General features: G+C 64.2%; 56 protein-coding genes, 1 tRNA gene and 1 other RNA gene (1 of these 58 running past the window's edge). 32 read left to right on the forward strand and 26 right to left on the reverse strand.

The annotated features are described in order from the left end of the window. Positions 1-92, reverse strand: the start of a protein-coding gene (locus CO664_RS00250; protein WP_097537652.1) for an ROK family protein. It extends 820 nt beyond the left edge of the window; only the first 92 of its 912 coding nucleotides appear in the window; its start codon is at positions 90-92; its stop codon lies off the left edge, out of view. Next, the gene (locus CO664_RS00255; RefSeq protein ID WP_097537653.1) at positions 89-1,450 is read right to left on the reverse strand and encodes an amidase; all 1,362 of its coding nucleotides are present in this window, start codon (positions 1,448-1,450) and stop codon (positions 89-91) included. The genes CO664_RS00250 and CO664_RS00255 overlap by 4 nt, the downstream gene beginning before the upstream one ends. Before the next feature lie 196 nt (positions 1,451-1,646). On the opposite strand from CO664_RS00255, the gene CO664_RS00260 reads away from it, so the two are divergent. Further along, entirely contained in the window at positions 1,647-2,390 is a 744-nt protein-coding gene (locus tag CO664_RS00260) for a sulfate transporter family protein (RefSeq protein WP_037422502.1), read from the forward strand. A 68-nt stretch (positions 2,391-2,458) separates the two neighbouring features. After that, positions 2,459-2,668: a SlyX family protein gene (locus CO664_RS00265; protein ID WP_037422499.1), complete on the forward strand. Its 210-nt coding sequence runs from the start codon at positions 2,459-2,461 to the stop codon at positions 2,666-2,668. A gap of 60 nt (positions 2,669-2,728) precedes the next feature. Here the strand turns inward: CO664_RS00265 and CO664_RS00270 are convergent, their stop codons facing one another. From CO664_RS00270 to CO664_RS00280, 3 genes are all read right to left on the reverse strand, one after another. After that, the gene (locus CO664_RS00270) at positions 2,729-3,721 is read right to left on the reverse strand and encodes a BMP family ABC transporter substrate-binding protein (RefSeq protein WP_097537654.1); all 993 of its coding nucleotides are present in this window, start codon (positions 3,719-3,721) and stop codon (positions 2,729-2,731) included. 212 nt (positions 3,722-3,933) lie between these two features. Then, positions 3,934-4,584: a peptide-methionine (S)-S-oxide reductase MsrA gene (gene msrA / locus CO664_RS00275; protein ID WP_037422488.1), complete on the reverse strand. Its 651-nt coding sequence runs from the start codon at positions 4,582-4,584 to the stop codon at positions 3,934-3,936. Positions 4,585-4,627: 43 nt separating this feature from the next. After that, complete coding sequence (locus CO664_RS00280) at positions 4,628-4,945, reverse strand: hypothetical protein (RefSeq protein WP_037422486.1); 318 nt, start codon at positions 4,943-4,945, stop codon at positions 4,628-4,630. Positions 4,946-5,224: 279 nt separating this feature from the next. Here CO664_RS00280 and CO664_RS00285 point away from each other — a divergent pair. Together CO664_RS00285 and abc-f are read left to right on the forward strand one after the other, a co-directional pair. Beyond that, a tRNA-Ser gene (locus CO664_RS00285) sits at positions 5,225-5,314 on the forward strand. Positions 5,315-5,420: 106 nt separating this feature from the next. Next, on the forward strand, positions 5,421-7,043 hold the full coding sequence (abc-f, locus tag CO664_RS00290) for a ribosomal protection-like ABC-F family protein (RefSeq protein WP_097537655.1): 1,623 nt from the start codon (positions 5,421-5,423) through the stop codon (positions 7,041-7,043). Positions 7,044-7,080: 37 nt separating this feature from the next. Here abc-f and CO664_RS00295 read toward each other — a convergent pair whose 3' ends face one another. The 3 genes from CO664_RS00295 to CO664_RS00305 form a co-directional block, all read right to left on the reverse strand. Continuing rightward, positions 7,081-7,797, reverse strand: a complete 717-nt coding sequence (locus CO664_RS00295) for an SOS response-associated peptidase (protein WP_097537656.1) — start codon at positions 7,795-7,797, stop codon at positions 7,081-7,083. Between the two features lie 70 nt (positions 7,798-7,867). Continuing rightward, a complete protein-coding gene (locus tag CO664_RS00300) occupies positions 7,868-8,311 on the reverse strand; it encodes an SRPBCC family protein (RefSeq protein ID WP_037422474.1) in 444 nt (147 codons plus the stop codon). Between the two features lie 28 nt (positions 8,312-8,339). After that, positions 8,340-8,615 (reverse strand): BON domain-containing protein, encoded by a 276-nt coding sequence (locus tag CO664_RS00305; protein ID WP_037422472.1) that lies wholly within the window; start codon positions 8,613-8,615, stop codon positions 8,340-8,342. Between the two features lie 394 nt (positions 8,616-9,009). Between CO664_RS00305 and CO664_RS00315 the strand changes: the two genes are divergently transcribed. Next, positions 9,010-9,954, forward strand: a complete 945-nt coding sequence (locus CO664_RS00315; protein ID WP_097537657.1) for an AEC family transporter — start codon at positions 9,010-9,012, stop codon at positions 9,952-9,954. Positions 9,955-10,157: 203 nt separating this feature from the next. Here CO664_RS00315 and CO664_RS00320 read toward each other — a convergent pair whose 3' ends face one another. Then, a complete protein-coding gene (locus CO664_RS00320; RefSeq protein WP_037422467.1) occupies positions 10,158-11,249 on the reverse strand; it encodes a branched-chain amino acid aminotransferase in 1,092 nt (363 codons plus the stop codon). Between the two features lie 235 nt (positions 11,250-11,484). Further along, positions 11,485-12,165 (reverse strand): cytochrome c family protein, encoded by a 681-nt coding sequence (locus tag CO664_RS00325; RefSeq protein ID WP_097537658.1) that lies wholly within the window; start codon positions 12,163-12,165, stop codon positions 11,485-11,487. 156 nt (positions 12,166-12,321) lie between these two features. Here CO664_RS00325 and CO664_RS00330 point away from each other — a divergent pair, with 156 nt between their 5' ends. The 3 genes from CO664_RS00330 to CO664_RS00340 all read left to right on the forward strand — a co-directional run bounded on the left by CO664_RS00330 (position 12,322) and on the right by CO664_RS00340 (position 14,586). Continuing rightward, positions 12,322-13,068 (forward strand): 3-deoxy-manno-octulosonate cytidylyltransferase, encoded by a 747-nt coding sequence (locus CO664_RS00330; protein ID WP_097538544.1) that lies wholly within the window; start codon positions 12,322-12,324, stop codon positions 13,066-13,068. Positions 13,069-13,081: 13 nt separating this feature from the next. Next, complete coding sequence (locus CO664_RS00335) at positions 13,082-13,936, forward strand: prephenate dehydratase (RefSeq protein ID WP_037422463.1); 855 nt, start codon at positions 13,082-13,084, stop codon at positions 13,934-13,936. 512 nt (positions 13,937-14,448) lie between these two features. Further along, the gene (locus tag CO664_RS00340; protein ID WP_012710021.1) at positions 14,449-14,586 is read left to right on the forward strand and encodes a DUF1127 domain-containing protein; all 138 of its coding nucleotides are present in this window, start codon (positions 14,449-14,451) and stop codon (positions 14,584-14,586) included. Between the two features lie 102 nt (positions 14,587-14,688). Here CO664_RS00340 and CO664_RS00345 read toward each other — a convergent pair whose 3' ends face one another. The 4 genes from CO664_RS00345 to CO664_RS00360 all read right to left on the reverse strand — a co-directional run bounded on the left by CO664_RS00345 (position 14,689) and on the right by CO664_RS00360 (position 17,254). Beyond that, positions 14,689-15,057, reverse strand: coding sequence for a VOC family protein (locus CO664_RS00345; protein WP_097537659.1), 369 nt, complete (start codon positions 15,055-15,057; stop codon positions 14,689-14,691). Positions 15,058-15,154: 97 nt separating this feature from the next. Further along, positions 15,155-15,847: a YafY family protein gene (locus CO664_RS00350; RefSeq protein ID WP_097537660.1), complete on the reverse strand. Its 693-nt coding sequence runs from the start codon at positions 15,845-15,847 to the stop codon at positions 15,155-15,157. Positions 15,848-15,867: 20 nt separating this feature from the next. Next, complete coding sequence (nudC, locus tag CO664_RS00355) at positions 15,868-16,848, reverse strand: NAD(+) diphosphatase (RefSeq protein WP_097537661.1); 981 nt, start codon at positions 16,846-16,848, stop codon at positions 15,868-15,870. Position 16,849: 1 nt separating this feature from the next. Next, positions 16,850-17,254 carry an HIT family protein gene (locus CO664_RS00360; protein WP_037422456.1) on the reverse strand — a complete coding sequence of 135 codons (405 nt, stop codon included), beginning with the start codon at positions 17,252-17,254 and terminating at the stop codon, positions 16,850-16,852. A 107-nt stretch (positions 17,255-17,361) separates the two neighbouring features. On the opposite strand from CO664_RS00360, the gene ffs reads away from it, so the two are divergent. The 6 genes from ffs to CO664_RS00395 all read left to right on the forward strand — a co-directional run bounded on the left by ffs (position 17,362) and on the right by CO664_RS00395 (position 22,743). Next, positions 17,362-17,459: signal recognition particle sRNA small type (gene ffs, locus CO664_RS00365), an RNA gene on the forward strand. Between the two features lie 45 nt (positions 17,460-17,504). Continuing rightward, positions 17,505-19,385, forward strand: a complete 1,881-nt coding sequence (locus CO664_RS00370; protein ID WP_097537662.1) for a DNA polymerase III subunit gamma/tau — start codon at positions 17,505-17,507, stop codon at positions 19,383-19,385. A 60-nt stretch (positions 19,386-19,445) separates the two neighbouring features. Next, complete coding sequence (locus CO664_RS00375; RefSeq protein ID WP_037390630.1) at positions 19,446-19,769, forward strand: YbaB/EbfC family nucleoid-associated protein; 324 nt, start codon at positions 19,446-19,448, stop codon at positions 19,767-19,769. Between the two features lie 60 nt (positions 19,770-19,829). Further along, positions 19,830-20,435, forward strand: a complete 606-nt coding sequence (gene recR / locus CO664_RS00380; protein ID WP_097537663.1) for a recombination mediator RecR — start codon at positions 19,830-19,832, stop codon at positions 20,433-20,435. A gap of 202 nt (positions 20,436-20,637) precedes the next feature. Next, positions 20,638-21,915: a lytic murein transglycosylase gene (locus tag CO664_RS00385; RefSeq protein WP_234819741.1), complete on the forward strand. Its 1,278-nt coding sequence runs from the start codon at positions 20,638-20,640 to the stop codon at positions 21,913-21,915. A gap of 387 nt (positions 21,916-22,302) precedes the next feature. Then, on the forward strand, positions 22,303-22,743 hold the full coding sequence (locus CO664_RS00395) for a nuclear transport factor 2 family protein (RefSeq protein WP_234820071.1): 441 nt from the start codon (positions 22,303-22,305) through the stop codon (positions 22,741-22,743). A gap of 203 nt (positions 22,744-22,946) precedes the next feature. On the opposite strand, the gene CO664_RS00400 is transcribed toward CO664_RS00395, so the two are convergent. Then, positions 22,947-24,575, reverse strand: a complete 1,629-nt coding sequence (locus tag CO664_RS00400) for an MFS transporter (RefSeq protein WP_037422427.1) — start codon at positions 24,573-24,575, stop codon at positions 22,947-22,949. A gap of 248 nt (positions 24,576-24,823) precedes the next feature. Between CO664_RS00400 and rimP the strand changes: the two genes are divergently transcribed. The 10 genes from rimP (at position 24,824) to CO664_RS00450 (ending at position 38,095) form a co-directional block, all read left to right on the forward strand. Further along, on the forward strand, positions 24,824-25,441 hold the full coding sequence (gene rimP / locus CO664_RS00405; protein WP_097537664.1) for a ribosome maturation factor RimP: 618 nt from the start codon (positions 24,824-24,826) through the stop codon (positions 25,439-25,441). A 46-nt stretch (positions 25,442-25,487) separates the two neighbouring features. Continuing rightward, entirely contained in the window at positions 25,488-27,098 is a 1,611-nt protein-coding gene (gene nusA / locus CO664_RS00410; RefSeq protein ID WP_037422421.1) for a transcription termination factor NusA, read from the forward strand. A gap of 6 nt (positions 27,099-27,104) precedes the next feature. After that, positions 27,105-27,806, forward strand: coding sequence for an RNA-binding protein (locus CO664_RS00415; protein ID WP_037422410.1), 702 nt, complete (start codon positions 27,105-27,107; stop codon positions 27,804-27,806). A gap of 105 nt (positions 27,807-27,911) precedes the next feature. Then, the gene (gene infB, locus CO664_RS00420; RefSeq protein ID WP_037422407.1) at positions 27,912-30,575 is read left to right on the forward strand and encodes a translation initiation factor IF-2; all 2,664 of its coding nucleotides are present in this window, start codon (positions 27,912-27,914) and stop codon (positions 30,573-30,575) included. Positions 30,576-30,750: 175 nt separating this feature from the next. Then, the gene (gene rbfA, locus CO664_RS00425) at positions 30,751-31,158 is read left to right on the forward strand and encodes a 30S ribosome-binding factor RbfA (protein ID WP_037422404.1); all 408 of its coding nucleotides are present in this window, start codon (positions 30,751-30,753) and stop codon (positions 31,156-31,158) included. Positions 31,159-31,165: 7 nt separating this feature from the next. Further along, entirely contained in the window at positions 31,166-32,101 is a 936-nt protein-coding gene (gene truB / locus CO664_RS00430) for a tRNA pseudouridine(55) synthase TruB (protein WP_037422401.1), read from the forward strand. Positions 32,102-32,195: 94 nt separating this feature from the next. After that, the gene (locus CO664_RS00435; protein ID WP_097537665.1) at positions 32,196-33,908 is read left to right on the forward strand and encodes a sensor histidine kinase; all 1,713 of its coding nucleotides are present in this window, start codon (positions 32,196-32,198) and stop codon (positions 33,906-33,908) included. Between the two features lie 221 nt (positions 33,909-34,129). Continuing rightward, positions 34,130-34,399 (forward strand): 30S ribosomal protein S15, encoded by a 270-nt coding sequence (rpsO, locus tag CO664_RS00440; RefSeq protein WP_097537666.1) that lies wholly within the window; start codon positions 34,130-34,132, stop codon positions 34,397-34,399. Positions 34,400-34,785: 386 nt separating this feature from the next. Further along, positions 34,786-36,948 (forward strand): polyribonucleotide nucleotidyltransferase, encoded by a 2,163-nt coding sequence (gene pnp, locus CO664_RS00445; protein WP_037422393.1) that lies wholly within the window; start codon positions 34,786-34,788, stop codon positions 36,946-36,948. 130 nt (positions 36,949-37,078) lie between these two features. Then, positions 37,079-38,095 carry a class I SAM-dependent methyltransferase gene (locus CO664_RS00450; protein WP_097537667.1) on the forward strand — a complete coding sequence of 339 codons (1,017 nt, stop codon included), beginning with the start codon at positions 37,079-37,081 and terminating at the stop codon, positions 38,093-38,095. A gap of 39 nt (positions 38,096-38,134) precedes the next feature. Here the strand turns inward: CO664_RS00450 and cfa1 are convergent, their stop codons facing one another. Together cfa1 and efp are read right to left on the reverse strand one after the other, a co-directional pair. Next, entirely contained in the window at positions 38,135-39,376 is a 1,242-nt protein-coding gene (gene cfa1, locus CO664_RS00455) for a cyclopropane-fatty-acyl-phospholipid synthase (RefSeq protein ID WP_097537668.1), read from the reverse strand. Positions 39,377-39,760: 384 nt separating this feature from the next. Beyond that, the gene (efp, locus tag CO664_RS00460) at positions 39,761-40,330 is read right to left on the reverse strand and encodes an elongation factor P (protein WP_037377751.1); all 570 of its coding nucleotides are present in this window, start codon (positions 40,328-40,330) and stop codon (positions 39,761-39,763) included. Positions 40,331-40,488: 158 nt separating this feature from the next. On the opposite strand from efp, the gene epmA reads away from it, so the two are divergent. Next, positions 40,489-41,541 carry an EF-P lysine aminoacylase EpmA gene (epmA, locus tag CO664_RS00465; RefSeq protein WP_097537669.1) on the forward strand — a complete coding sequence of 351 codons (1,053 nt, stop codon included), beginning with the start codon at positions 40,489-40,491 and terminating at the stop codon, positions 41,539-41,541. Then, the gene (locus tag CO664_RS00470; protein ID WP_097537670.1) at positions 41,538-42,590 is read left to right on the forward strand and encodes a lysine-2,3-aminomutase-like protein; all 1,053 of its coding nucleotides are present in this window, start codon (positions 41,538-41,540) and stop codon (positions 42,588-42,590) included. Before epmA ends, CO664_RS00470 begins: the two co-directional genes overlap by 4 nt. A gap of 220 nt (positions 42,591-42,810) precedes the next feature. On the opposite strand, the gene CO664_RS00475 is transcribed toward CO664_RS00470, so the two are convergent. Then, a complete protein-coding gene (locus tag CO664_RS00475; protein WP_037422450.1) occupies positions 42,811-43,476 on the reverse strand; it encodes an OmpA family protein in 666 nt (221 codons plus the stop codon). 221 nt (positions 43,477-43,697) lie between these two features. Between CO664_RS00475 and CO664_RS00480 the strand changes: the two genes are divergently transcribed. Next, a complete protein-coding gene (locus tag CO664_RS00480; RefSeq protein WP_037422385.1) occupies positions 43,698-44,336 on the forward strand; it encodes an exopolysaccharide biosynthesis protein in 639 nt (212 codons plus the stop codon). Positions 44,337-44,350: 14 nt separating this feature from the next. On the opposite strand, the gene CO664_RS00485 is transcribed toward CO664_RS00480, so the two are convergent. The 3 genes from CO664_RS00485 to CO664_RS00500 form a co-directional block, all read right to left on the reverse strand. Beyond that, positions 44,351-45,376 carry a histone deacetylase family protein gene (locus CO664_RS00485; RefSeq protein WP_097537671.1) on the reverse strand — a complete coding sequence of 342 codons (1,026 nt, stop codon included), beginning with the start codon at positions 45,374-45,376 and terminating at the stop codon, positions 44,351-44,353. A 279-nt stretch (positions 45,377-45,655) separates the two neighbouring features. Further along, entirely contained in the window at positions 45,656-46,183 is a 528-nt protein-coding gene (locus tag CO664_RS00495) for a GNAT family N-acetyltransferase (RefSeq protein WP_037422380.1), read from the reverse strand. Between the two features lie 2 nt (positions 46,184-46,185). Continuing rightward, positions 46,186-46,764, reverse strand: coding sequence for an XRE family transcriptional regulator (locus CO664_RS00500; protein ID WP_172900182.1), 579 nt, complete (start codon positions 46,762-46,764; stop codon positions 46,186-46,188). 144 nt (positions 46,765-46,908) lie between these two features. Here CO664_RS00500 and CO664_RS00505 point away from each other — a divergent pair, with 144 nt between their 5' ends. From CO664_RS00505 to CO664_RS00515, 3 genes are all read left to right on the forward strand, one after another. Continuing rightward, positions 46,909-48,150 (forward strand): MFS transporter, encoded by a 1,242-nt coding sequence (locus CO664_RS00505; RefSeq protein WP_097537673.1) that lies wholly within the window; start codon positions 46,909-46,911, stop codon positions 48,148-48,150. A 72-nt stretch (positions 48,151-48,222) separates the two neighbouring features. Further along, positions 48,223-50,058, forward strand: a complete 1,836-nt coding sequence (gene lepA, locus CO664_RS00510) for a translation elongation factor 4 (protein ID WP_097537674.1) — start codon at positions 48,223-48,225, stop codon at positions 50,056-50,058. Positions 50,059-50,414: 356 nt separating this feature from the next. Next, a complete protein-coding gene (locus tag CO664_RS00515) occupies positions 50,415-50,699 on the forward strand; it encodes a GIY-YIG nuclease family protein (protein WP_097537675.1) in 285 nt (94 codons plus the stop codon). Between the two features lie 210 nt (positions 50,700-50,909). On the opposite strand, the gene CO664_RS00525 is transcribed toward CO664_RS00515, so the two are convergent. The 4 genes from CO664_RS00525 to CO664_RS00540 all read right to left on the reverse strand — a co-directional run bounded on the left by CO664_RS00525 (position 50,910) and on the right by CO664_RS00540 (position 53,015). Further along, entirely contained in the window at positions 50,910-51,407 is a 498-nt protein-coding gene (locus tag CO664_RS00525) for a GNAT family protein (RefSeq protein ID WP_037422355.1), read from the reverse strand. A gap of 20 nt (positions 51,408-51,427) precedes the next feature. Next, complete coding sequence (locus tag CO664_RS00530; protein WP_095678034.1) at positions 51,428-51,979, reverse strand: sugar O-acetyltransferase; 552 nt, start codon at positions 51,977-51,979, stop codon at positions 51,428-51,430. Next, on the reverse strand, positions 51,976-52,467 hold the full coding sequence (locus CO664_RS00535; RefSeq protein ID WP_097537676.1) for a GFA family protein: 492 nt from the start codon (positions 52,465-52,467) through the stop codon (positions 51,976-51,978). The genes CO664_RS00530 and CO664_RS00535 overlap by 4 nt, the downstream gene beginning before the upstream one ends. A gap of 98 nt (positions 52,468-52,565) precedes the next feature. Continuing rightward, a complete protein-coding gene (locus tag CO664_RS00540; RefSeq protein WP_097525465.1) occupies positions 52,566-53,015 on the reverse strand; it encodes a DoxX family protein in 450 nt (149 codons plus the stop codon). 178 nt (positions 53,016-53,193) lie between these two features. Here CO664_RS00540 and CO664_RS00545 point away from each other — a divergent pair, with 178 nt between their 5' ends. Next, positions 53,194-53,475: a SelT/SelW/SelH family protein gene (locus CO664_RS00545; RefSeq protein ID WP_026622927.1), complete on the forward strand. Its 282-nt coding sequence runs from the start codon at positions 53,194-53,196 to the stop codon at positions 53,473-53,475. A gap of 85 nt (positions 53,476-53,560) precedes the next feature. After that, the gene (locus CO664_RS00550; protein WP_097538545.1) at positions 53,561-53,905 is read left to right on the forward strand and encodes a VTT domain-containing protein; all 345 of its coding nucleotides are present in this window, start codon (positions 53,561-53,563) and stop codon (positions 53,903-53,905) included. 293 nt (positions 53,906-54,198) lie between these two features. On the opposite strand, the gene CO664_RS00555 is transcribed toward CO664_RS00550, so the two are convergent. Continuing rightward, positions 54,199-54,825, reverse strand: a complete 627-nt coding sequence (locus CO664_RS00555) for a ribonuclease D (protein WP_097538546.1) — start codon at positions 54,823-54,825, stop codon at positions 54,199-54,201. Positions 54,826-54,873 lie beyond the last annotated feature (48 nt).

The raw sequence follows: 54,873 nt of genomic DNA on the forward strand, positions 1-54,873 counted from the left end.
GTCGTTCGGCGGGGCAGCGGGAAGATGCGCTCCGACGAGTGGGTGATCGCACCCTTGATCGCAGACCCGCCGATATCGAAAGAGACGATCATGCCTCGCTCCGGATCAGCGCCTCGAGCGCCAGCGCGGCGGCAAGCAGCCGGTCGTCCTGGTGGTGCGGTGCAGAGATGAGGAAGCCGACCGGCATGCCGGCGGCGCCGGTGCCGCAGGGAATGGAGATGCCACAGAAGTCGAGGAAATTGCCTATCGACGTGTTGCGCAGCGTCTTCGCGTTCACCTTGAAGAACAGATCGTCGTCGGCAAGCAGCGGGTCGATCGGCGGTGCCACATGCGGCAGCGTCGGATGGGCGATCAGTTCGCCGGGCTTAAGGCTCTCGAGGGTCGCGTGGATCAACCGGTCGCGGGCGTTGAGGAGGGCGATATAGTCGCTGACGGCGATTTTTTCGCCGAGGCGCGTACGGACGACGACGCGCGGGTCCATGCGGGCGGCATCCGGCCCGGCAAGCCGCTCGCGGTGCAGCGCATAGGCTTCGGCGTTCACCAGGGCGCCGTGGCGGGCAGTCAGCTCGAAGATCGCGGCAAAGCTCGGGAAGGCCTGGCGCCGCACCCGGACGCCGGCTGCCTCGAGTCTCTTGATCGCCGCCTCGAAGGCAGCGACCACCTCGGCCTCCGCCTCGTCGAAGACGATCGTCTCCGGGATGACGAGCGAAAGATCGGCAAGCTCGGCGCGGCGGATAACCGGCGCCGTCAGGCCGTGCATGGCCGCATCCGCCCAGACGGCGTCCTGCACGCTGTGGCAGAGGGGTCCCAGCGAATCGAGACTCTGGGCGAGCGGAAAGACGCCCTTCATCACATAGCGTCCGCGCGTCGCCTTGTAGCCGACAATGCCGGTCATTGCCGCCGGAATGCGCACCGAACCGCCGGTGTCGGTGCCGATCGCCAGCGGCACGAGCCCGGCGGCGACCGCCGCGGCCGCGCCGGACGACGAGCCCCCGGGAATGCGGTGCACGTCCGTCGAGGCTGGATTGCGGGGCGTGCCGTAATGCGGATTGATGCCGAGCCCTGAAAAGGCGAACTCGCTCATATTGGTGCGGCCGACGCTCACCATGCCGGCGCTGCCGACCGCGGCGACGACCGCCGCGTCTGAAGAAGCCGGCGCATTGTCCTTGAGCACGACCGAGCCTGCGGCCGTGATGCTGCCGGCAACATCGAAGAGATCCTTCCAGGCGACCGGCAAGCCGTCCAAGAGGCCGCGGGAACGGCCGGCCTTGATCCGCTCGGAGGCCGACTTCGCCTCGCGCGCCGCGCGGTCTCGCGTCCGCCCGACGAAGATCGACTGGTCCGCATGTCCTTCGATCCGCGTCAGCGTATCCTCTGTGAGCGCGAGGGAATCCAATTGTCCCGACTGTACGAGAACAGCGAGGCTGGCGAGCGTCTTGTGCTGGGTCATGGCTTCCCCCTGGTCGACTCACAGTCCGCCGCAACGGACCTGACTTGCTTCCGCTTTAGAATATCGCCGTCCATGGTGTTTGCCAGCGCCGGCCTGTTGAATCGTAGTGCACCGCGAAGGAGTGCGGCGCAAGTGCCTTGCCGCGGGCGACGCGGCTGCCTACATCGAACCCACTTGTCCTTTATGGAGATCGATCATGATCGTCGACTCGGCGCGGCTCGCCTCCGCCAATCTCTTTGCCGCCGAGACGCGCGCGGTTTTCTGGAAGGTCATCGCGCTCACGCTGCTGGCGCTCGTCGCCCTCTGGTTTGCTATGCGCGAGCTGTTCGTCTGGCTGGCGCTGCCCTGGATCGACGTGCTGATGCCCGGCACGCCCGAATGGGCGGGCTGGATCACGTTCGTCGTCGGCATTTTCGCCAGCCTCGGCCTCGCTCTCGCCTTGGCGCTGCTGCTTGCTCCGGTGACAGCGCTGATCGCCGGCTTCTTTCTCGACGATGTCGCCGAGGTGGTCGAGAAGCGCGATTATCCGGCCGAGCCGCCGGGCACCCCGCTGCCGCTTGCCGAGGCGATGATAAGCTCGGTGAAGTTCCTCGGAGTCGTCATTCTCGGCAACATCGTCGCGCTCTTCCTGCTGCTGGTGCCGGGCATCAATCTCATCGCCTTCTTCCTGGTTAACGGCTATCTGCTCGGCCGCGAATTCTTCGAATTTGCCGCCATGCGCCACCGCTCGCCGGCCGAGGCGCGGCTCTTCCGCGCCAAGCACAGGGCGACGGTGTTCCTTGCCGGCCTCGTGATCGCGGCCTTCCTGGCCGTGCCGTTCATCAACCTGCTGACGCCGCTGTTTGCCGCGGGCATGATGGTGCACCTGCACAAGAGGCTGTCGGCACGCGATCCCGGCTTTTCCGCGGTGAACGCCGTCGCAGCCGGGGCACGGGGCTGACTGCCATGCTTGACGGCGCAGCCAGGTTGGTCAATTTGCCCGTCGATAATAAAGAGATGGAGAAGCGCATGAGCGACATGGAGAGCCGGATCGTTCATTTGGAAGAAACGGTGGCGCATCAGGCAAAAACCATCGAGGAGCTTTCCGACCAGCTTGCCGAGCAATGGAAGGTGGCCGAGCAGATGCGTGCCAAGCTCGACCGGCTGACTGAGCGTTTCCTGACCCTCGAGGAACAGGCGCGCGAGGCGATCCCGGTGACACGGCCGCCGCACTATTGAGACGGGCAGCAAAAAGCCGCCGGCTCTTGCGAACCGGCGGCCTTGCGAATGTCTTGCCGATCAGTACGGACAGGTCTCGTCCGTCATGTAGTCGTGCACCTGTACCTTGCCGGAGATGATATCGGCCTTCACCTTTTCCACCGCATCGAGCATTTCCGGCGTGATCAGCGGCTTGTTGTGCTCGTCGAGCGCGTAGCCGACGCCGTCCTCCTTGAGGCCGAGATTGGAGATGCCGAACTCGAACTTGTCGTCCTTAGCCGCCGTGAAGGCGTCATAGACGGCGACGTCGACTCGCTTCAGCATCGAGGTCAGCACCTTGCCCGGCTGCAGCATGTTCTGGTTGGAGTCGACGCCGATGCCGAGCTTGCCCGCATCCGCCGCCGCCTGAAGCACGCCGACGCCGGTGCCGCCGGCGGCGTGATAGACGACGTCCGCGCCCTGGTCGATCTGCGACTTGGCGATTTCACCGCCCTTGACCGGATCGTTCCAGGCGTCCGGCGTCGTGCCCGTATAGGCTTCGAGCACCTTGACGTCTCCGCCGACAGACTTGGCGCCGCCGACATAGCCGCAGGCGAATTTGTGGATCAGCGGGATATCCATGCCGCCGACGAATCCGACAGTCTTCGACTTGGAGGCGAGCCCGGCGAGCACGCCGACGAGATAGGAGCCTTCCTGTTCCTTGAAGACGATCGATTTGACGTTCGGCTTCTCGACCACCATGTCGACGATGGCGAACTTCGTATCCGGATATTCCGCAGCGATCTTTTCGAGCGATGCGGCCCAGTTGAAGCCGGCCATGACGATCGGGCTATTGCCGTCGCTGGCGAAGCGGCGCAGCGCCTGTTCGCGCTGGGCATCATTGGCGATCTCGAATTCGCGGTATTCGATGCCCGATTCGGCCTTGAACTTTTCTGCGCCGTTGAAGGCCGCTTCGTTGAAGGATTTGTCGAACTTGCCGCCGAGATCGTAGATGAGCGCCGGCTTGACGTCGGCGGCCAGTGCCGTCGCAGACATCATCGAGAAAGCAAAGAGACCGAGAATGGTTTTTTTCATCTTGCAGCCCTGTTGTCGCAATTGGATCTTTTCGGGTTTCCGCGGGCGGCGTGAGCCTTGCCTGCGGAGCCCGCCCCTCTTCTGTTTAAGGCTTGGGTGGGCGCATCCTTGCACGGCTTCTTCAAAAAAACATCCAAAATTTTTCAGATGGTAAAAAAGCCGCCGGCCCGCTTTGGAGCGCTGGCGGCTGGCGCAAGCGGACGGACTTCGCTTCAGCCGATCGGACAGCTGACGCCGGTGCCGCGCAGGCCGCAATAGCCGTCCGGATTCTTGGCGAGATATTGCTGGTGGTAGCCCTCGGCGAAATAGAACGGGCCGGCAATTGCGATTTCCGTGGTGATCTCGCGGTCGTGATTGAAGGCCCTGAGCGCCCGCTTGAATGTATTGCGCGCTGCATTCGCTTCGGCAAGCTGTTCCTCGTCGAAGACATAGATGGCCGAGCGGTAGGTGGTGCCGATGTCGTTGCCCTGCCGCATCCCCTGTGTCGGGTCGTGCTCCTCGAAAAAGGTCTTGAGCAGGCGGCCGAGCGACAGTTTTTGCGGATCGTAGACGACCAGCACGACTTCGGCATGGCCGGTCAGCCCCGTCGTCGTCTCCTGATAGGTGGGGTTCGGCGTCAGTCCGCCGGAATAGCCGACGGCCGTCACGTGGACTCCGTGGATCTGCCAGAAGAGCCGCTCGGCGCCCCAGAAGCAACCCATGCCGAAAAGCACCTTCTTCATGCCCTCCGGGTAGGGGCCCTTCAGCGACCGGCCGGAGACGAAGTGCGTCGCAGCCGTCGGAATTTCCTCGGCGCGGCCGGCAAGCGCGGTCTCGGCGTCGGGCAGGATGTTCTTCTTGTTGAACATGTCGATCAGAAACATCTGCGGCTCCTTCCGATGACCGAAAGCGTTGAGCGGCGCGGATTCAGGCCGCAAAGCGCCCGGCGGCCGGCTTCTTCTTGTATCCCGCCATCCACAGGACCAGCGCGACGACGAGCATGACGGCGAAGGCCGGCTGCATGAAGATCCAGTGCAGGGCGGTCAGCCAGATGGCCGGCCCCGCATCGGTCCGCTGCAGCGATTGCACCCAGTTGAGCGCATCCGGCCCGAGCAGCCCGATCCCTTCCGCAAGCGGCGTCAGCACTGGCTCGGAGGCGGCCACCGACTGGATCGAATCGATGGTGCCCGCAAGCACCGCGGCCATCAGCGCGACGAAGCTTGCAAAGCGCAGCAAGAGCCGCATTCACCCTCCTTGGCCGGGTTCGCCCCTTAAAGCCTGTCGATCGTTTCCAGCCGCCCCATTCCCGCTCGGCGTGTCTTATGGAAAGAGATAGGCTCGCCGCCGGACGAGCGCAATGGCGGAGCGCGCCACAACATCTCACGCAATGTCAACAATCTGTCAGAAACCAGTTGATCCGCCGCCAATCATCAGTATATATCGCGCCCGTCCGCCGGTTTTGCCGGCAGCACGGTGGAGTTCACTCCCCCATCCAGCCGGAGTGACCAACGGCTGCAGACGGATGGACAGGTGGCCGAGTGGTTGAAGGCGCACGCCTGGAACGCGTGTATACGTGAAAGCGTATCGAGGGTTCGAATCCCTCTCTGTCCGCCATATTTTCCTTTGTGATCCTCAGCGCCCGCCCCGCCGGATGTTCGCGTGACAGCGGCACCGACCCGTGGCATAGGGGTGCCCGCAACCCCACCGAGCCGTCCCCCACATGATCCGCATCGAGAATATCAGCAAGTCCAACAGTCACCGCATTCTTTATATCGAAGCCTCCGCCGCCTTGAACCGCGGCGAAAGGATCGGCCTTGTGGGTCCGAACGGGGCGGGGAAGACGACGCTTTTCCGGATGATTACCGGCGAGGAACAGCCCGACGAGGGGCAGGTCTCGGTCGAGAAGGGTGTAACGATCGGCTATTTCGACCAGGATGTCGGCGAGATGGCCGGGCGGTCCGCGGTTGCCGAGGTGATGGAAGGGGCAGGGCCTATCAGCGCCGTGGCGGCGGAGCTGCGTGAGCTCGAGGCGGCCATGTCGGATCCGGAGCGGATGGACGAAATGGACGCGATCATCGAGCGCTACGGGGAAGTGCAGGCGCGCTACGAGGAGCTCGACGGCTATGCGTTGGAGGGGCGTGCCCGCGAGGTCCTTGCCGGCTTGAGCTTCAGCCAGGAGATGATGGACGGCGACGTTTCCAAGCTGTCGGGCGGCTGGAAGATGCGCGTGGCACTCGCCCGCATCCTCTTGATGCGCCCGGACGTCATGCTGCTCGACGAGCCGAGCAACCACCTCGATCTCGAAAGCCTGATCTGGCTGGAAGATTTTCTGAAAAGCTATGACGGCGCCCTGCTGATGACCTCGCACGACCGCGAGTTCATGAACCGGATCGTCACCAGGATCATCGAGATCGACGGCGGCGCTTTGACGAGCTATTCCGGCGACTATGGCTTCTACGAGGAGCAGCGGGCGCTGAACGAGAAGCAGCAGCAGGCCCAGTTCGAGCGCCAGCAGGCCATGCTCGCAAAGGAAATCAAGTTCATCGAACGCTTCAAGGCCCGCGCCTCGCATGCCGCGCAGGTGCAGAGCCGGGTCAAGAAGCTCGAGAAGATCGATCGCGTCGAGCCGCCGCGGCGTCGCCAGACGGTCGCCTTCGATTTCCTGCCGGCGCCGCGTTCCGGCGAAGACGTCGTCAATCTCAGGAACGTCCACAAGGCCTATGGGAGCCGGACGATCTATGGCGGACTCGACTTCATGGTGCGCCGGCGCGAACGCTGGTGCATCATGGGCATCAACGGCGCCGGAAAATCGACGCTGCTGAAGCTCGTCACCGGCTCCGCCCAGCCGGACCAGGGCAGTGTGTCGCTCGGCGCCAGTGTCAAGCTCGGCTATTTCGCCCAGCATGCGATGGATGTGCTCGACGGCGACAGCACCATCCTCCAATGGCTGGAGGAACGCTTTCCCAAGGCCGGTCAGGCGCCGCTCCGGGCGCTGGCCGGCTGTTTCGGCTTTTCCGGCGACGACGTGGAGAAGCGCTGCCGGGTGCTCTCCGGCGGCGAGAAGGCGCGGCTGGTGATGGCGGCAATGCTGTTCGACCCGCCGAACTTCCTCGTCCTCGACGAGCCGACCAACCACCTCGACCTCGATACCAAGGAGATGCTGATCAAGGCGCTCTCGGCCTATGAGGGCACCATGCTGTTCGTCTCGCACGACCGCCGCTTCCTGTCGGCACTGTCCAACCGCGTCCTGGAACTGACGCCGGGCGGCATTCATCAATATGGCGGCGGCTATCGGGAATATGTCGAGCGCACCGGCCAGGAGGCGCCGGGCCTGCGCGGGTGAGGTTCGGCTGGCGTCGGGGGGATCGCTGCAGGGCAGCTCACTCCTCTTGCGGCGGCTCGACGGGATCCAGAATGTCCGCCGCATCATATTTCGGCGAGCCGACCTTGCGGTCGATCGGCCACATGGTCATCAGCTCCGCCGGAAACGGCCTCATCAGCTCCGCCGGATCCGCTTCCGGCGAAAGCCAGCGTTCATAGTCTTGTCCGTGCAGGATCACCGGCATGCGGTCGTGGATCTTGGCGATCATCTCGTTTGCCGGACAGGTGATGACGCAGAAGGTGCGGATGTCCTCGTCGGTTTCCGGGTCGCGCCAGGTATCCCAGAGGCCGGCAAGCGCGAAGGGCTCGCCGGATTTCATGGCGATCGCGTAGGGCTGCTTGTTCTTGCCGGTGCCGTAAATGTCCTTCCACTCGAAGAAGCCGTCGACCGGGATCAGGCAGCGGCGCCGGCGATAGGCGTCTTTGAACAGGCCGACGGTCGAAATACCTTCCGAGCGCGCATTGATCGGCGGCGGCCGGCCCGGCTGCGTTTTCGCAAAGCGCGGGATCAGCCCCCAGCGGGCGCTCGCGAAGCTCGGGCCGAACACGTCGGGGTCGCGTATCACCTCGGTGACGATGATCGGATAGTAAAGCGACGGCGCACCGTTATAACGCGGGAACTGGTTGGCCATCCCCTCGACCGCTTCCCGCTCGGCAAAGGAGAATTCGCGCAACAGACCGTCGAGATTGCTCTTGATATAGACCCGCCCGCACATCGCCTCGCCCTCTCTCAAAGCAAAGGTATCGCGCCGGTCTGCGAGGTCAATGACGATGGCGGCACGCCGTTCAGGGTTCGACGAAGGCCTTGATGTTCTGGGCCTGGATTTCCCATCCCTTCTCGTTGCTGCAGATCACTTCCTCGCGCCGCTCCTGCGGCAGGGAACCGAAGCCCGATTCGGTGATCGTCAGATGCGTACCCTTTGTCGTCGGTTTGAGGTGGAATTCGACGCGCGTCGAAGGTGCATTCGAAACGTCGGCATTCGGATCCTCTGAATGCGGCCAGCGAAAGGCGAAGAGCTGCGACGGCTCCATTCGCTCTGTCACCGAGGTCCATTTGATGCCCTCGTGGCCGGGATAGGTGATTTCGCCGGTGGTGACCTGACCGACCACGAAGGGCCCGTCGAGCTTGACGCGAAACCATTCGCCGAAGGCCTCGTGATCGGTGAGCGCACGCCACACCCTCTCGACCGGAGCCGCCAGTTCGATGCGCTTTTCGATGCTGTCCTTCATGCTCTGCCCTCCGCGCCCCTTGTGCTGCTCAGCCCGCCGCTTCGCCGGGTCGCGCCGTCAGCCGGTTCTCGACGCTCTGGACGCCGATCACCGAGGCCGCCGCCTCGCCGGCGCAGGCAATGTCCGCTTCGCGCGCCACCGTTCCGGACAGGACAACCATGTTGCCGAGGGCGATCACGTCCATGTCGCTCGTGTCTATGAAAGTCGCGTAGCGGAGGAAGCGCAAGACCTTCTGCGCCAGATCGTCATCGGTCAGATGCGGGTCGTCGTCCTTGTGCGAATAGATCGGATGCTCGCTCGACATTCTTTTGACCCCGTCCTCAAGCGCAACGCTTTGTGACGGCTGAATGTTCCGGGTGTAAATGGTCGCAGCCGGCGGCCTTTTCTTGACGGTGTCGCGCGCCCTAATCCGGTACGGTTGAAGGGAGCATGCACTACAGCGCCGCGCGTCTTATCAGACGCGCAAAGGTCGCTGTAGCACTTTGAATTGCTGCATGTCTTTGTCCTTAAATCGAGGTCGATTTAAGGAGACATGCAGTAGGCCGCTGCCTTGCCTCCACCGTCAAAACGGGTCTATGCGTCGGTCTGTCTGCATGAATCACAAATGCGCGGCTCCGGGCGCGCTCCCCTCCGACCCGCTCTCGGGAACCGATCGCAATCAATCGGTTCAAGCCGAACTGTCGTGATAAGGCTCGCGCATGTCCGAAGTCTTTTTGAATGTGCTCCCGATCTTCGTGCTGATCCTCACCGGCTGGCTGATCGTGAAATTCGGCTATCTGAAGCCGGCCGTTGGCGAGGCGCTGGGCGACTTCGTCTTCCGGGTTGCCGTGCCGGTCCTTCTGTTCCGCACCATCGCCGAGGCGGATTTCAAGGAGGGGTCGCCCTGGCCGCTCTGGGTCGCCTATTTCTCCGGCGTCGCCGTCACCTGGACCATCGGCCATCTGGCCGCGACGCTCGGCTTCGGCCGCGACCAGCGCATGGGCGTGCTGGCCGGCGTCTCCTCGGCGTTTGCCAACACGGTCTTCATCGGCCTGCCCTTGGTGTCCCGGGTGGTGGGGGAGGAGGGGATCGTCGCACTTTCCATCCTGCTTTCGGTGCATCTGCCGGTGATGATGATCGCCGGGACCGTGATGATGGACCGCGCCGACCAGAAGGTGAGCGGCCGGCCGCGGCAGAGCCTATTCAAGCTTTTAGCCGGGGTGGGCCGCAATCTCGCCCGCAATCCTCTGGTGATCGGGCTTGCCTTAGGAGCGCTCTTCCATCTTCTCGGCCAGCCGCTCGGCGGTCCGGCCAAGATCGTGGTCGATCAGCTTGCAGGCGTCGCCGCCCCAGCAGCACTCGTCTCGATCGGCATGGCGCTCGACAAATACGGGCTCGCCGGCAATACCGGCCTCGCCGCCGTCACCAGCACGCTGAAGCTCGTCGTGCTGCCGGGCGCCGTCTTCGCCGCCTGCCATCTCCTGGGCCTGAGCGACAGTTGGACCGCCGCCCTAGTCCTGACGTCTTCCGTGCCGACCGGCGTCAATGCCTGGCTGATCGCCAACCACTTCAATGTCGGCCACGGCCTCGCCTCCTCGACCATCACGCTGACCACCGCCCTCGGCGTCGTGAGCGTTTCGGCCTGGGCCTATCTGTTGATGTAATGTAGGTTTTCGCGCTCGCGCTTGCCGCTCATCCCGCTACCGCGACCTTCTCCCCGCAGGCTGGGAGAAGGGGTATGCCGCACCGGACGAGCCTACTCCTGCATGCGGCGAGAGGGTTCAAGCCGGCGCGGCATCGTCCCTTCTCCCCGTACAAACGAGAGAAGGTCGCGGCAGCGGGGTGAGGGCTCGGAGCCCCCGTTTCGCTAGAACAGCCGGTCGAGCCAGCCGTGGCGGTCCGGGGCGCGGCCGTTCTGGATGTCGAGCAGCGCGGCCTTCAGCTGGCCGGCCACCGGACCGGCGCCGCCGTCGCCGATCGTGAAGTTGCGGGTGCGGCCCTTCACCTTGCCGATCGGCGTCACCACAGCGGCGGTACCGCAGGCGAAGGCCTCGGCCAGCCGGCCGCTCTCGGCATCCGCCTGCCACTGATCGATCGAATAGGGCTCTTCGCGCACCGTGAGGCCGAGGTCGCGTGCGAGCGTGATCAGCGAATCGCGGGTGATGCCCGGCAGGATCGTGCCGGTGAGCGGCGGCGTCTGCAGCGAGCCGTCCTCGAAGACGAAGAAGACGTTCATGCCGCCGAGCTCCTCGATCCAGCGCTTTTCGACGGCGTCGAGGAAGACGACCTGGTCGCAGCCCTCGCGGGTCGCTTCTGCCTGCGCGGCGAGGCTTGCCGCATAGTTGCCGCCGCATTTCGCCTCACCGGTGCCGCCGGGGGCCGCCCGCGTGTAGTTTTCGGAGGCCCAGAGCGTCACCGCCGGAGCGCCTCCCTTGAAGTAGGAGCCCACCGGCGAGGCGATGACGCAATAGAGGTAGTCGGACGAGGGCTTCACGCCGAGGATCGCCTCCGTGGCGATCATGAACGGCCGGAGATAGAGCGAGGCGCCTTCAGCCGCCGGAATCCAGTCGCGATCCGCCCGCACCAGGGCGCGCACGGATTCGACGAACAGCTCTTCCGGCAAGGGCGCCATAGCCAGGCGATTGGCGGAGTTGGTGAAACGGCGCGCATTGGCGCCCGGGCGGAACAATGTGGCGCCGCCATCCGGCAGGCGGTAGGCCTTCATGCCTTCGAAGATCTCCTGGGCATAATGCAGCACCACCGTCGACGGGCTGAGATCGAAAGCCTTCCGCGGCTCGATCCGGGCGTCATGCCAGCCGCGTCCCTCGGAATAGCGGATCGTCGCCATGTGATCGGACAGCACGCGGCCGAAGCCCGGGTTCTTGAGCAGGGCCTCACGCTCGCCCGCTGCCATGGGGTTCGGATGTGTCTCGATGAGGAAAGTTCCGCCGCTGGTCATCTATCGTCCGCTCCTTCGCTCCGAATGCAACCGTCCCGCTCACACGCAGAGGGACCAGGCTCCGATCGGATTGCATTTGGTTACATTGTCAGTTGCACAGATATTAGCATCGCCAAAGAAAAATCCGATAGGCGCGGCATCGGCGCGAAGCTTTCCGGCGCTCACCCGGCGGCGACTGATCGGATAGAAAAAGCCCGGTCGATGACCGGGCTCTTCGAAAAGAAATATCGATCGCTTAATGTGCCGGGGCCGGTGCCGGAGCCGCCGCCTGACCGGCTTCCGCCGGAGCCGGGGCAGGAGCCGCCGTCTGACCACCTTCGGCAGGGGCGGCAGCCGGTGCCGCGTCCGTCGCGCCGGTCGCGTCCGCCGCCGGCAGCGGTGCCGGGCTGTCGGCCTTCTCGCGAAGCCAGGCGATCAGATTCGCCCGCTCGTCCGGCTTCTTCAGGCCGGCAAAGCCCATGGCCGTGCCCGGCACGTGTTTCTTCGGCGCCTCGAGGAAGTAGCTCAGGTGGTCGTAGTCCCAGACGACCTTGCCGCCTTCGGCAAAGGTCTTCATGCCGGCGGAGTAGGCGAAGCCCTCATGCGAGGCGACCGGACGGTTGACGAGGCCCCAGAGATTCGGGCCGACCTTGTTCGGTCCGCCCTTCTCGATGGTGTGACAGCTTGCGCATTTCTTGAACACGGCTTCACCGGCGGAAGCGTCGGCCTTGGCGAGCAACGGGCCGATCGGCTCCGACTTTGCTTCTTCGCCGCCGCCCGCACCGGCCTCGGCGGTCGGCTCCTCGGCGACGATCGCGAAACCTTCCTTCTCGGGAGCTTCGGAATGGAAAATGCCTTCAGAAGCAATGGACACGGTCATCAGCACGAAGACCGTACCCAGCAAGGCACCCACACCCATGTTCACATATGGATTCATCTGCAAACGCTCCCTTTGCCACCGGCGCAAACAAAAACCCGGCCCATCTTGAAATCGCGCGGAACCTATGTCTTTTGGCTCTGCGTTGCAACAGAGATTATCGCCCCCGAAGTGAGACCTTTTGACACTTTCTCAGGGGTTTTTGAAGGCATGACGATGAATTGTGAAAATTCGGGCAAAGCCCTCGTGCTCATCCCCGCGCGCATGGCCTCGACGCGCCTGCCGGGCAAGCCGCTCGCCGACATCTGCGGCCTGCCGATGATCGTCCAGGTCGCCAGGCGCGCGGCGGAAGCAGACGTCGGCCGGATCGTCGTCGCCGTCGATCATGACGAGGTCTACGAGGCGGTGCGCGACGCCGGCTTCGAAGCGGTCATGACGCGCATCGATCACCAGTCCGGCTCCGACCGGATCTACGAGGCGCTGCAGAAGGCCGACCCTAACGGAGAGGCGGAAATCGTCATCAATGTCCAGGGCGACCTGCCGACAATCGAGCCCGGCCCGATCCGCGCGGCCTTGAAGCCGCTCGAAAACGCTGCGACCGATATCGCCACGCTGACGGTGGAAATCACCGACGAGCACGAGAAAACCAATCCGAACGTCGTCAAGGTGGTCGGGTCGCCGCTGTCGGAGAGCCGGCTGCGCGCGCTCTATTTCACCCGCGCGACCGCACCCCATGGCGCCGGGCCGCTCTATCACCATATCGGCCTTTACGCCTACCGGCGGAGCGCACTTAAGACGTTCGTGTCGCTGGAGCCTTCGACGCTCGAGAAGCGCGAATCGCTCGAGCAGTTGCGGGCCCTCGAGGCGGGCATGCGCATCGACGTCGAGATCGTCAATTCCGTGCCGCTCGGCGTCGACACGCCGGCCGACCTCGAAAAAGCCCGCCGCATGCTCTCGGCTTGAAAGGACAGCCAAAGTGACCGTCAAGACCAACAGGATTGCCTTCCAGGGCGACTTCGGCGCCAATTCCGACATGGCTTGCCGCGACATGTTCCCGTCGATGGACCCGTTGCCCTGCCAGACCTTCGAGGATGCCTTTCTGGCGGTCGAGAACGGCGAGGCGGATCTCGGCATGATCCCGATCGAGAACACGATCGCCGGCCGCGTCGCTGACATCCATCACCTGCTGCCCGAATCGCGCCTGCATATCGTCGGCGAATATTTCATGCCGATCCGCTTCCAGCTGATGGTGCTTCCGGGCGTCAAGCACGACGAAATCCGCACCGTGCACAGCCATATCCATGCGCTCGGCCAATGCCGCAAGATCGTCCGCGCCAATCGCTGGAAACCGATCGTCGCCGGCGATACGGCCGGTGCCGCCAAGCTCGTCGCCGAGACCGGTGACCGCTCGATGGCAGCGCTCGCCCCGCGGCTTGCCGCCGACCTCTACGGGCTGGAGATCATCGCCGAAAACGTCGAAGACACCGACAGCAACGTCACCCGCTTCGTTGTGCTGTCGCGCGAGGAGCAGCGCACGACGCGCAAGTCGGACGACGAGTTGATCATCACCACCTTCGTCTTCAACGTGCGTAACATTCCGGCCGCTCTCTACAAGGCAATGGGGGGCTTTGCCACCAACGGCATCAACATGACGAAGCTCGAAAGCTACCAGCTCGGCGGCAAGTTCGTGGCGACGCAGTTCTATGCCGATATCGAGGGCCATCCGGACGACGAGGGCGTGCGCCACGCCATGGACGAGCTGCGCTTCTTCTCGGAAAACGTGCGGATACTCGGGACGTACAAGGCGCATCCGATGCGTGGGGTGCTCTGAGGGCCAGTCGGGAACGATGCGTGGGCGGACTTTCGACCGCTTGCCAGAGGCGTGCATTTGAGAAATATGCAGCGTCCCAGGCAGGTCGCCTGAGTTCGCCGAATGCGGTGTGCTTCAGGAGCGCTTCTGCCCGGGCCTCCATCCCCGTCGTCATCCTCGGGCTTGACCCGAGGATCCATGTTACGCTGGCCAAATCACCGCCAGAACCGGTGCTTGCGATTGGATCCTCGGGTCAAGCCCGAGGATGACGCTTTGAGGGGATGTCACGACCCATTGCGGCGTCGACAGTTCGGTCAGGCGGTTGCCGCAGCACCTTGTACGGCGGTCTCCGATGCCCGCAATTCTGCTGGCAGCGTGTGCCGGATGGACGTCCCGGACCTTCGAAAAACGGCGAATTATCGTTAACCGGCTACGCGTCCAGCGCATGCCTAATTTGCAATCATGGAACTACTGAAATCTTAGGCAAATGCCTATTTGACCTTCGTCAAGAAAAAGAAAATGGAGTGTCAAAAATGAAGATCCGTCAGAAGATCATGGAATATGCAAAATTGCGCCGTGCGGTACGCGAGCTGAACGCTCTGGACGACCACGCACTGAGCGACATCGGTCTTTCCCGATCCCAGATCCAGGCTGCCGTCTACGGCCGCTAATATACAATTGCCCGCGCGTGCATTCTACCCGCGGCGCGAAAGTCTTCCACACCCCGCCGGCGTTCCCGCGGGGTGTGAGCGAAGCCTGCACTTGCCTTTGCATCATTCGTCGTAGAGGCAGACACGCAGGCGATGCCCGTCCGGATCGAGGGCGACGAAGGTCGGTCCGAAATCCATCCTCGTCAGTTCCTGCGCAATCAACAGCCCCATCGCCTGCCATTCCTCATAGTGAGCGCGGACGGCCTCTTCTCCCTCCACCATGAATGCGACTTCGGCCCGGCTGCCTTCGCCGACAGGCTGGGGCTGCACCTTCTCCAGTGCCCAGAGACCCAAGGTGAAGCCTTCCTTGAACTCGAAGGAGCAGAAGGTCGGAAAGGCGGCCGTCGGTTCCTTGCCGAGCAGCTTGCGATAGAATTCGACGCTTACCAGCGGATCGGCAACATAGAGGACGATGAGATTGGGATTTGCCATGATGGTCTCCTTCTTTCGGGACCTTCAAGCTAGCGGTGCCTGCTGTCAGTTTTTGTCAGCAGTTTGAGCGTGACGGAAAGGCGAACTTCTCAGTCATTCAGACCCCGACAGGGTCGACGCCATGCGTGGCGCGCCAGTCCTTGAGCAGCGCCTGGCGCCGGCGCGGGTAGCGGCTGTCGAGCAGTGCCGCCTCTGCGATCCGGTCGGTCCGGAAATGGCGGAAGCCCTGACGGAGCTCGCACCAGGCGGCGAGCACCCGTGTCTCCTCGAAAAATCCAAGCGCAAAAGGCCAGACCGTGCGGCGGCTGTCGCGGCCGTCATTGTCGAGATAGCTGAGCTCGAGCTTGTGCTCGGAGCGGATCGCCTTGCGCAACAGGCCGAGATCGACCCGGTCGGCGACCGGTTGACGTGGGCCCACGAGCAGTGTGGAACCGTCGAGCTTCTCCTTGAGCTCGGCCGGCAGCACCGAGCCGATCTTCGCCAGAGCGTCGCCCGCCGCTGTCGCAAGCCTCTTGTCGCCGCGTTTCGCAACCCAGCGTGAACCGAGCACCAGCGCCTCGATCTCCTCCTCGGAGAACATCATCGGCGGCAGCAAAAAGCCCGGCCTGAGGACATAGCCGACGCCCGCCTCGCCTTCGATCCCGGCGCCCTGGGCCTGCAGGCTGGCAATATCGCGATAAAGGGTGCGGAGGCTGACGCCGGTCTCCTCGGCGAGTGTCCGGCCACTCACCGGCCGGCGGTGGCGTCTCAGCACCTGAATGAGATCGATGAGCCGTTCCGAGCGCGACACCGATTCCTGTCCCTACCCGCTCAGCTGCGCTCCGGCCAGGACAGCCAGTCGCGCATCAACTGGTGGGCGATCGCCCCCTTCGGCGGCGGGATGTGCTCGTCCGGCGTCGTCGCGACCCCTGTCGAACGCTCCAGCATCGCTTCGGTCTCCGCACGGGTGAACCAGCGCACGTCCTCGAGTTCCTGCTCGTCGCGCTTGATGGCGGTCGATCGCGCCTCGGCATAGCAGCCGATCATCAGCGAGTGCGGCAGCGGCCAGGGCTGCGAGGCGTGATAGCGCACCCGGCCGATGCGGATGCCCGATTCTTCGTGCGTTTCCCGGCGCACGGCGTTTTCGATGGTCTCACCCGGCTCGACGAAACCGGCAAGGCAGGAATACATGCCCGGCGCGAAATGCGGGCTGCGGCCGAGCAGGCAGAGGTCGCGCTCGATGTCGACCGTCAGCATGATGACGACCGGGTCGGTGCGCGGAAAGACCATGTGGCCGCAGGCGGTGCAGATTCGCCGGTAGCCGCCGGCGGCACCGTCCATCGGCCCGCCGCATCGGCCGCAGAAGCGGTTGTTGGCGTTCCAGGTGATCAGGCTCGACCCTTGGGCGAACTGCCCGAGCAGCTCCTCCGGCAGCATCTGCTGCCGGTAAAGCATGCGCGCATCGGCGATCTTGAAAGGTCCTGGCACGGTCTCCTCGGTCAGGCCGGAAGGAACGGCGAGCCGCGGCTCGCCGTTCGGCAGGAAGCCGAGCAGGACCGCCTCGTCGATCGTCGGTTCGAGACCGGCGAGCTCATAGGGAGCGAAAAGCGGATCGATGATCTTCTCGTCGTGCTTGACGATCAGCTTCGCCCCGGAAAAGGCGAGGAAATGCGCGCCCGGATGTTTGAGCGCCTTCTCGACGCAATCGTCGGCGCGATGCTCGGATTGCCGGTCGAGGTGATTTTCCGCGAAGGCGACGAAGGTGCTCGGCTCCGGATGGGGGCTGTGAAGATCGAAGATCGTTTTCGTCATTTCAAAGATTTTCCAATATACGCGCTGCGAATACCTGATGCTCGCCTTCGGGCCACGGCTCGGCCTTGCCGAAGCCCCAGACCGGACCGGGCCAGTTCGGATCGCCCTTGCGGCGGGCGATGACATGCACATGAAGCTGCCGGACGATGTTGCCGAGCGCGCCGATGTTGATCTTCTCTGCTCCGGTGACTTTCTTGAGCGCCGTTGCCGCCATATTCGTCTCGAAGGTTAGCATCGCCTGGTCGAGCGGCGTGAGCTCGAAGACCTCCGAGACGTCGGCCCGCTGGGGGATGAGGATCAGCCACGGCCAGCGGCGGTCGTTCATCAGGCGAAGCTGGCAGAGGCCGAACGGGGCGATCGGTATGCCGTCGCGCTCGAGGCGCTCGTCGAGCGTGAATTCGGTCAAGAAAAACTCCCTCGGGATCAAGCGGATTCGCCTTGTATTCTATATCGATAGCAGTTTTTTGGCGGCTTGGCTTGCATTTGCTTCAGTTATTGCCGATATGGAAGCCGGGAGGTTGGTGGTGGACGAGCCACTCGCCAACCGGGTCAGGTCCGGAAGGAAGCAGCCCTAACGAGCCCCGGCACGGGTCATCGTGCCAGCCTCCCACCTTCTCCGTCCTGTCGGGACAAGAGTTCGAACAGCGGCAGGGTCGATGAGCGACGAAGCGCCCATTTCATCCCCAGTTTCATCCGTCGAAAAACCGGCCGCCTACCGCGTTCTGGCGCGCAAATACCGCCCCAAGGATTTCTCCGACCTGATGGTCGGCCAGGAGCCGATGGTGCGCACGCTCACCAACGCCTTCGAGACCGGCCGCATCGCCCAGGCCTATATGCTGACGGGCGTGCGCGGCGTCGGCAAGACGACGACGGCGCGCATTCTGGCGCGGGCGCTGAACTACAAGACCGCCGAGATCGACAAGCCGACGATCGACCTGCGCGTTCCGGGCGAGCACTGCCAGGCGATCATGGACGGCCGCCATGTCGACGTCATCGAGATGGACGCCGCCTCCCATACAGGCATCGACGACATCCGCGAGATCATCGAGCAGGTGCGCTACAGGCCTGTCTCGGCGCGCTACAAGGTCTACATCATCGACGAAGTGCACATGCTCTCGACCCAGGCCTTCAACGGCCTGCTGAAGACGCTCGAGGAGCCGCCGGAGCATGTGAAGTTCATCTTCGCGACGACCGAGATCCGCAAGGTTCCGATCACCGTCCTGTCGCGCTGCCAGCGCTTCGACCTGAGGCGCATCAGCGCCTCGGACCTGGTCGGGCTCTTCTCCACCATCCTCGGCAAGGAGGCCGTGCCCTTCGAGCCGGAGGCGCTCGCCATGGTAGCGCGTGCGGCGGAAGGTTCGGCGCGCGACGGCCTGTCGCTGCTCGACCAGGCGATCGCCCATGGCGGCGGCTCGGTCGAGATGGAAACGGTGCGCTCGATGCTCGGTCTCGCCGACCGGGCACGGATCGTCGATCTCTTCGAGCACATCATCAAGGGCGACGCCGCGGCGGCACTCGCCGAATTCACGGCGCAATACGAGGCCGGCGCCAATCCGACGATCGTGCTTACCGATCTTGCCGACTTCACCCATCTCGTGACGCGCATGAAATATGTGCCCGAGGCGGCGAACGATCAGTCCTTGAGCGAGGTCGAGCGCCGTCGCGGTGCCGAATTCGCCGGCAGCGTCGCGGTCACCACCCTGTCGCGCATCTGGCAGATGCTCCTGAAGGGCATTCCCGAGGCGGAAAGCTCGGCGCGTCCCGCCGGCGCCGCCGAGATGGTGCTGATCCGGCTCGCCCATGCAGCTCACCTTCCCTCGCCGGAAGAGGCTGCGCGGCGTTTGCTCGAGCTTTCGGGCGGCGAGGCAGGCGAGGGGCGCCCTGCGCCGGCCGGCAATGGCAGCGGTACCCAAGCTCAGGCCGCCCAGCCCCCCGTTCAGGCCCGTTCCGTCGAGGCGGTGCCCGTGCAGCGGCCGTCCGGCAACGGCGCGACCATGCTGCGCGCCGTGCCGGATGCCGCTCCCCAGCCGATCGCCGTCGGCCGCATCGAGGAGAAACCGGCGCCGGCAGCCGCCGCCAGGCCGGAGCCGAAGGTCCCGGTCAATTCGGTAAGCGACATCGCCGACCTCTGCGCGAAGAACCGCGACATCAAGCTGAAGACGCTGGTGCGCGGCTTCCTGCGGCTCGTCCATATCGAGCCCGGCCGGCTCGACGTCAACCTCCCCGACGATGCGCCGAAGACGCTGCTCAATGAGCTGGCCGTCAAGCTCAAGGAGTGGACCGGCATCCACTGGGTCGTCAGCTACAGCCGCGAGCCGGGCGAGCCGACGCTGGTCGAGGCCGATCAGCGTGCCCAGGAACAGCGCGTCAACGACGCCCGCCAGGATCCGGACGTCGCCGCGATCTTCGCGCGCTTTCCGGGCGCGCGGATTACCGACGTACGCATCCGCGCCGCGGAGGAAGAGGCCGAAATGCTCGCCCCGGCGGCCGCCGAATCCGCGGACGGCGATATCGTACCCGGCGACGACATCGAGTAGGCGCCGAGACACGGGGCGCCTTCGAATTCAGGCAGACATAGCAACCGACAGGAGACGACGATGCGCGACATCATCGGCATGATGGGCAAGGTCAAGGAAATGCAGGCCAAGATGGAGAAGCTGCAGGCGGAGATCGCCGCGCTCGAAGTCGACGGCACCGCCGGCGGCGGCCTCGTCACTGTCCGGCTCGACGGCAAGGGCCATATGAAGAGCCTGAAGATCGACCCTTCGCTCTTCAAGGAGGACGATGTCGAAATCCTCGAGGACCTGATCGTCGCCGCCCACAAGGACGCCAAGGAAAAGGCGGACGCGGTGCAGGCGGAAAAGACCCGCGAACTCACTGCCGGCCTGCCGATCCCGCCCGGCATGAAGCTGCCCTTCTGATTGGCGGAGATCGCCGTCAAAGCGATTCCGTTTATCGGGGAGATGCGCTAAAAGCCGGCCATGGCAAAGCGAGTCACCGGTCCCGAAATCGAAAAGCTCATTCAGCTCCTGGCAAAGGTGCCGGGGCTCGGCCCCCGTTCTGCGCGCCGCGCCGCGCTGCATCTCGTCAAGAAGAAGGAGCAATTGCTCGGTCCGCTGGCCGAGGCGATGGGCGAGGCGCATCGCAAGGTGAAGATCTGCTCCTGCTGCGGCAATGTCGATACAATCGATCCCTGCACCGTCTGCACCGACGAGCGGCGCGACCAGGCGGTGATCATCGTCGTCGAGGACGTTGCCGATCTCTGGGCGCTGGAGCGCGCCGGGGCGCTGAACGCCGCCTATCATGTGCTCGGCGGCACGCTGTCGCCGCTCGACGGCATCGGCCCGGATGATTTGAACATCAAGGGGCTCGTCGATCGCGTCGCCAAGGGCGGCGTGCGCGAGCTGGTCATCGCCGTCAATGCGACCGTCGAAGGCCAGACGACGGCTCACTACATCACCGACCAGCTCGCGGGCATGGAGGTGAAGATCACCCGCCTCGCCCATGGCGTCCCCGTCGGCGGCGAGCTCGACTATCTCGACGAAGGCACGCTGACCGCCGCGCTTCGGGCGCGCACGACGATCTGAAGGAATGCCGATGCGTTTGAAGTCTCGTATTCGCTCGTGGTTTGCCGGTCCTGCAGGGTCCACCCCCCTCTGCCCTGCCGGGCATCTCCCCCACAAGGGGGGAGATCAGTTTGGAACGAGCGCACAAATTCACAACACCGCCGCCGCACACGCGTCTCTTTCCGCAGGGGGAAGCCCTTGCCGCCCGCCAATCTCCACCCTTGTGGGGGAGATGCCCGGCAGGGCAGAGGGGGGTAAGCCTCGCGCACGCCTAATCCTCGCGACCATCGCCGCACTCCTCGCCCTCAACCTTCCCGCCCACGCCGCCACCAAGGCCGATGTCGAAGCAAAGTTCCGTCAGTGGCTTGCGAAGGATCTCTGGCCGGAGGCGAGACAGGCCGGGATTTCCGCTTCTGCTTTCAAGGCCGCCTTCGCCGATGTGAAGCTCAATTGGGACCTGCCCGATCTGGCGCCGCCGGGCTTTCCGAAGGCGAAGGAGCGCAAGCAGAGCCAGGCGGAGTTCTCGTCGCCCGGTTCCTATTTTTCCGAGAAGAGGCTGCAGGGCCTCGCGGCGACCGGCCGCAGCCTCGCCTCAGCGCATGCCTCGACCTTGAAGCGGATCGAGCGGAGCTACGGCGTTCCGGGACAGGTCGTGCTGGCCATCTGGGGGCGCGAATCCGGCTTCGGCCGGGCGAAGATCCCGCATCCGATCATGGACGTGCTGGCCACCAAAGCCTTCATGTCGACGCGGCCGGAGCTTTTTCGGCGCGAATTGATCGCGGCGCTCACCATCCTTGAGAGCGGCGACGTCAAGGAAAGTGAAATGCGCGGTTCCTGGGCTGGCGCCATGGGCCAACCGCAGTTCCTGCCGTCGAGCTTCCTGAAATATGCGGTGGACTTCGATGGTGACGGCCGCCGCGACATCTGGAATTCCGTGCCGGACAGCCTCGCCTCGATCGCCAATTATCTGTCTGAAAAGGGTTGGCAGAGCGGCCGCGACTGGGGCTTCGAAGTATCGATCCCTAACGGCGTCTCCTGCGCCCAGGAAGGCCCCGACCTGGCGCGGCCGATTGCCGATTGGGCCGGCATGGGGATCGCCCGCGTTTCCGGCAAGGCCTTTCCGTCCGCTGAGCGGTCGGCTTCCGGCATGATGCTGGTGCCGGCCGGCACCCACGGGCCGGGCTTTGTCGTCACGCCGAATTTCTACGTCATCAAGGAATACAACAATTCCGACCTCTACGCCCTCTTCATCGGCAACCTTGCCGACCGCATCGCCTCGGGCGGCGGCGCCTTCCGAGGCGAATGGGGCGATGTCGGCAAGATGCTGCGCTCCGACGTGCTCGGCATGCAGAAGGCGCTGGTCGCAATCGGCTACGATGTCGGCAAGGTCGACGGCTTGCCGGGCTACAAGACCCGCCGCTCGCTCGGCGACTGGCAGGCGAAGAACGGCCTGGCGCCGACTTGCTTTCCCGATCCGTCGCTGAAGGCGAAGCTGCGCTGACTTTGGGTCTGGCCGCAAAAGGCTGAATTCCTCGGGAAAGGCCAAAGAGCCGTTCCGCCAGGAAGCGCAGCTCATCGCGCACAGGGTCTGGTGTTTGATACAGTCCTTGAAAACGTCCGCGAACCCCGACGTCGTGGCCGCCGGCCACGGCGCTAGCGATCATCGGTCTCGCCTCTACCCTGAATGGACTACAGTGGACGTGTCGCCGTTCCGTGCCGCTTTTTAGCCAGATCTGATACACTACAGCGCCGCGCGTCTTATCTGATGCGCAAAGGTCGCTGTAGCATTTTGAATTGCTGCATGTCTTGGGTCCTTAAATCGAGGTCGATTTAAGGAGACATGCATTAGCAATTGCAGGAGCATGCCAACAATCAAAGGAGGAATGTCATGGTACGCTATGATTGTATCGCCATGCTTGTAGCATACTTCATCTCCATGGCGCCAATGGAAGCTCGGGCCGGTCCTATGGAAGATGTGAAGGCCGCATATACAGCTTGGGACGAGGCCTTTGGAAAGCGGGATGCCAAGGCGGTTGCCACCTTCTATGCGGAGGACGCGCTTCTTCTTCCTCCTAGCCATGATTTGATCGAGGGACCTGCTGGCGTTGAAAAGTTCTTCAGCGGCATATTCGGCATGGGCGCCACCGATCACAGACTTGAGGTGATCAGGGTGGATGGCGACGGAAAGTTGATTTACGGCGCAGCTAAATGGTCTGCCAAGGGCAAGGATGCCCAGGGCAAAGACCAGCCTTGGGGTGGGATTGCCACGCATGTCTTTGAGCGCCAAGCCGATGGCAGTTTGAAAATCAAGCTCCATACGTTCAATTGACTTCAGTTCTGCCGATGAGTGTTCGCAGAATTGAGCATGATCGCACTTGGGCCGTATTGACCACCTGCCTACTCTCGACGGCGATCGTGATCGGCCCGGCGACCTTTCCAGTCGCCAAGCGTGCTCATCGCCAACGGACTCACGGAGCCAATTTTTGCCGTTTCGGCTCCGGTGCTCGGCGTCAGATTTTCGCATCTGCCCCCTCAATGCATCTCCGCCGGCTGCTTGTAGCGCTCGTAATGCCCGGGAACGATCGTCTGGCGCTCGATCAGCCGGTGGACGCGCGGCGGCTGGTCGCCGCGGTGGAGCGCCGTCAGCTTGTCGCCGACGGCCGCGTCCGCCTGCGTGCGCCGCTGGTTGTGGCGGACATATTCGACCCAGGTCGGCACGTGATAGGTCTCGGTCCAGATGATCGGGTTTTCGAGGTCGCGCATCAGCGCCCAATGGCCAGCGCCGTCGCGGATGCGGATGCGCCGCCGCTCCGCCATGGTCGTCAGGAATTCGGGGATGTCCGGCTCGTCGATCTCATAGTCGATCATCACGACGATCGGTCCGCTGCGGGGTTTCAGGTCGAGAGCGAGCAGCGGTTCGTTGAAGCGGTTGAGCGGGTCGAGGTTCAGCGACGTGAACTCCGGCAGCGCGAAGCGCAGGCCGATGGCGATGCCGGTAAGCATCAGAAGACAGGAGCCGATCAGCGCATTCGCGGCGCCGTATTCTTCGGCGGCGACGCCCCAGAGCCAGCTGCCGGCGGCAATACCGCCGAAGGTCGTCGTCTGGTAGAGCGAGAGAGCCCGTCCTACCACCCAGCGCGGCGTCGAGAGCTGCACCGTGGTGTTGAACAGCGACAGCGCCAGCACCCAGCAGGCGCCTGAGACGGTGAGGGCGAGCGAGGTCAGCCATGCCTGCGGGCTGAGCGCAGTGACGATCGCGCTTGCGGCGAAGCCTGCGAAGGCCAGCCGCACGATCGCTTCGCTCGACAGGCGCTCCCGGAGGCGCGCGCTGAGCAACGCGCCGCCGATCGCCCCGAGGCCGAAGGCGCCAAGCATGATGCCGTAGGTGAGCGGTCCACCCTTGACGAGGTCGCGGGCGACAAGCGGCAGCAGCGCCAGGATCGCGCTTGCCGAAAGGCCGAAGGCGAAGCCGCGCAGGAGCACCTTGCCGATATTGGGCGACATCGCCACATAGCGCAGCCCGGCCGAAACCGCTCGGCCCAGCCGCTCGCGCGGCAAGGCGCTTTGTGGGATGCTCGGCCGCCAGCGGGAAATCGCGAACAGGATGGCGAAATAGCTGAGCGCGTTGACGGCGAAGGCCGCGGCCGCTCCGGCGGCGGCGACGACGGCGCCGCCGATCGCCGGGCCGACGCTGCGGGTGATGTTGAAGCCCATGCTGTTCAGCGCGACGGCCGCCGGCAGGTCGTCGCGCGGCACCATGTCGCCGACCGAAGCCTGCCAGGACGGGTTGTTGAGCGCCGTGCCGCAGCCGATCAGAAAGGTGAAGAGCAAGAGCAGCCACGGGGTGATCAGCCCGTAATAGGCAAAGACGGTCAAGAGCGCCGAAACGGCAAGCATGAAGGCCTGGGCGACCAGCATGATCCGCCGCCGGTCGAAATTGTCGGCGAGCGCGCCGGAGACCAGCGAGAAGAGCATGATCGGCAGCGAGGTCGAGGCCTGCACCAGCGCCACCATGTTGACCGATTGGGAGATGGACGTCATCAGCCAGGCGGCACCTACCGCCTGAATGAGGCCGCCGAAATTGGAAGCGAGGCTGGCGATCCAGATGATCCTGAACGTGTCGTGCCGGAAGGGCGCCAGCGGCGATATGCGGTTCGTCACCTCGTGTCTCTCTCATTTGGCGATGATGCGGGGTGTGGTCTCGTTATAAACCTCGAAATGCGGCACGCCAGCCGCTTAAACTTGCCATTAGACGGGATTTGCCTCCTCTGCCGGCCGGGTCTGCCGCAAGCCTTGCAATTTCCGGCGATGCAGCGTATATGAGCGTCAAATTCTTGATCGGTAGATGAAGAGTGGGCCCGTCAGGACCCGCTCTTTTTTATTAGCCGGTCCGACGAGGAGATGATCGTTTGTCCGAACCGACAACGGCTGGAACTGAAAATGAATCGCGGCTGATCACCGAGACCGGCCTCGACCGGCGCATTGCCGACATCATCGAGCCCGTGCTGGTGCAGATGGGTTTCCGCCTTGTGCGCGTGCGCATGTCCGGTCAGAACGGCCTGACGCTGCAGATCATGACCGAGCGCAACGATGGCACCATGACCGTCGAGGATTGCGAGGACGTCTCCAAGGCCATTTCGCCGGTCCTCGATGTGGAAGATCCGATCGACAAGGCGTATCATCTCGAAGTGTCGTCGCCGGGCATCGATCGCCCGATGGTTCGCAAGTCCGATTTCTTCCGCTGGCAGGGCCATCTGATGAAGTGCGAGACTTCGATCATGGTCGACGGGCGCAAGCGCTTCCGCGGCAAGATCGTGTCGGTGGACGACGACGGTTTTCGCCTCGAGCGCGACCAGCCCGCCTATGGCGAAGAGGCCGTCGTCGCCATCCCGTTCACCGCCCTTTCGGAAGCACGGCTGATCCTGACCGACGATCTGATCCGCGACGCGCTGGCGGCCGACAAGAAGGCGAAGGCGGCGCGTGCCGCCAATGAGAATTTCGAAGACGAAGACAGAGATATCGAATGAGCCAGGGCGCGCTTGTGAGGCCCCTGTAACCAGACGGAGACAAGACATGGCAGTCAGTGCTAACCGGCTCGAGCTTCTGCAGATCGCGGACGCTGTGGCACGCGAAAAGGTGATCGACCGCGAGATCGTTCTGGCCGCGATGGCAGACGCGATCCAGAAGGCGGCCCGCTCGCGCTATGGTTCGGAAACGAACATCCGGGCGGACATCAATTCGAAGACCGGTGAAATCCGTCTCCAGCGTCTTCTCGAAGTCGTCGAGAAGGCCGAGGACTACTCGACGCAGATCCCGCTCGAGCTCGCCCGAGACCGCAACCCGGACGCCAAGCTCGGCGACTTCATCGCCGATCCGCTGCCGCCGATGGATTTCGGCCGCATCGCCGCGCAGTCCGCCAAGCAGGTGATCGTGCAGAAGGTTCGCGAGGCCGAGCGCGACCGCCAGTTCGAGGAGTTCAAGGACCGTGTCGGCGAGATCGTCAACGGCACCGTCAAGCGCGTCGAATACGGCAACGTCATCGTCGATCTCGGCCGCGGCGAGGGCATCATTCGCCGCGACGAGATGATCCCGCGCGAGAACATGCGCTACGGCGATCGCGTCCGTTCCTTCGTCTACGACGTGCGCCGCGAGCAGCGCGGTCCGCAGATCTTCCTGTCGCGCACCCATCCGCAGTTCATGGTCAAGCTCTTCACCATGGAAGTGCCGGAAATCTACGACGGCATCATCCAGATCAAGTCCGTCGCCCGCGACCCGGGCTCGCGCGCCAAGATCGCCGTCGTCTCCAACGATTCGTCGATCGACCCGGTCGGCGCCTGTGTCGGTATGCGCGGCTCGCGCGTCCAGGCGGTCGTCGGCGAACTCCAGGGCGAGAAGATCGACATCATCCCGTGGTCGCCCGATCCGGCCTCCTTCATCGTCAACGCCCTGCAGCCGGCCGAAGTGACCAAGGTCGTGCTCGACGAGGACGCGGAGCGCATCGAGGTCGTCGTGCCGGACGAGCAGCTGTCGCTGGCGATCGGCCGCCGCGGCCAGAACGTTCGCCTTGCCTCGCAGCTGACCGGCTGGGATATCGACATCCTCACCGAACAGGAGGAGAGCGAGCGCCGCCAGAAGGAATTCAACGAGCGCACCCAGCTGTTCATGGAAGCGCTGGACGTCGACGAGATGGTCGGCCAGGTGCTTGCCTCCGAGGGCTTCGCCCAGGTCGAGGAGCTTGCCTATGTCGAGCTCGACGAGATTTCCTCGATCGATGGTTTCGACGACGAAACCGCGACGGAAATCCAGACGCGCGCCCGCGAATATCTGGACAAGATCGAGGCCGAAATGGACGCCCGGCGCAAGGAGCTCGGCGTCTCGGACGACCTGCGTCAGATCGAGGGCCTGACCAGCCAGATGCTGGTCGCGCTCGGCGAGGAAGGCATCAAGACGATCGAGGACTTCGCCGGCTGCGCCGCCGACGACCTCGTCGGCTGGACGGAGCGCAAGGACGGCGAGACCAAGCGCTTCGAGGGTACCTTCTCCAAGCTCGACGTCAGCCGCGAAGAGGCCGAGGCGATGATCGTCCAGGCGCGTCTGGCGGCTGGCTGGATCACCGAGGAAGACCTCGCGAGCGATCAGGACGAGCCGATCGAAGTTGCCGAGGGTTCGGAGCAGGACGCCTGATCCAGGATGACAGCCGCCACCGAAATCCTGCCCTCGGAGATTCTGCCTTCAGACAAGGGCCCGAAGGACCGGAGCGGCAGCAGCCGGACCTGCATCGTCACGCGCGAGAGCGGATTGCCGGATGAGCTGATCCGCTTCGTGGCCGGGCCGGACGGCCGCGTCGTGCCCGACCTGAAGCGGCAGCTTCCGGGGCGCGGTTGCTGGGTAAGGGCGGAGCGGCGCCTCGTCGAGAAGGCGGTGGCGAAGAAGCTCTTCGCCCGCGCTCTGCGCGCCGAGGTGAAGGCCGAGCCGGCATTGGCCGACGAGGTCGACAGGCTGCTCGCCGAGCAGCTTGCCGGAATGATGAACATGGCGCGCAAGGCCGGCCAGTTCGTCTCCGGCGCCACCAAGACCGAGCAGGCGGTGCGCGGACTCGCGGCGCTTGCAGTGTTCCATGCGACCGAAGCGGCCGCCGACGGTGTCCGCAAGATCGATCAGGCCCGCAAGGCGATGAGCTTCGTCGCCGAGGATGAAACGGAAATACCTGCGTTCCGCCCCTTTGCGGCGGCGGAAATGGAGGAGCTTTTGGGAAGTAATGCTTTTATCCATGCCGCAGCGCTTGCAGGGCAGGCGGGTGAGGGTGTAGTGAAGCGCGCAATCATGCTCGAAAAGTACCGAGGATCCGTCCCGGTCCGGGCCGAAGGCGGCGCTGATAAGCCACAGCAATGACACGCGTCACCGGCAGAGGCCGGCATCGCGAACGCTGCTTGAGACAAATTGGAAGACGGGGTCAGGTGTTACGCATCCGGCCCTGATCGCTAGGAACGGAACGGAATGACCGACAACAAAGACGACAAGACACTCAGCGTAGCGGGCAAGAAGACGCTGACCCTGAAGCCCGCCGGGGTGACGCAGGGGACTGTGCGCCAGGACATGGGCCGCGGTCGCTCGAAGGCGGTCGTGGTCGAAACCAAGAAGAAGTTCGGCCTGACTCGCCACAAGGACGAGCGTCCGATCACGCCGGTGAGCGCGACGCCCGTTGCGCGGCCGGCCGAGCCGCGCCCCGTTCAGCCGCACCCGGCTGGCCGCCCGGCCCCGCAGCCGCAGCCCCATCAGCCGCGCGCGGAGCAGAACCGTCCCCGGGTCGGCGTCGTGTTGAACGACCTCTCGGCCGGCGAGATGGAAGCCCGTCGTCGTGCGCTGGCTGAAGCCCAGGTGCGTGATGCCGAGGAAGCCAAGCGTCGCGCCGAAGAGGAAGTGCGTCGTCGCGCAGAAGAAGAAGCGCGCCTCGCCCGCGAAAAGGAAGAGGCCGCCCGACGCGCCGCCGAGGAAGCTGCTCGCCCGGCGGTCGTCGCCGAAAAGACCGATGAGGTCGCGGAGGAGCGCCCGGTCGCCGAGCGTCGCGCCGAGGCACCTCCTCAGCCCGTCCGCCCGGCGCCTGCCGCGCCTCAGGCGCCCGGTGCCCCCGGGGCAGCTCTTCGCGGTCGCCGGCCAAGCAGTGACGACGAGGATGAACGCCCGCGCAGCGGTGCCGGACCGGCCCGCGGCAAGGTCGTACGTCCCGAGCCGGCAAAGCCCGCTCCGCGCGCCAAGGGCGACGAGGGCCGTCGCCAGGGCAAGCTGACGCTGACCGCTGCCGTCGACGAGGACGGCGGCCAGCGCGGCCGTTCGCTTTCGGCGATGCGCCGCCGCCAGGAAAAGTTCCGGCGCAGCCAGATGCAGGAAACCCGCGAGAAGATTTCGCGCGAGGTCGTCCTGCCGGAGACCATCACGATTCAGGAGCTGTCGCAGCGCATGTCGGAGCGCGCCGTCGATGTCATCAAGTTCCTGATGAAGGAAGGCCAGATGATGAAGCCTGGCGACCTGATCGATGCGGATCTCGCCGAACTCATCGCCGGCGAATTCGGCCACACGGTGAAGCGGGTTTCCGAGTCGGACGTCGAGGAAGGCATCTTCAACGTTGCCGACCTGGATGAGACCATGATCTCCCGCCCGCCGATCGTGACGATCATGGGCCACGTCGACCACGGCAAGACGTCGCTGCTCGACGCGATCCGGCACGCCAATGTGGTCGCCGGTGAAGCGGGCGGCATCACCCAGCATATCGGCGCCTACCAGGTCGAACAGAACGGTCAGAAGATCACCTTCATCGACACCCCCGGCCACGCTGCCTTCACGGCGATGCGTGCCCGCGGCGCCCAGGCGACGGACATTGCCGTCCTCGTCGTCGCGGCCGATGACAGCGTGATGCCGCAGACGATCGAATCGATCAACCACGCCAAGGCGGCGGGCGTGCCGATCATCGTTGCGATCAACAAGATCGACAAGCCGACGGCGAACCCGCAGAAGGTTCGCACCGAGCTCCTGCAGCACGAGGTCTTCGTTGAATCGATGGGCGGTGAGGTGCTCGATGTCGAGGTCTCGGCGAAGAACCAGACCAATCTCGACAAGCTGCTCGAAGCGATCCTGCTGCAGGCGGAAATCCTCGACCTCAAGGCCAATCCGAACCGGACGGCTGAGGGTACGGTTGTGGAGGCCGAGCTCGACCGCGGCCGCGGTGCGGTTGCCACCGTCCTCGTGCAGAAGGGCACGCTGACGCCTGGCCAGATCATCGTCGCCGGCGATCAGTGGGGCCGTGTGCGTGCGCTCGTCAACGACAAGGGCGAACACGTCAAGGAAGCAGGTCCTTCGATGCCGGTCGAGGTCCTCGGCCTTTCCGGCACGCCGGCGGCCGGGGATAAGTTTGCCGTCGTCGAGAACGAGAGCCGTGCGCGCGAGATCTCCGAATATCGCCAGCGGCTTGCCCGCGAGAAGATGGTTGCCCGCCAGTCCGGCTCGCGCGGCTCGCTCGAGCAGATGATGAGCCAGCTCCAGGCTTCCGGCCTGAAGGAGTTCCCGCTGGTCATCAAGGGCGACGTGCAGGGCTCGATCGAGGCGATCGCCGGTGCTCTCGACAAGCTCGGAACCGACGAAGTACGGGCGCGCATCGTGCATTCCGGCGCCGGCGGCATCACCGAGTCGGATATCTCGCTCGCCGAGGCATCGAATGCCGCGATCATCGGCTTCAACGTCCGCGCCAACAAGCAGGCGCGCGATGCGGCCGAGCGGTCCGGTATCGAGATCCGCTACTACAACATCATCTACGATCTGGTGGATGACGTGAAGGCGGCGATGTCCGGCCTGCTCTCGCCCGAGCGGCGCGAGACCTTCCTCGGCAATGCGGAGATCCTGGAGGTGTTCAACATCACCAAGGTCGGCAAGGTCGCGGGCTGCCGCGTCACCGAGGGCAAGGTCGAGCGTGGCGTCGGTGTCCGTCTGGTGCGCGACAACGTCGTCATCCACGAAGGCAAGCTCAAGACGCTCAAGCGCTTCAAGGACGAGGTCTCCGAGGTCCAGTCCGGCCAGGAATGCGGCATGGCCTTCGAGAACTACGAAGACATCCGCGCCGGCGACACGATCGAGTGCTTCCGCGTCGAGCACATCACGCGGACGCTCTAAGTCGATCCGGCAACAGATTGTAGGGGCGCCGGATCATCTCCGGCGCTCCTGTTTTTTGCGGAACGAGACGAGATGCTGGCGAGATGCCGATCATGGCCGTCTCGTCTCTATTGAACCGATCGCGGCTCGAGTCCGGTCGATGTGACCGCAATCGCCGTGATCCAGGATAAGCACAATGACCAGATCCACATCCTCTGCTCCGTCCCAGCGCATGCTGCGCGTCGGCGAACAGGTGCGCGCCGCGATCACCCAGGTCCTGCAGCGCGGCGAAGTCCGCGACCCGCTGATCGAGAAGACGGTGATTTCGATTTCCGAAGTGCGTATGTCGCCCGACCTCAAGATAGCGACGGCTTATGTTACGCCGCTCGGTGTCGCCGATCATGCGGCGGTCATCGAGGCGCTCAACAAGCATGCGAAATTCATCCGAGGCCGGCTCGGGCCGCAGCTCAGGCAGATGAAATACATGCCGGACGTCCGCTTCAGGGACGACACCAGCTTCGACAACTACCAGAAGATCGACGCGCTGCTGCGCTCGCCGGAAGTCAGCCGCGACCTCGATCCCGACACCGACGACGAAGAATAGAAGATCCATGTCCAAGCCGCGCAAACCCAAGGGCCGCCCGATTTCGGGCTGGCTGATCCTCGACAAGCCGCTCGATTTCGGCTCCACCGAGGCTGTGTCCAAGATCAAGTGGCTGTTCAAGGCGCAGAAGGCCGGCCATGCCGGCACGCTCGATCCGCTGGCCTCCGGCATGCTGCCGATCGCGCTCGGCGATGCCACGAAGACCGTTCCCTATGTCATGGACGGCCGCAAGATCTACGAGTTCACCGTCGCCTGGGGCGAGGAACGCTCGACCGACGACCTCGAAGGGGATGTCGTCAGCTCGTCTTCCGAGCGTCCGAGCGAAGAGTCAATCCGTGCCCTGCTGCCGAAATATACCGGCGTGATCAGCCAGGTACCGCCGCAGTTTTCGGCGATCAAGATCGACGGCGAGCGCGCCTACGACCTTGCGCGGGACGGCGAAACCGTAGAAATCCCACCCCGCGAGGTGGAGGTTTTCCGCCTCTCGCTGATCGGCTCGACGCCGCATCTCGCCCATTTCGAGATCGAGTGCGGCAAGGGCACCTATGTCCGCTCGCTCGCCCGCGACATGGGCCGCGATCTCGGCTGCTTCGGCCACATCGCCTCCTTGCGCCGCACCTTCGTCGCGCCCTTCGGCGAGGAGGACATGGTCTCGCTCGCCGATCTCGTGGCGCTGGAAAAGATCGAGGACGATGCGGAACGACTTGCCGCTCTAGACGATTATCTGATCGACACCGGCGAGGCGCTTTCCGATCTGCCGCATGTGGCGGTAAGCGAGGATCAGGCGCACCGGTTGAGAATGGGCAACCCGATCATCCTGCGTGGTCGGGACGCGCCGTTGCCGGCTCCGGAGGCCTACGCAACCGCACGCGGCAAGCTCGTTGCGATCGGTGAAGTCGCCGAAGGTGAATTTCGACCGAAGCGTGTGTTCGCCAGCCATTGACCGGCAGCCGGTGCCCGGCCAACAATTGCGCCGCTTTGCGTGCGGCGTATAGGCGCGCAACGGGGTTGAGAAGCCCGGGCGAAAGGCGGTACGGATGCTCAAGGCGCCAGAGAAAAGCGAGAGCGAGGTCTCATCCGGCGGACTGCAAGCGGTCGCGGCCTTTGTTCGCACCTATCTTCGCAGGCCCTTCAGCTTCTATCTGCTTTCGCTGCTGCTAATCGCCATCATCCCTTCCTTCATCTTCTCCTTCGTGATCGTGAAGCGCAGCGTCGATGCGCAGGAGCAGGTCGTCACCTCGCTGCTGAGGGCCTCGACCGGCTCCGTTACCCGGATCGTCGAGCGCGAGGTCGAGGGCATGATGACCACGCTTCGGGTCCTGTCGACCTCTGGGGCGGTCGATCTTCGCGATCTGCGCGGTTTCTACCACCGCGCTTCGAGTGCTTTGGCGGGCACCCATTCCAATCTGATCGTCGTCGATAGCGATCACAATTTGCGGATGAGCACCGGCGTTCCCTTCGGGACGCTGTTGGGGCGGGGATCCGATCCGGACCTCGACCTGGCCCTGAAAAGCAGCGGACCGCTCGTTTCCGGCGCCTTCTTCGCGAACACCTCCAGGAGCTGGGTCTTCAACGTCTATCTGCCGATAAACGGGCCGGACGGCGAACGGTATCTGTTGGGCCTGACCCAGGATGCGGCTCGGATGGCCAAGGCGGTCAATCGGGACACGCTTTCACCGGGGTGGAATGCCGCGCTCGTCGACGGCAAAGGCAAGGTGATCGCCTCCTCCGATCCCGCGGCCCGTCCCGGGGAAGCGTTCTTTCTGGACAAGCTCCCTCAGATCAGCATCGGCGTCAGCGACATCAACGAGCATGGGGTGGATTACCGCGTCGTCTCGGAATTCTCGGTCATCACCGGCTGGCGCATCGTCGCCTGGGCTCCGCGGGAGGTAGTCGATGCGCCGATCCTGTGGTCGTTTCTCTGGCTGTCGCTCGGCGGCATCATTTTCGCCAGCATCGCCGTTGCCGGATCCCTGACCATCGCGCGGCTGTTGACACAGGGGGTCAAGCTCTTGGCGCTCGACGCACGGCGTCTCGGCGCCGGCGAAGTGATCGAGCCGCGCCGCTACGTCATTACCGAAGTCGAGGCCGTCTCGACAGCGCTTGCCCGCGCGGCGGCGGCCCGTACCAAGGCCGAGGTGGAAATCCGCCTCCTCATGCGCGAGGTCGCACATCGCTCGAAGAACCAGCTGACTGTCATCCAGTCGATGCTTGCCCAATCCGCGGCGTCGAGCGAGGACACCGCGGAGTTCGTCGACGCGTTCCGCAAGCGGCTTGCTGGGCTTGCCCGCTCGACCGACCTGATGATCGCCAATGCGGCAATGGGTGTCGATTTCCGCGAGCTTGCCGAGGACCAGCTTCAGCCCTTTGCGCCGGACGATCCGGACCGCATCGTGCTTGCCGGGCCAAGTTTGCGGCTGGACACCCAAATGGCGCAGACGCTCGGCATGGTCCTTCACGAACTGGCGACCAATGCGATCAAGCATGGGGCGCTTGCCAATGCGACGGGCGCGGTCAAGCTCGAGTGGTCGGTGTCGCCCGGAACGATCACCATTCGCTGGCGCGAGAGCGGCGCGGATCTTGCCGAGCCGGGCCAGGCGCCCCGCCGGGGGTTCGGCTCGGTGGTGATCGAGCGCATGCTCGGCATCGCACTGCGCGCCGAACTCGACAGAAAGATGCATGCCGACGGCATCGAATGGCACATCCGCATCCCCCGCGGCGGCGAGCCCCGAGGCGGGGCGGACAGTTGATGCCGGTGCCTGCCGGCGTCAATGCTCGCGGCGGCTTGATGCGGAAGAAAAATGTGGCGCAGCGGGGTACCCGCAGCCGGCTCGATCACCCTTTCCTTTTGTGTCCGTTTCGGTTATAGCCACGCCAGCGAAAAGGCGCCGCCTCTTCGTGTGAACGGCCGCGGCTGGACGACATCCCGGCTGCCGGCGACCTCAAATCCTCGAAACGAAAGGATCAGCCGATGTCGATCACTGCAGAGCGCAAGGCTCAGCTCATCAAGGAATTCGCAACCGCCGAAGGCGATACCGGTTCTCCGGAAGTCCAGGTTGCGCTCCTGACGGAACGGATCAACAACCTGACCGAACACTTCAAGGGCCACAAGAAGGACAACCATTCCCGCCGTGGTCTTCTCGCGATGGTTTCCAGCCGTCGTTCGCTCCTCGACTATCTGAAGAAGAAAGACGAAGCGCGCTACAGCAAGCTGATCGGTGCCCTGGGCATCCGTCGCTAATCGACTGTCCGGCGGGTCGCTCGGCGATCCGCCGGATTTTTTTGGGCGCTGAACCGCCCACTGCGGCCTTTGTGCGTCGAAAGGGATGCACGGCGCTGTAGAATTCTCTCTCCACGGGCGCCGTAGGCGCAGTCTGGAGATGTCCAGCGAGCCGGATGGGCCGGTATCGCGGATCAACCGATGGCCCGTCATGGGGCAGGATTGCAGGATGCTTCGGCGCCTGCTTGCCGAAGCGCTTCCATACGGGTGAGCGCGGCAAAGCGGTGAGCGGCCGGTACTGTTTGAAGCCTCCCGTTGTCTTGCCCGTGATGCGCCACACCAAGCGGCAACAAGATCGTCTGCGCTGCAACAGCCGCGGACGGTCTCCCGCACACGAAGGACAGAACATGTTCGAGACCCACAAGGTAGAAATCGAATGGGCTGGGCGTCCGCTCAAGCTCGAAACCGGCAAGATCGCCCGCCAGGCGGACGGCGCCGTTCTCGCCATCTACGGCGAAACCGTCGTCTTGGCCACGGTTGTTTCCGCCAAGGCGCCGAAGCCCGGTCAGGACTTCTTCCCGCTGACCGTCAACTACCAGGAAAAGACCTATGCCGCCGGCAAAATCCCCGGCGGTTACTTTAAGCGTGAAGGCCGTCCGAGCGAAAACGAGACGCTCGTCTCGCGCCTGATCGACCGTCCGATCCGCCCGCTCTTCCCGGAAGGCTACAAGAACGACACCCAGGTGATCGTCACGGTCATGCAGCATGACCTTGAAAACAACCCGGACGTTGTCTCGATGGTGGCCGCCTCTGCGGCGCTGACACTCTCCGGCATTCCCTTCATGGGCCCGATCGGCGGCGCCCGCGTCGGCTACATCAACGGCCAGTACGTGCTCAATCCCCACCTCGACGAGATGGAGGAATCGACGCTCGATCTCGTCGTCGCCGGCACCCAGGAAGCCGTGCTGATGGTCGAGTCCGAAGCCAAGGAGCTGCCGGAAGACGTCATGCTCGGCGCCGTGGTTTTCGGCCAGAAGGGCTTCCAGCCGGTCATCGACGCGATCATTAAGCTCGCCGAAGTGGCCGCCAAGGAGCCGCGCGAGTTCGAGCCGGAAGACCATTCCGCGCTTGAAAACGCCATGCTTTCAATCGCCGAGGACGAGCTGCGCAACGCCTACAAGATCACCGAGAAGGCCGCACGCTATGCCGCCGTCGACGCCGTCAAGGCCAAGGTGAAGGAGCACTTCCTGCCGGAAGGCATCGAGAACCCGGCCCACTCGGCCGAGGAAATCGCCTCTGTCTTCAAGCACCTGCAGGCCAAGATCGTCCGCTGGAACATCCTCGACACCCAGAGCCGCATCGATGGCCGCGACCTCGTCACGGTTCGCCCGATCGTCGCCGAAGTCGGCCTCCTGCCGCGTACCCACGGCTCGGCGATCTTCACCCGCGGTGAAACGCAGGCGATCGTCGTCGCCACGCTCGGCACCGGCGAAGACGAGCAGTATGTCGATTCCTTGACCGGCATGTACAAGGAAAATTTCATGCTGCACTACAACTTCCCGCCCTTCTCGGTCGGCGAGACGGGCCGCATGGGTTCTCCGGGCCGCCGCGAAATCGGCCACGGCAAGCTCGCCTGGCGCGCCATCCACCCGATGCTGCCGACGGCGGAGCAGTTCCCCTATACGCTGCGCGTCGTTTCCGAAATCACCGAGTCGAACGGCTCCTCCTCGATGGCAACCGTCTGCGGCACCTCGCTGGCACTGATGGATGCGGGCGTGCCGCTCGCCAAGCCGGTCGCCGGCATCGCCATGGGCCTGATCAAGGAAGATGACCGCTTCGCCGTTCTCTCCGACATTCTCGGTGACGAGGACCATCTCGGCGACATGGACTTCAAGGTGGCCGGTACCGAAGCCGGTATCACCTCGCTGCAGATGGACATCAAGATCGAGGGCATCACCGAAGAGATCATGGGCGTTGCGCTCAACCAGGCCAAGGGTGGCCGCCTGCACATTCTCGGCGAAATGGCCAAGGCCATTTCCGAGAGCCGCGGCCAGCTCGGGGAATTCGCGCCGCGCATCGAGGTGATGAACATTCCGGTCGACAAGATCCGCGAAGTCATCGGCTCGGGCGGCAAGGTCATCCGCGAAATCGTCGAGAAAACCGGCGCCAAGATCAACATCGAGGACGACGGCACCGTCAAGATCGCTTCGTCGTCGGGCAAGGAGATCGAGGCGGCGCGCAAGTGGATCCACTCGATCGTCGCCGAGCCGGAGGTCGGCCAGATCTATGAGGGCACGGTCGTCAAGACCGCCGATTTCGGCGCCTTCGTCAACTTCTTCGGCGCCCGTGACGGCCTCGTCCACATTTCGCAGCTCGCCTCCGAGCGCGTCGCCAAGACGACCGATGTCGTCAAGGAAGGCGACAAGGTCTGGGTCAAGCTGATGGGCTTTGACGAGCGCGGCAAGGTCCGCCTCTCCATGAAGGTCGTCGACCAGGCGACCGGCAAGGAGATCGTCGCCGAAAAGGGCGACAAGTCCGACAAGAAGGACGGCGGCGAAGCGGCCGAATAAGCCGGCTTCAGTTCAATCCAACTCGGGGCGCGGAGCAGATCGCTTCGCGCCCTTTCTCGTAAGCGCGGGACAAGACTCTCCCTGTGAGGCGGCCCGCACTCGACCGACAGATTTGCTAACGGAAACATCCATGAGCCGCGACGCGCTGAAAACCCTGTTCTATCCCTTCGAGACCGGCGTCATCGATCCGCCGGGGGAGGGCGAGCGCGTCCTGTTTCTCGGTGCGGAAGCGGGCTACAGGCTGCCGGAAGGCTTTGCCGCGTCGATCTTGGCCGTCCAGCCGCTCAAATCCCTGTATCGCGCTCTGGAAGCTGCACGGGCCGAAGCGGCGCCGGTCGCCTCGGGCGAGGACTACGACGCAGCACTGGTGCTCTGCGGCAAGCACAAGGGGGAGAACGAGGACCGCATTGCCGAGGCGCTGAAACGCACCCGGGACGGCGCCCTCATCGTCGTCGCCGGCGGCAAGGAGGACGGTATCCAGCCGCTGCGCAAGAAGATTGACAAGTTCGGCTGGGAAGGCGATTCGATGCCGAAATATCACGGCGTCGCCTTCTGGTTCACGCGGCCGGAGGACGCCTCCGAGGCCGTGTCGAAGCTCGCCAAGGTCCCCGTGCGCGTCGACGGCCTGTTCGAGGCGGCGCCGGGCATGTTCTCGCACGACCGCGTCGATGCCGGCTCGGAACTGCTCGCCTCCCGCCTGCCGCGCGAGTTCAGCGGCCATGCTGCGGATTTCGGCGCCGGCTGGGGTTATCTCTCGGTAAAGCTTGCCGAGGCCTCGCCGGGCCTCAAGGGCATCGACCTGTTCGAGGCGGATCACAATTCCCTGGAGGCGGCGCGGGCCAACATGGCGGCGAACGCTTCGTCGACGCCGGCGCGCTTCTACTGGCACGATCTGACGAGCGAAGAAACACGCGACAAATACGACCTGATCGTCATGAACCCGCCCTTCCACGAGGGCCACGCGGCGGAGCCCGCTCTCGGCGCGGCGATGATCAAGGCAGCCGCCAAGGCCCTGAAGCAGGGTGGCCGGCTGATGCTGGTCGCCAATCGCGGCCTGCCTTATGAACAGGTCCTGGCGGAAGCCTTCAAGGAAAGCGGCGAAACCTGCCGGAATGCGCGCTTCAAGGTGCTTTGGGCGAAGCGCTGACGGCGCATTTGCCCGCGTCACCGCATCGGCAGGCGGGCTTCAAATCGACAGCTCGAGCGCCTTTTCCGTTTCGATATAGGCGCGCTGCTGGTCGGTGATGTAATCGCGCACGATCGGCGCCGCGTCGCGCGAGCGCGACAGCTGCATGTGGAAGACGAGCTGGCTGCCGGTGCGGAACATCATCTCTGCGCTGATCAGGTAGAACTCCCACATCCTTGCGAAGCGCTCGTCATACATGGCGATCACCTTGTCGCGATTTTCTTCGAAGCGCGCGCCCCAATGGGCAAGCGTCGTCGCGTAGTGAACGCGCAGGAATTCGAGGTCGCTCACCCACAGGCTGTTGCGCTCGACCACCTCGAAGACTTCCGACAAAGCGGGCGAATAGGCGCCCGGGAAGATGTATTTCCTGAGCCACGGGCTCGCCATGCCGGGCGGGCTCATATGGCCGATCGAATGCAGCACCGCGAGACCGTCGTCTCGCATCAGCGCGTTCAGCTTCTTGAAGAATTCGTCGTAGTGATGAACGCCGACATGCTCGAACATGCCGACCGAAACGATGCGGTCGAAGGGACCTTCGACATCGCGATAGTCCTTCAGCTCGAAACGCACCCGGTCGGCAAGGCCGGCGGCGCGAGCCCGCTCGGAGGCGAGCGCCTGCTGCTCCTTTGACAGTGTGACGCCGAGGACCTCGACATTCTCGAGCGCAGCGAGATAGAGCGCTAGGTCGCCCCAGCCGCAGCCGATGTCGAGCACTTTCATGCCGGGCTTCAGGCAGAGTTTCGCGGCGAGCAGCCTGAGCTTGTTGCGCTGTGCCGCCTCCAGCGTCTCGTCCGGCGCGCGGAAATAGGCGCAGGAATAGAGCATGTTCTCGTCGAGGAAGAGCTTGTAGAACGCGTTGCCGAGATCGTAGTGATGGGCGACGTTCTGCTGCGCCTTGCCCTTTGGGTTTGCCTGCTGGCGCTTGCGAAACCGCATCTTGATCGCCCGCAGCAGCTTCTGGATCGGGTAGGAGCCGAGCGACAGCCGGTTTATCGAGAAGAGGGTGAGGAAGTCTCGAAGCGTCGATCCCTCCTCGAAGCGCATCGTCCCGTCCATATAGGCCTCGCCGGCGGCGAGTTCGACATTGAGGACGAGGCTGCGGTAGAGCCGCTTGTCGGTGAGTCGCATCGTGACGCTCGGCCCCGGCTCGCCCGAAAAGACGTGCCTTTTGCCGTCGGCATCGATCACGGTCAGCGTGCCCTTGCGGATGAAGGCTTTCATCATATGCGACAGTGGAAACATGCAATCCCTCGATCTCGTCCCGCCTACAGCGCCGCGCGTCCTTTCAGACGCGCAAAAGGACGCTGTACCGCTTTGAACCTATGCATCGTGCTTTCCGAAAATCGATCCCGATTTTCGCGCCGATGCACTACAGCGCCGCGCGTCTTATCAGACGCGCAAAGGTCGCTGTAGCACTTTGAATTGCTGCATGTCTTTGTCCTTAAATCGAGGTCGATTTAAGGAGACATGCAGTAGGCGGGCGGCAGTTGACCCTAAACAGCGCGCCTCCAAAATGCACGCTCAATTTTGCAGGTCTTGCTCACTCGCATCCTGAGTTGTGAGTCGCGACAAAAAAGGCGGCAGGTAACCCGCCGCCCCTGTTATACAGCGCTCTCAGGACGTGCCTCAGTCCTTGGCGCGCTCGACGTAGGAGCCGTCTTCCGTCGCGATGACGACGCGGGTGCCGGCCTGGATATGCGGCGGCACCGAGGTGCGGACGCCGTTAGAAAGCAGGGCCGGCTTATAGGAGGAAGAGGCCGTCTGGCCCTTGACCACCGGTTCGGTCTCGGTGATCTCGAGGATGACGTGGCGCGGCAGGTCGATGGCGATCGCAATGCCCTCGTGGATCGACAGCATTACCGCCATGCCTTCCTGGAGGTAAGCCTTCAGGTCGCCGATGTCCTCGGCCGACATGACGAGCTGGTCGTAGCTCTCCGGATTCATGAAATGGAAGCCTTCGGCATCTTCATAGAGGAAGGTGTGCTCGCGGTCCTCAACGAAAGCGCGCTCGACCTGTTCGGTGGTGCGGTAGCGCTCCGAGACCTTCACACCGTCGGAGATGCGGCGCATGTCGACCTGGGTGACCGGCGTGCCCTTGCCCGGATGGAAGTTCTGGGCGGTGAGCACGACATAGAGCTTGCCGTCGACGTCGAGAACGTTGCCCTTGCGGACCGAAGAAGCGATGACCTTGACCATTAGTCTTCCTTGTAACAGAGGTATCAGCGACACGCGCGGGCCGAAATCGGCCCGGAAGGAGCGAAAATTTTAGATTTCGCGCCGCCACTACCCTAATTCCACGCAAATAGCCAGCCTGAGCGGCATTCGCGCGGAAGAAAGCTTGGACCGAACCGATCATGCCGCATGCTTCTCCCTGGTGGACACCGGATGTCCACGCCGACCGGCGTCCCTTTCTGATCGGCCGCAACCGCATCCAGTCGGCACTCCGCCGCTTCTTTGGCGAGCGTGACTTCATGGACGTCGATACGGCAACGCTGCAGCTGTCGCCGGGCAACGAGGCGCATCTCCACGCCTTCGCAACTGAGGCGCTCGGGCCGGATGGATCGGTGCAGCCGCTCTATCTGCACACCTCGCCGGAGTTCGCCTGCAAGAAGCTGCTGGCCGCGGGCGAACGCCGCATCGCCTGCTTCGCCCATGTCTATCGCAACCGCGAGCGCGGCCCGTTGCACCATCCGGAATTCACCATGCTCGAATGGTACCGCGCCGAGGAGAGCTACGAGACGCTGATGCGCGATTGCGCCGAAGTCCTCGCGCTTGCCGCCGAGACGACGGGCACGCGGTCCTTCGCCTATCAGGGCCGCATTTGTGACCCGTTTCTCGAACCGGAGCGGCTTTCGGTCGCCGAGGCCTTCGCGCGTTTCGCCGGAATCAAGCTTCTCGCCTCGATCGCCGAGGACGGGACGACCGATCGCGAGGGGCTGGCGGCGGCCATGCGGCAGGCCGGCCTGCGGGTCGCCGATGACGACACCTGGGCCGACCTCTTCAGCCGTGTGCTCGTCGAAAAGATCGAGCCGAACCTCGGCTTCGGGCGGGCCACGATCCTGGACGAATACCCCGTCGCCGAGGCCGCTCTCGCCCGCCCGACGCCACGCGACCCTCGCGTTGCCGAGCGCTTCGAGCTCTATGCCTGCGGCGTCGAGCTGGCGAACGCCTTCGGCGAACTGACGGACGCCAAGGAACAGCGCCGCCGCTTCCGGCTCGAAATGGCGGAAAAGGCGCGGGTCTATGGCGAAACCTATCCGCTCGACGAGGACTTCCTGGCGGCGCTTGCCATTATGCCCGAGGCGAGCGGCATCGCGCTCGGCTTCGACCGTCTGGTGATGCTGGCGACCGGCGCCGCGCGCATCGATCAGGTGCTCTGGGCGCCGGTGGCGGAGGCCGGGGCATGACAGTACATCGTTCCCTCAGGACGGCGGGCCATCTCGTCGAAGCCGGCCTTGTCGACGCCTCGGCCGAGGAGGCGATTTCCCGCGTCGCCTCCCGCTACGCGATCGCCATCAGCCCCGCCGTTGCAGACCTTATCGACCGCGCCGATCCGCATGACCCGATCGCCAGGCAGTTCGTACCCGACACGGCGGAGCTGACTTCGACGCGGGAGGAACGCACCGACCCGATCGGCGACGGCGCCCACAGTCCCTTCGCGGGCATCGTCCACCGCTATCCGGACCGGGTGCTGCTCAAGGCCGTCCACGTCTGTCCGGTCTATTGCCGCTTCTGCTTCCGCCGCGAAATGGTCGGCCCGCAGGGGCTCGGCACGCTGACGCCCGCCGAACTCGACGCGGCGATCGCCTATATAGCCGAGCATCCGGAGATCTGGGAGGTGATCCTGACCGGTGGTGATCCGCTGGTGCTGTCGCCGCGGCGGCTTCAGGAAATCCTCGAGCGTCTCGGCGCGATCGAGCACGTCAAGGTCGTCCGCTTCCACACGCGCGTACCGGTCGTCGAGCCGCACCGCGTCGATGCGGATCTCATCGCGGCCCTCAAGTGCAGCGGCAAGGTGACCTATGTGGCGCTTCATGCCAATCATCCGCGCGAACTGACGGGCGAAGCGCGCGGCGCCGCGGCCCGGCTGATCGATGCTGGGATCGTCATGCTCAGCCAATCGGTGCTGCTGAAGGGCGTCAACGACGATCCGGACGTGCTTGCCGAACTGATGCGCGCCTTCGTCGAGACGCGGATCAAGCCCTATTACCTGCACCATCCGGACCTCGCGCCCGGCACCGGCCATTTCCGACTGACGATCGAAGAGGGCCAGGCGCTCGTCGCCTCGCTGCGCGGCCGCGTCTCGGGCCTCTGCCAACCGACCTATATCCTTGATATCCCCGGCGGTTACGGCAAGGCCGTCATCAGCGCCAGCGCGATAGAGGCGGAAGGCGGCGGCTGCTACACCGTCACCGATTTCCGCGGGAATGAGCACATCTATCCGCCGCAAGGCTGAGGAGCCGCGGGCGGCGCTGCACTTTCGATAACCGGGACCGCGCCTCCCTCAAGTCGTCATCCTCGGGCTTGACCCGAGGATCCACACGCAAGGCGTTCCGAAAATCTCAGCTTGAGTGATTGGCAAATGGATCCTCGGGTCAAGCCCGAGGATGACGACCGTAAGGGAGGTGTGCGTCGCCGGAGAACTCGCGCGGCCCTCGCGAAATATCGAAAAGCTCTCAGCCCTGCTTGATCGGCGCGATCGAGATTTCGACGCGGCGGTTCTGGGCGCGGCCGGCCTCGCTGGCGTTCGACGCGATCGGCCGTTCCATGCCGTAGCCCATCGTCGAAATGCGACGCTGGTCGATGCCGCGGCTGCCGAGATAATTGGCGACCGAGGCGGCGCGGCGTTCGGAAAGGCCCTGGTTGTGGGAGGCGCTGCCGGTCGAGTCGGTGTGGCCGTCGACGTCGATCAGCGTCTTGTTGAACTTGCGCAACACGACCGCGACCGAATCGAGCGTCGGGTAGAAGGGCGGGATCACCTGGTCGCGATCGGTCGCAAAGGTTATGTTCGAGGGCATGTTGAGGATGATGCGGTCGCCCTGGCGCGTTACCGAAACGCCGGTGCCCTGCAACTGGGCGCGCAACTCCGATTCCTGCTGATCCATATAGTTGCCGATCAGGCCGCCGCCGAGCGCACCGATGCCGGCGCCGACGAGTGCGGCGTCACGCCGTCCCGCCGCACTGCCGCCGACCAGGAGGCCGGTTGCGGCGCCGAGACCCGCACCGAGCAATGCGCCGCCGGCCGTGTTCGACATCTTCTGTTCTCCCGTATAGGGATCGGTGGTCGTGCATCCGGAAAGATAGATGGCCGCGACAGCCAGGATGGCGCATTTCTTGATCATCGAATCAATTGTCCCCATTGGTGCTAAAGTTGCTTCATACTATCGATTGCGGCAGGAAGATGAAGGGGCGCGGCGCTTTCCACACAGACCGGCAGCTGTAATGTTTCGGCACTGCAGCATTTCACCTTGCTTCGCCACATTGCCGTCCAGAGGGGACGATAACCGAAGCTTCACAGGCTCGCGCTACGGTGCCAATGCTGGGCCAGACGAGAGGGATATGAATGGCGATCGAGTTCGATGATACAGAGCGCAGCCTCAGCGATACGCTGACCGGGATGATCGCTTCGATCCGAGGCAATACGGTCACGCTGCGCGAACTGATGATCGAGATCGGCGAGCACGGTTTCCTGCTTCTCTGTGCACTGTTGACGCTGCCTTTCCTGATTCCGGTTTCTATCCCCGGGGTCAGCACCGTCTTCGGCGCGGCGATCATTCTCATTTCGCTGGCGATCACCCTCAATCGTCTGCCCTGGCTGCCGCGGCGCATTCTCGACCGGCAGATCGAGACCGAAAAACTCGTACCGACCCTGCAGAAGGGCGCGGCGCTGGTTTCGAAACTCGACCGCTATGTGCGCCCGAGGCTGCACTTCCTCACCCATGGCGCCGTCATGAACCGCTTCAACGGCCTGATGATAATGGCGGGCGGCGTGTTGCTGATGTTCCCGCTCGGGTTGATCCCGCTGTCGAACACGCTGCCGGGCATTGCCATCCTGCTTCTGTCGCTCGGCATCATCCAGCGCGACGGGCTGATGGTGGCCGGCGGCTACCTCTTCCTCGTCGCCACCACCATCTATTTCGCCGTGCTCGCCTATCTCGCCTTCGCCGCCGGCCAAGGGCTGTCGCAGTTCTTCGTGTCCTAGACGGCTGAGGCCGATCAGCCGGCGATGCCCTTCAGGACATTGGCGACGTTGAGGCCGATCTCCGGCACGCCGTAGCCGCCCTCCATGCAGACGACGACCGGCAGGCCGGCCTTCCGCAAGCGCGCGCCCATGCTCAGAAAATCTTCCGATTTCAGCTTGAAGAAGCTGATCGGGTCGCGCTCGAACGTATCGACGCCGAGCGAGAGCACGAGCGCCTCGGCCCCCAAACCGGCAATGCGCGCGAGCGCGTCATCCATCGCCGCTACCCAGGTGTCGAAGGTGGTGTCGCGCGGCATGGGATAGTTCCTCGTCGTGCCGAGCCCCGCTCCGGCCCCTTCCTCGTCGGCGAAGCCGAGGAAATGCGGGAAGGCATCGACCGGATCGCCGTGCAGCGAGGCGAAGAAGACGTCGCCGCGCTCGTAGAAGATATCCTGGGTACCGTTGCCGTGGTGGAAATCGACATCCAGGACGGCAACTTTTGCCGCGCCGCGGTCGCGCAGGCGCTGGGCGGCGCAGGCGGCATTGTTGATGAAGGAGTAGCCGCCGAAAAGATCGATCGCCGCGTGATGGCCGGGCGGACGGCAGAGCGCAAAGGCGGCGGTATTGCCGACAGCGAGATGGTCGGCGGCCGAAATCGCGCAGTCCATTGCGGCGCGCGCGGCGGCAAAGGTGCCTTCGGTAATCGCCGTCTCGGCGGCGAAGGAATAGTAGCCGAGCGCGCCGTCGATATCCTTCGGCGGATGCTGGCGCATGCGCCGCGCCGGAAAGCAGGCGGGGATAGCCTCGCCGCGGTAGCCGTCCGCGACCCAGCGCTGCCAGGCGGTTTCGAGAAAGTCGAGGTAGTCCACCGAATGCAGCTTCAGCGCTGTTTCCATGCCGTGCCGTTCGGGCGCGACCACGTCGGCGAAGCCTGCTTCCCTGACGGCGGCAAGAATCCATTCGGCCCGGAACGGCGCCTCGAAGGGCGGCACGAGTTCGCCGCCATGGAGTTCGGTCCTGGCGTCTCGGAGCTTGTGGTCTTCGGAGAAGTAAACGCGCATCTTGGGTGTCCTGATTGGGGTGCTGTCGGCAATTCGCGACGCAAGCTACTCTACGATCGAGCGAAGCGAAGTCGGTCTCCTCCTGCTCACAATCGGCCCCTCATCCCGCTGCCGCGACCTTCTCCCCGCAGGCGGGGAGAAGGGGGGTGCGGCGCGCCTTCAATTCCCCCTGTCCCGAGCGGCACCGGCTGCGAGGAGGGAACGCAGCGCAACGAGTCCCTTCTCCTCGCGAGCGGGGAGAAGGTCGCGGCAGCGGGATGAGGGGCACGCCACGATCGCCTAAGTCGACAAATGCTTGTAGAAAAACGTCGTCGCGCAATAGCGCCCGTCCGGCATCAGCGCATAGTCGGGAACGACGCCGGCCCGCAGCCAGCCGAAGCGCTCGTAGATCGCCTCCGCCGGCTCGCCGGTCGCGGTATCGAGCACCAGCACGCGCCGGCCACGCTTTTGCGCCTCGGCCTCGGCTTTGTCCATCAGCCGCCGAGCAAGACCCAGGCCGCGCGCGTCCTGATGCACCAGCAGTTTCTTGATGTCGGCGCGGTGCGGCTGGTTCGGCATCGTCGCGACCCCAAGCTGCACGGTGCCGACAGCGCGTCCGTCGAGCTCGGCAACAAGGAGCACCGTCTCTTGCCGGCCGACGGCGGCGGCGACCCCCTGCCAATAGGGCACCGCGTCTTCCGGTCCAAAGGGCTGCATGAAGCCCACCGAGGCGCCGCCCTCGACGCAGTCGGAGAGGATTTCGGCGAGCGTCGGCAGCGCGGCGCGGGTTTCTGCTTCGGTAAGCACGCGGATCGTGACGTCGGGCATAGTTACACCTTGGTGCGGCAAAGGATCACGGCGTAGTGCGCCGGCTCGTCATAGGGATTGTGGAAGATGTGCGCCTCTTCGAGGCCCATGAACAGGCAGTCGCCGGCCTCCAGCACCTGCGGTCCGCTCTCCATCGTCAGTTCCAGCCGCCCGGAGAAAAGCCAGAGGTGCTGGGTGATGCCGCGGTCGGCCGGCTGGCGTTCGAAGACGACGCGGGCTCCGGGCGGGAACTCGACCTCGACGATATCGACCGGCGAGCCGAGGCCCTCCGGCGACACCGAGCGGCGCAGATAGCCGCTTTCCGGATCGCGCCAGAGCCGCTGCTCCGCCCGCCGCGCGATCGGCGAGGGGTTGTCCGCGGCAGAGGCGAAAAGCGCCGAGAGCGTCGTGCCGAGGGCGCTGCACAGTTTTGCCAGTAGCTGTGCCGTCGGGCTCGCCTCGCCGCGTTCGACCCGGGAGATCATCGCCCGGCTGACGCCGGAGCGGATCGCCAATTCGTCGAGCGTCAGGGTCTGGAGCGTCCGCATCTCACGCACGCGCTCGCCGATCGTCCGTTCGAGGGAGTTGATTGCCTGTTCCATTATTTGAGATTGCATTTCTCATATAGTGGAGTCAAGCGGCCCCGTTGGCCCAAAATAAATTTCTTCCATGCCGCTCCGGCGACAATGCGACAGGCCGCGCCGCGTTAGTTTGCGTCGGAGAAGCGGCTGCGAGAGGACAAGCACATGGGCAGCGATCGTTCGTCTCTCCTGTCGATTGCCAGCATCGTCACCTCGATGACCGCCGTCGCCATCGGCAATGGCATGATGCTTGCCTATGTTCCCTTCGTGCTGACGCGCTCCGCAGCACCGGAGTGGGTACCGGGCGCGGCGGTCACCGCAATCGCCTTCGGCGGCCTGATCGGCTGCGTGATGGCTGGTCCGCTGATCCGCCGCGTCGGCCATGCGCGGGCCTTTTCCTGCTCGATGGCGCTCGTCATCCTAGCGGCCGTGCTGATCAGCCTCGGCGTCCATCCCCTTCTCTGGATCTTCGCTCGCGCGCTCTACGGCGCAGCCGCCAACACCAACTTCATCATCACCCAGAGCTGGCTGAACCACGCGAGCGACAACCACTGGCGCGGCAAGGCCATGGCGCTTTTCTACATGGCCTATGTGATCGGGCTTGGGGCCGGCGCCTGGCTTTTCGGCCGCATCCCGGTCGACGGCAACATCGCACCGATCGTCACGATCTTCTTCACGGCGCTCGCCATATTGCCGATCGGCCTCACACGCCTGCCGACGCCGCCCGCGCCCGCCAAGGTCAGCATCGACATCGCCATGGCTTGGCGCAGCTCCCCCGTCGCCCTCATCGGCGTGCTCGCCTCCGGCGGCCTCTCGATGCTGGTGCAGGGCTTCACGCCGATCTATGCCGCCGCCAATGCGATGAGCCAAGAGGACGTGGCGACGCTGATGTTCGTCATGCAGTTCGGCCTGCTCCTCATTCAGTATCCGATGGGCTCGCTTTCCGACCGGATCGACCGCCGCATCGTTCTCATCGCCACCTGCGGCCTCATCGTGGCGGCGGGGCTCGCAGCGCTCGTCGTCTCCTTTGAAAGCCTTCCGCTGCTGATGCTCGTCTTCGCGCTCTTCGCCGGCGCCGTCGAGACGGTCTATTCGATCGCCAATGCCCATGCCAACGACCGCACCGATCCCGCCGATTACGTGCCGCTCGCCAGCACCATGCTGGTCGCCTGGTCGGCGGCGGCGACGCTGGTGCCGATGCTCGTGACGCTGCTGACGCCGGTCTTCGGCGCACAGCTGTTCATCCATGCGACGATCGCCGTCGCCGTCCTCTATGCGGCCTTCGTGCTCATCCGCCTGCGGCTGCGCGAGCGCGTGCCGCCGCAGCTCTGCGAGAGCTTCGAACTGAAGAGCGCGCAGGTGCCGAATGCGGGCGCGCTTGCCGAGGCGGAGGCGAGGGCGAAATAGCCGCGCCACGCCCGGATTTATAGTGAACGAAGCCTTCATTTCCCGCTTTGCGCCGCCTGATCGCGCTGCTATATGCGCCCCATGAGCACACCATCTTCCAAGACGCCCCTGTCGCATATCCGCAACTTCTCGATCGTGGCCCATATCGACCACGGCAAATCGACGCTGGCCGACCGGCTGATCCAGCTGACCGGCGGGCTTGCCGAGCGCGAGATGTCCGAGCAGGTGCTGGACAGCATGGATATCGAGCGCGAGCGCGGCATCACCATCAAGGCCCAGACGGTGCGCCTGCACTACAAGGCGAATGACGGCGACACCTATGTGCTGAACCTGATCGACACGCCCGGCCATGTCGACTTTGCCTACGAAGTCTCACGCTCGCTTTCGGCCTGCGAGGGCTCGCTGCTCGTCGTCGACGCCAGCCAGGGCGTCGAGGCCCAGACGCTCGCCAATGTCTACCAGGCGATCGACAACAATCACGAGCTCGTCACCGTGCTCAACAAGATCGACCTGCCGGCCGCCGAGCCCGACCGCATCAAGGAGCAGATCGAGGAGGTGATCGGCATCGACGCTTCCGACGCGGTGCTGATCTCGGCCAAGACCGGTCTCGGCATTCCGGATGTGCTCGAAGCGATCGTCCACAAGCTGCCGGCGCCGAAGAGCACGGGCGGGGAGAAGGCGCCGCTCAAGGCCTTGCTCGTCGACAGCTGGTACGACACCTATCTCGGCGTCATGGTTCTGGTGCGCATCATCGACGGCGTGCTGGTGAAGGGCCAGACGATCCGGATGATGGGCACCGGCGCCAAATACACGATCGAGCGCGTCGGCGTGCTGACGCCGAAGATGGTGGCGATGGATTCGCTCGGCCCCGGCGAGATCGGCTTCATCACCGCCTCGATCAAGGAAGTGGCTGACACCCGCGTCGGCGATACGATCACCGACGACAGGCGCCCGACGGAGACGGCGCTGCCCGGCTTCAAGCCGGCGCAGCCGGTGGTCTTCTGCGGCCTCTTCCCAGTCGACGCGGCCGACTTCGAGGAATTGCGCAGCGCCATGGGCAAGCTCCGCCTCAACGACGCGTCGTTCTCCTTCGAGATAGAATCCTCCGCGGCTCTGGGATTCGGCTTCCGCTGCGGCTTCCTCGGGTTGCTGCATCTAGAAATCATCCAGGAGCGCCTGTCGCGCGAGTTCGACCTCGACCTGATCGCCACTGCCCCGTCGGTCGTCTATCAGCTCACCATGACCGACGGCACCGAGAAGGAACTGCACAACCCGGCCGACATGCCGGACGTCGTCAAGATCACCGAATTCCGCGAGCCGTGGATCCGCGCGACGATCATGACGCCCGACGAATATCTCGGCGGCATCCTAAAACTCTGCCAGGATCGGCGCGGCATCCAGATCGAACTCACCTATGTCGGCAGCCGGGCGATGCTGACCTACGACCTGCCGCTCAACGAAGTCGTCTTCGACTTCTACGACCGGCTGAAATCGATTTCCAAGGGCTATGCCTCCTTCGACTATCACCTCTCGGACTACCGCGAGAGCGACCTCGTCAAGATGTCGATCCTCGTCAACGCCGAGCCGGTCGACGCGCTGTCGATGCTGGTCCACCGCTCGGCGGCGGAAAAGCGCGGCCGCGTCATGTGCGAGAAGTTAAAGGACCTGATCCCGCAGCACATGTTCCAGATCCCGATCCAGGCGGCGATCGGCGGCCGCATCATCGCCCGCGAGACGGTCAGGGCGCTGCGCAAGGACGTGACCGCCAAGTGCTACGGCGGCGACGCCACCCGCAAGCGCAAGCTTCTGGAAAAGCAGAAGGAAGGCAAGAAGCGCATGCGCCAGTTCGGCAAGGTGGAGATTCCGCAGGAGGCGTTCATCGCGGCGTTGAAGATGGGCGATGAGTGATTGTTCCATGAGTTTGCTGCGATTTTCGTTCACCGAACTCGGCGACTTGGCGAGCGATCCTTCACACCACCGCGGGAAGATTGTTGCCGCCACGGATTTCGCGTTTCGGGGGTTCGGAAGTCGAGGGCTCGCGCATGGATACTCGGGTCAAGCCCGAGTATGACCGAGAGGAAATGGAGCGACTTCCGACTCTCAGCACGGCCGGGTGAATTTCGCCCATAGTCGATCGAGTGAATTTGCGACCAAAGAGCATTGACGGCTACCGCCTCCAGACGTAGCGGAATTGTCGACCACACCCACTCCCGCGTCATCCTCGGGCTTGACCCGAGGATCCATGCACAAGCACCATCGTCGGCATGGCCGGATACGTCTACATCGTTACGAATCAAAAGCGCGGAACGCTCTGTATCGGCGTCACGTCAGATCTTGAGCGCCGCATCTTCGAGCATCGAGAAGGGCTAACACCGGGCTTCGCATCGAAATACGGCTGCAACCGACTCGTCTGGTACGAAGAACATCTGCAGATCGGCACCGCTATCCAGCGCGAGAAATCTCTCAAGCGCTGGTACCGACAATGGAAGGTCGAATTGATCGAGAAGATGAATCCGGACTGGCGCGACCTCTATTTTGAGCTTTGGTGAGAGCTTGTGCGTGGATCCTCGGGTCAAGCCCGAGGATGACGGGTGGGGAGGTCGGCGCACTGAAGCTGCGTAGCGACTGCCCAAGCCGCCGACCGCCTGAGTTGGTGCCAACCAAAAAGCAGCCTGGGCATGACTAATCGTGGCGGGGTCAATTGCGGTCCCTCGTCCTTCGCCATCCGCGGGCTTGATCCGAGGATCCATGCACACGCCTCAAAACAAATATCGCTTCGAAATCCGATCGACCGCCCGTCCGTCCTTCAGCGGCACCGCCTTGTCGATCTTGTAGTCGACGAAGCCCATCTTGCTGTAGTAGGCGAGGCCGCCGACATTGTCGGCGCGGATCGTGGCATTGATTGCGGTAAGCCCGGAATCGCGGGCATGCGCTTTCGTCGCGGCGAATAGCGCCGTGCCGGCGCCGGGAAGCTTCGCGTGCGGCCGGGCGAAGGTGCCGATGTCTGCCCAGCCTTCGGGGAGGCTGTCAAAACGCTCTAGGGCCTGAAAGGCGCAGGGCTGGCCTGAACCATCCTCGGCGACGAAGCAACTGACGAAGCCCGGGCCTGCCAGAAAATGATCGACGAAGCTCTCATGCGTGAATGGCGCTTTATGCGCCGTGGTGCCGCCGATCCTGATGATCTCGTTCAGGAAGGCGCAAAGCGCCGGCACATCCGCGAAGCGCGCCGGGCGAACTTTGATCGCTATTTCGGCCATTGTGACTCGTCCTTCCTTTGTCAGCGCAAAACCCGCGCCGGATTCCCCACAACCCTCGCGCCCGCCGCCACGTCCCGCGTCACCACCGCGCCCGCCCCGACGATCGCGCCGTCGCCGATCGTCACGCCGGCCAGGACAATCGCACCGCCGCCGATCCAGACGTCCTTGCCGATCGTCACCGGCTGGGCGATTTCCAGGCCGGCGCGGCGCAGCGCCACGTCCTTGTGATGCTCGGCGCAGTAGATATGGACGCCGGGACCCAGCATCGAGCCATCGCCGATCGCGACCGGGGCGCTGTCGAGAATGGTGCAGCCGGCATTGAGGTAGGCGCCGGCGCCAAGCGTGATGTTGATGCCGTAGGAGCAATGGAACGGCGCCTCGATGAAAACGTCCGCCGCGACGGCTGCGAAGATCGCCTCGAGCGCCGACGCCATGCGGCCGCGCTCGTCCGGTGCCATCGTGTTGTGCTCGTGAACCGCTCGGCGGGCGGAGGCGCGCAGTGCGTCGAGTTCCGGGTCGAGGCAGGTGTACCACTCGCCCGCCGCCATCTTCTCGCGCTCGCTTTTCGTCATGGCCTCGCCTGCCCTTTTGCCTTGGTGCGTGCCTCATTGAGGCGATCGAGGCTCTCTTGCGGCCATTCCGCCTGCGTATCGTAATAGGCTTCGAAGACCCTGGCGCCCGCCGGCAGCGGCACCCAATCGAGTTTCGAGCGCGTGTAGATGTGCACGTCCGGCGGAAATTCGGACGGCCGGTCGAGCGTCGCGAGACGCAGGAAGGAGAGCCACTTGCGCCGGCCGTAGTCGCTCCAGAGCGCCGACTGGCAATCGGTGCAGCGATAGACGTCATGCGGCCGGCCGCTGTCGGTCGATAGCGAAACCATGACCGGCTCGCCTTGAAGAAGCTCGAGGTTTTCCGCCTCGACGAGGCCGTTGATGACGAAGGCGCTGCCGAGCTGGCGCTGGCAATCGCGGCAATGGCAGCAATGGACGAACATCGGCCGACGTTTCAGGCGGTAGCGGATGCGGCCGCAAAAGCAGCCGCCTTCGATCGCTTCACTCATGCTTCGCTCCTCCCGCCGTCAGATGACCACGGGCGAAGCTGCCGTTCAAGTAGGCTGAGATGCGGCCGGAACACTTCGGCCGCGTCTCGGTACAAGGTTCAGAATTGCTTGCCGAGCTTGGCGTCGACCGACTGGCCGTTGGCGCCGCGGATGGCGAAGAAGAAGGTGATCGCGGCCCAAAGGATCGACTTCTCGGCGCCGCCGAGGCCCTCACCCTGGACGATGCCGTGGAAATAGACGGTGACGAGCAGCACGATGGTGGCCGCAAAGGCGGCGGGCCGGGTTAGGAAGCCGATGGCGAGGAAGATGCCGCCGAAGAATTCGGTGGCCGAAAGCAGCGGCGACCAGAAGACGCCCGGATAGAAGCCGAGCCCTTCGACCATGCCGGCGGCGCCGAACGGATCGAGGATCTTGCCGTAGCCATGGGTGACGAGCAGCGCGCCGGCGAGAACGCGCAGCAGCGTCTCGGCGAAAGTATCGAGCGGCAGGTAGATCTTTTCGAGCGCCGGCAGGATCGTCCGCGGGCGGCTTTTGGTTGCAGTGGTCATGCTATCCCTCTCGCAAAGTGTTGCAATGCGAAGTCTCTTGCCGCACATGTCTTCAAAAACAAGGACCGCGCGATAAAAACATGATTGCTCGAGTTGACAATTGTGTGAAGAGCCGGTGAGGCGCCGGTTGTTCCGCGCCAACCACAAAGCTATGGTGGCCGAAACAGGATATTGTCAGATGAGTGAGAAGCCGCGCGTCACGATCCTTTATTGCACCCAGTGCAACTGGCTACTGCGCGCCGGCTGGATGGCGCAGGAGCTGCTGTCGACCTTTGCCGACACGCTCGGCGAGGTGGCGCTGATCCCCGGCACCGGCGGCAATTTCGAGATCCGCGTCGATGGCGAGCTCGTCTGGGAGCGCAAGCGCGACGGCGGCTTTCCGGGGCCAAAGGAATTGAAGCAGCGAATCCGCGACGTCATCGAGCCGGAGCGCGATCTCGGCCACGTCGACAGGAGCTGAACTCCTGGATCTCGCCACGCTTGCCGGCGTCTTCGGCGCAGCCTTTCTCTCCGCGACCTTGCTGTTCGGCCTGTCGGAAGCGGCGGTGGTTGCTGCGGCGCTTTCAGCCGAGACGACCCGGGCGGCGCTGTTTTTCGCAGCGACGGCGGGCAATGTGCTCGGCGCGCTGGTGAATTACGCCCTCGGCCGCTTCGCGATCCGTTTCGAGGACAGACATTGGTTTCCGGTCTCGCCGCGGGCGCGGCAAAGGGCCGAAACGCTCTTCGCGCGATACGGCCAGCCGGTGCTGCTTTTCTCCTGGCTGCCGATCGTCGGCGATCCGCTGACGCTCGGGGCGGGCTTGCTCCGGACGCCGCTCGCCGCCTTCCTCGCCTATGTGACGATCGGCAAGGCGGTCCGCTATGCCGCGCTGCTGTGGCTGATGCCTTGAAGAGGTGACTGGGATCGGCCCCCGCGTCGCCGCCCCGAATTGTGCGCGGGCTGTATGCCTCGTCTCACTGGCGCACCCCACCAATGGGTCATCCTCGGGCTTGACCCGAGGATCCAAACACAAACACCGGTGCACGCGCTTTTCAGAACTGGCGTAACCAAGTTTCGACTGTTTGAGGCATGGGCATGGATCCTCCGGTCTAGCCCGAGGATGACGCTGGAGTGGAGAAAATCGGGATTTGGCACAAGGACCGCAGTGCCCGAGACTCACCCCGAGAACCGACAAGCCTGCCCTTAGCTATGGGCGAAAATATCCGTCTCTTCCCAGCCGAGCAGGTCGAGCTTGGCGCGGGTCGGCAGGAAGGCGAAGCAGGCTTCGGCGTGGTCGATGCGGCCGTCGCGCATGAGGCGCGCCGTCAGCTTGTCCTTGAGCGCATGCAGGTGGAGCACATCCGAGGCGGCGTATTCGAGCTGCGCCGGCGAGAGGATTTCGGCGGCCCAGTCGGAGGACTGCTGCTGCTTGGAGATATCGATGTCGAGCAGTTCCTTGAGGTTGTCCTTGAGGCCGTGCCGGTCCGTATAGGTGCGGCTCAGACGCGAGGCGATCTTGGTGCAGAAGACCGGAGTGGCGGTAACGCCGAAAGTGTGGAACAGCACGGCGATGTCGAAGCGGCCGAAGTGGAAAATCTTCTGGCGGGCCGGATCGGCAAGCATGGCAACGAGGTTCGGCGCCTCTTTCTGTCCGGCGGCGATGCGGATCACGTCGGCGGTACCGTCGCCCGGCGAAAGCTGCACGACGCAGAGACGGTCGCGGCGGGGAACGAGGCCGAGCGTTTCCGTGTCGATGGCGATCGCGCCGGTGTAGCGGGCCGCGTCGGTTGCGGAAATATCACCTTCGTGGAACCGTATTGTATTCGCCATCGAGAATCCCCAGATCGTGAGCTGCATGGTTCCTTAAAGCGGATTCGA

Origin of the sequence: Sinorhizobium sp. NG07B (assembly GCF_002532005.1) — a bacterium.
Taxonomy (GTDB): Bacteria; Pseudomonadota; Alphaproteobacteria; order Rhizobiales; family Rhizobiaceae; genus Sinorhizobium; species Sinorhizobium fredii_C.

Bases quoted from the DNA above. Each gene is read 5' to 3' on its own strand.
- CO664_RS00255 (WP_097537653.1), bottom strand. From the start codon at position 1,450: ATGACCCAGCACAAGACGCTCGCCAGCCTCGCTGTTCTCGTACAGTCG.
- CO664_RS00260 (WP_037422502.1), top strand. From the start codon at position 1,647: ATGATCGTCGACTCGGCGCGGCTCGCCTCCGCCAATCTCTTTGCCGCC.
- CO664_RS00265 (WP_037422499.1), top strand. From the start codon at position 2,459: ATGAGCGACATGGAGAGCCGGATCGTTCATTTGGAAGAAACGGTGGCG.
- CO664_RS00270 (WP_097537654.1), bottom strand. From the start codon at position 3,721: ATGAAAAAAACCATTCTCGGTCTCTTTGCTTTCTCGATGATGTCTGCG.
- msrA (WP_037422488.1), bottom strand. From the start codon at position 4,584: ATGTTTCTGATCGACATGTTCAACAAGAAGAACATCCTGCCCGACGCC.
- CO664_RS00280 (WP_037422486.1), bottom strand. From the start codon at position 4,945: ATGCGGCTCTTGCTGCGCTTTGCAAGCTTCGTCGCGCTGATGGCCGCG.
- abc-f (WP_097537655.1), top strand. From the start codon at position 5,421: ATGATCCGCATCGAGAATATCAGCAAGTCCAACAGTCACCGCATTCTT.
- CO664_RS00295 (WP_097537656.1), bottom strand. From the start codon at position 7,797: ATGTGCGGGCGGGTCTATATCAAGAGCAATCTCGACGGTCTGTTGCGC.
- CO664_RS00300 (WP_037422474.1), bottom strand. From the start codon at position 8,311: ATGAAGGACAGCATCGAAAAGCGCATCGAACTGGCGGCTCCGGTCGAG.
- CO664_RS00305 (WP_037422472.1), bottom strand. From the start codon at position 8,615: ATGTCGAGCGAGCATCCGATCTATTCGCACAAGGACGACGACCCGCAT.
- CO664_RS00315 (WP_097537657.1), top strand. From the start codon at position 9,010: ATGTCCGAAGTCTTTTTGAATGTGCTCCCGATCTTCGTGCTGATCCTC.
- CO664_RS00320 (WP_037422467.1), bottom strand. From the start codon at position 11,249: ATGACCAGCGGCGGAACTTTCCTCATCGAGACACATCCGAACCCCATG.
- CO664_RS00325 (WP_097537658.1), bottom strand. From the start codon at position 12,165: ATGAATCCATATGTGAACATGGGTGTGGGTGCCTTGCTGGGTACGGTC.
- CO664_RS00330 (WP_097538544.1), top strand. From the start codon at position 12,322: ATGAATTGTGAAAATTCGGGCAAAGCCCTCGTGCTCATCCCCGCGCGC.
- CO664_RS00340 (WP_012710021.1), top strand. From the start codon at position 14,449: ATGAAGATCCGTCAGAAGATCATGGAATATGCAAAATTGCGCCGTGCG.
- CO664_RS00345 (WP_097537659.1), bottom strand. From the start codon at position 15,057: ATGGCAAATCCCAATCTCATCGTCCTCTATGTTGCCGATCCGCTGGTA.
- nudC (WP_097537661.1), bottom strand. From the start codon at position 16,848: ATGACGAAAACGATCTTCGATCTTCACAGCCCCCATCCGGAGCCGAGC.
- CO664_RS00370 (WP_097537662.1), top strand. From the start codon at position 17,505: ATGAGCGACGAAGCGCCCATTTCATCCCCAGTTTCATCCGTCGAAAAA.
- CO664_RS00375 (WP_037390630.1), top strand. From the start codon at position 19,446: ATGCGCGACATCATCGGCATGATGGGCAAGGTCAAGGAAATGCAGGCC.
- recR (WP_097537663.1), top strand. From the start codon at position 19,830: ATGGCAAAGCGAGTCACCGGTCCCGAAATCGAAAAGCTCATTCAGCTC.
- CO664_RS00395 (WP_234820071.1), top strand. From the start codon at position 22,303: ATGGTACGCTATGATTGTATCGCCATGCTTGTAGCATACTTCATCTCC.
- nusA (WP_037422421.1), top strand. From the start codon at position 25,488: ATGGCAGTCAGTGCTAACCGGCTCGAGCTTCTGCAGATCGCGGACGCT.
- CO664_RS00415 (WP_037422410.1), top strand. From the start codon at position 27,105: ATGACAGCCGCCACCGAAATCCTGCCCTCGGAGATTCTGCCTTCAGAC.
- infB (WP_037422407.1), top strand. From the start codon at position 27,912: ATGACCGACAACAAAGACGACAAGACACTCAGCGTAGCGGGCAAGAAG.
- rbfA (WP_037422404.1), top strand. From the start codon at position 30,751: ATGACCAGATCCACATCCTCTGCTCCGTCCCAGCGCATGCTGCGCGTC.
- truB (WP_037422401.1), top strand. From the start codon at position 31,166: ATGTCCAAGCCGCGCAAACCCAAGGGCCGCCCGATTTCGGGCTGGCTG.
- CO664_RS00435 (WP_097537665.1), top strand. From the start codon at position 32,196: ATGCTCAAGGCGCCAGAGAAAAGCGAGAGCGAGGTCTCATCCGGCGGA.
- rpsO (WP_097537666.1), top strand. From the start codon at position 34,130: ATGTCGATCACTGCAGAGCGCAAGGCTCAGCTCATCAAGGAATTCGCA.
- pnp (WP_037422393.1), top strand. From the start codon at position 34,786: ATGTTCGAGACCCACAAGGTAGAAATCGAATGGGCTGGGCGTCCGCTC.
- CO664_RS00450 (WP_097537667.1), top strand. From the start codon at position 37,079: ATGAGCCGCGACGCGCTGAAAACCCTGTTCTATCCCTTCGAGACCGGC.
- cfa1 (WP_097537668.1), bottom strand. From the start codon at position 39,376: ATGTTTCCACTGTCGCATATGATGAAAGCCTTCATCCGCAAGGGCACG.
- efp (WP_037377751.1), bottom strand. From the start codon at position 40,330: ATGGTCAAGGTCATCGCTTCTTCGGTCCGCAAGGGCAACGTTCTCGAC.
- epmA (WP_097537669.1), top strand. From the start codon at position 40,489: ATGCCGCATGCTTCTCCCTGGTGGACACCGGATGTCCACGCCGACCGG.
- CO664_RS00470 (WP_097537670.1), top strand. From the start codon at position 41,538: ATGACAGTACATCGTTCCCTCAGGACGGCGGGCCATCTCGTCGAAGCC.
- CO664_RS00475 (WP_037422450.1), bottom strand. From the start codon at position 43,476: ATGATCAAGAAATGCGCCATCCTGGCTGTCGCGGCCATCTATCTTTCC.
- CO664_RS00480 (WP_037422385.1), top strand. From the start codon at position 43,698: ATGGCGATCGAGTTCGATGATACAGAGCGCAGCCTCAGCGATACGCTG.
- CO664_RS00485 (WP_097537671.1), bottom strand. From the start codon at position 45,376: ATGCGCGTTTACTTCTCCGAAGACCACAAGCTCCGAGACGCCAGGACC.
- CO664_RS00495 (WP_037422380.1), bottom strand. From the start codon at position 46,183: ATGCCCGACGTCACGATCCGCGTGCTTACCGAAGCAGAAACCCGCGCC.
- CO664_RS00500 (WP_172900182.1), bottom strand. From the start codon at position 46,764: ATGGAACAGGCAATCAACTCCCTCGAACGGACGATCGGCGAGCGCGTG.
- CO664_RS00505 (WP_097537673.1), top strand. From the start codon at position 46,909: ATGGGCAGCGATCGTTCGTCTCTCCTGTCGATTGCCAGCATCGTCACC.
- lepA (WP_097537674.1), top strand. From the start codon at position 48,223: ATGCGCCCCATGAGCACACCATCTTCCAAGACGCCCCTGTCGCATATC.
- CO664_RS00515 (WP_097537675.1), top strand. From the start codon at position 50,415: ATGGCCGGATACGTCTACATCGTTACGAATCAAAAGCGCGGAACGCTC.
- CO664_RS00525 (WP_037422355.1), bottom strand. From the start codon at position 51,407: ATGGCCGAAATAGCGATCAAAGTTCGCCCGGCGCGCTTCGCGGATGTG.
- CO664_RS00530 (WP_095678034.1), bottom strand. From the start codon at position 51,979: ATGACGAAAAGCGAGCGCGAGAAGATGGCGGCGGGCGAGTGGTACACC.
- CO664_RS00535 (WP_097537676.1), bottom strand. From the start codon at position 52,467: ATGAGTGAAGCGATCGAAGGCGGCTGCTTTTGCGGCCGCATCCGCTAC.
- CO664_RS00540 (WP_097525465.1), bottom strand. From the start codon at position 53,015: ATGACCACTGCAACCAAAAGCCGCCCGCGGACGATCCTGCCGGCGCTC.
- CO664_RS00545 (WP_026622927.1), top strand. From the start codon at position 53,194: ATGAGTGAGAAGCCGCGCGTCACGATCCTTTATTGCACCCAGTGCAAC.
- CO664_RS00555 (WP_097538546.1), bottom strand. From the start codon at position 54,825: ATGGCGAATACAATACGGTTCCACGAAGGTGATATTTCCGCAACCGAC.